This window comes from Synechococcus sp. OH30 (genome assembly GCF_047462175.1).
Taxonomy (GTDB): domain Bacteria; phylum Cyanobacteriota; class Cyanobacteriia; order Thermostichales; family Thermostichaceae; genus Thermostichus.
In genome coordinates, this window is the sequence record NZ_JANSIP010000003.1 from 1 (window position 1) to 53749 (window position 53749).

The following is a 53749-nucleotide window of genomic DNA, read 5'->3' on the forward strand; positions in this document are numbered from 1 at the left end:
GCGTGGGGGTGGGCGTCGGTGTCGGCGTCGGTGTCGGCGTGGGGGTGGGCGTCGGTGTCGGCGTCGGTGTCGGCGTGGGGGTGGGAACAATCAGAGGAGTCTCTGAAGAAGAAGAGCAGGCAGCCATCACCCCGGCCAGAGCGCCAGCTAACGCCAAGAAGGCTAGGGAAGTGCGCCGGCTGCGTGGAAAGTTGCCGTTGGACATTCTCAATCTCCAATAGAAGGGCAGCAAAAGTTTATGCAGCGGTTGAAGTCTTGGACAAGTGCAAGCTAGCTCACCTCTGGGAACTGGGGAAAATTATTGCTTAGTTTTTGCCGCTGCGGATCCAACGGTTTTGCCCCTTTGCTAACGCCCACCGCTTGGGCAGGGCTGCCGCTTGGCCGAGAAAGCGCTGGTCTTGGGGATGGCCTGCCCCTGCTTGCTCCTCGAACACCCTCTTCCCAGGTGCTCCCGGCTCCTGGACTAGTCTTGGCTCAGGAGGTAGGTGATGGCGCGGTTCTGTTGCTCGACCACGTCGCGCAGCTCGGCAATGCGGGCCCGCAGCTTGTCAATGGCCTCAAAAGCTCGCCCAATGGCCTCCGTGTTCTGGGCAATGGCCTCGAAAGCTCGGCGGATGACCTCCGTATTCTGGGCGTTGGCCAGCGTCTGCTGAGCCAAGACTTCCAGAATGGCCTCCACCCGCTCCAACCGCTCCGACATGGGCTGCTCTCGCCGGCTTGGAAGATGATCCTAGCCGGAGACCGCCGCCCTACGGGAACTGGCAAGGGCCGCGCTCCCCATTGGGGCAGATTGTCTCCCCGTCCGTCAGCACGTCCTTGAGGTTGGCCCCTGCCAGGATGGCCCCCCTGAGGTTGGCCCGCCGCAGGTCGGCCCCTTGCAAATTGGCCCCCGTCAAGTCGGCCTCGGCGAAGCTGGAATCGGGAAAGCGGGCCCCCTGCAAATTGGCCCGCCGCAGCTTGGCCCCGTTGAAGGCCGAGTTTTCCACATAGGCCTTGGCCAAATTGGCCCCCGACAAATCCGCCTCCAGGAAAACCCCCCCCTGCACCACCGCCTCGCCCAGATGGATCCCAGCCAGTTTGGCGTTGGCCAGATTGACCCCGAGGAGCTGACAGCCGGCCAGATTCTTGGCCGCCAGCACCTCTTCCGCCGTGACCTGGCGGGCATTGCTGCAGAGGGAAGGGCCCTGCGGCCTGCCGGCACACCCCAGCAGCACCAGGCCCAACAGCCAGACCAACCTTTTGGCCATACTCACCTCTTACCTAAGCTGGTGTTAGCCTACCACAGACCTCGACCCCTCTCCCCCTCAGGGAGAGGATCCGGCAGCGCAGGGCCGTTGGGCCGACAAAAAGCCCCCACAAGGGGGGCAGCAAAGCCAGACTTCAGCACCAGCTAACCTTAAGGCGACACCTTATAGGACCTTCTTGAAAAGAGCCGGCGGCTCAGGGAAAGAGTTGCCATTCAGGGGGTCGTTGAGGATATTAACTGCTCCGAAGATGCCTATACCTACCCCGGGTACGGTAGCTCTGATCTCATTGTCTTGGACTATGTTACTAGCGCTAAGCACGCGGATACCGACTCCATTAGCAGTGCCAGAAACAATAATCTTGTTGCCTTTGATAGTGGCATTATTAGCACCGGCGGCCAAATCAATTGATACAGCAGCTGGAATACCAGCTGTCTGCACCGAAGACAGGTCAAACTTAGAGTTGAGGATGGCAGCATTTGTCCCTGCCGCTGCTACTTGTATGGCAAAGGTGTTCTGACCAGCAGTGCCAGCATCAGTTGATGTAAATTGGCTGTCCTTGATGACAACGTTAGACTGGTTCACCAGTATCGCAGTTGTATCGGCTGAGAACGTGATCTTGTTGCCAGAAAGTTTTACATTCGCTGCGTCAACCTTAATGCAAGCGTTACCAGCACCGGGCTTGCACGTGATCGCTGCGTTGATAACAGCCGCAGAAGCTGCATTGAGTGTGAGGCCATTATTATTTAAGACTTTGATAGAGAAGCCCTCTAGCTTAACGTTCTGATCCAGTGTCAGGGTTTTGAGAGCCGGAATCTCAAGCGTGTAGGCTGCCGGCCCTACGATGGTAATCGAGCCGTTGCCGGGCACGGTGGTGGTCAGATTGCCAGAGAGCTGTTGCGTAACCGGTGCCGGCGCCACAATCTGAATCGTCACATTCTCACCCTGCTGCAAAAGCGGCACCAGCTTGCTCTGATACGGGTCAACCCCTACCTTCAGCACCCCCTCAAAGGTCTTCCACGGCGCCGCCGCCGTCCCTGGATTCGCGTCACTGCCGTTCACCGGATCCAAGAAGAACGTGTTGGGCACCGGCGTCACCGTCACCGGCACATCCACACTCCCCAGCCCCGGCCCGCTGAAGGTGATGTTCTGCGTTTGCCCCACCGCCGTCAGCGGCGCCGTAAACTGCACCGGCTGGTTCACGTTGAAGTTGCTGCTGTCAAAGGTCAAGCTCGTGGGCGAAATGTTCCAGCCCGTCGGCCCCGTCACCGTCACCGTCTTGATCCCGCCCGGATCCTGCGCCAGCTTGACGTTGATAACCTTGACCGCGCTGGCAGTCGCATTGGGAATCGAGGTGGGCGAAACCACAATCGAAGGAGCCGGCGTTGGCGTCGGTGTGGGCGTTGGCGTCGCTGCGCTGAAGAAGCTATCCAACTGCGCCTGCGTTACCGTCACTCCCAGCTTCAGCGTGCCGCTGAGGAAAGTGTTAACCTTGCTGGCCGTCGGCGGCAGGCCCGTGCTCGCAATGGCAAACAGCACCGCCACATCGTTGATGTTGACCACGCCATCGCCAGTAAAGTCAGAGATGGCCGGCTTGAGCGGGTCGCCCAGCGCCGTAACATCGGCGGCAGTAATCGGCCCCGCCTTGAGGGTGTTGTTGACAAAGTTGACGATCTTGCTGGCGTCGCTAGTGTTCTGGGTGCTGGCGGCAAACAGGATGGCCGCGTCCTTGATGGTGATGGAGGTCTTCACCCCGTCGTAGTAGAAGGCGATGCTGTCGTTAGCGGGGGTTGCCGTCTCGGGCAGTTGCGCCGAGATGGTGGAGGGCACCTGCGTAGCGGTGGGCGTGTCGGAAGAGCAGGCGGCCATCACCCCCGCCAGCGAGGAAGCCAGGGCCAGAGAGACCAAGGAAGAGCGCAAGCCAGGCAGAAAGTTGCGGTTAGACATCGTCCAAATCTCCGAAGATTAAGGTCTTGACCAAGGGTTGAAGTCTTGACAAGCGCAGCCCGGCTCACTCAACAGGGAAAACCATATCAAACCTGGTAATAGAATACCAACCAGGGGCCAAAACGTACATCAGGGAACCCAAAAACCGGGAGTGCGCAGACAAGACGGAGAAGAAAGGGCGACCTGGCAGTGTGTAGCAACGCTTTTGTTGACTCAACAGAAACAGGTCGCCCTGATAGCGCTAGCCCAAGGCTAGTTGACCGAGATGGCCGGGCCGAAGTTGAAGTAGGTGGTGCTGCCGGGGTTTGTGGTGTTGTCGAAGGTGTTCAGCGTCGTACCACCCACTGTGATTGCCGACGGCGAGTCAATGGCCGGCGTTATCCGGATCTGGCCGCCGAAGGGAATGGTGAACGGCCCAGGGAAGGTGGCCACGTTGCCGGATACCGACGTGGAGGTGGCGATGATTGTGCCATCGGCCTGGCGGATGGTAACCGTCGCGTTGGCAGGCAGCCCCGGGATGGTGAGCTGCGGGCCCGCAGGCGTCGGCGTCGGTGTGGGTGTCGCTGGTGGCGTGCCGCCTGGACGGAACTGCAGGCTGGCCCCTGGACCAAAGCCCACCGCTGAGCAGAGGGCATCCGACACCACGTCGAAGACGCTGGAGGTGAAGGGAACCAGCGTTGGCGAGCTATCCAAGAAGTTCACCAGGTTGCCCGGCGCGCCCGCCAAGCTCTCGACGCGTCCACACACAGTAACGCCGGGAACGGGCGTTGGCGTGATGGTGTTGTTGAAGAAAGCCTGCAGAATGGTGCCCTCGCCGCCCAACTCCGTAGCCGCAGTTGGCGTGAGGTCAACACTCGGACGAGCGTAGATAGCTCCCGTGCCTTCAGGCGGTTGGTTGAAGACGTTGCCCGTCACCGAGGCCTTGGCAAAGGGCGAGAGGTTGCCCGAAGCCTGGGTCTGCCGATCCACAATGTCGGCGATGAAGAAGGGGCTGTTGATGGAAGCCTCGAAGCGGTTCTCGCGGATGGTGACCGTGGCAGGCTCTGCCGACACCACGTGCACGCCGGCAAGCGTGTAGCCGCGCAGCAGGTTCTTGTAGATATCGGCCTGCGAGAAGTCGCAGACTTGGACAGAGACGTAGGTGTCGGCCTGCGTGGGCCGTGCGAAGTCGTTGAAGGAAACTTCTACGTTGCGCGCCCCTTGGTTGGCTAGGTCGCACTCACCAATGCCCACCTGGTAGTCCACCGCCGGGCCGCCTGCATCCGGATCCGATCCGCGGGTGCCCGTAATGCGGAAGCCATTGCCTTCTGTCCCACCTAGGGTAGCATCGTTGGCCAAGATCTTGACGTTGCGCAGCGTGCTCGTGCCGTCGAGGGAGTTCAGCGTCAGGCCCGGCTTGTCGGCAGGGATCACAATCTCACCTTCTGCCGTGAAGGAACCCGGGCCTGCCGTCACCGTCGGGTTGGGGCCGGCCGCCTCGGCAATGGCGCGGGTGAGGGAGAGATAGACGTTGCTGGTGTTGCTGTTGAAAGCAAGGCCGCTGCCTGCCGCCACAATGGCGCGCCGCTCAGCCGCGCTCAAGCCGCTGCCGCGGTCGTCACGAATGGCGTAGACGTTGGCCGTTGCCGTTCTTGGGGTAATGGTGTTGCCGGCAAAAGTCAGGCTCAGCCCCGTCACTGCCGGCTCGATGAAGATGGCGGCAGAGCCGGCACCCACATCTTGGGCCGCAAGGTTGATCAGTTGAGTTGGGATGTCGGGGACAGATTCGTAGCCCAAGAAGATGTTGTTGGTCTCCACCCGCAGGTTGATGCCCGCGTTGTCGCCGGCAATGCGGATGCCTGCCGAGCTGCCCGCGCCAGCCACAAACAGGTTAGAGCGGGTTACTGTCAGGTTCTTGGAGGTGGCGCCGGCAGCCGCTGAGCCAAAGCCAATAGCTACCCCGCGCGAGGCCGGAGTGGTTACCGTTGGAAAGAGAACAATATCGACGCCGGTAACGGTAACTTCGGTGGCGCCTTCGGCATTAATGCCGTACTCAATGGGTTCCAAAGAGCGGGTGTTGAGAATGCTAAAGTTCTCCAGGACAACGCCGCTGGCATTGTTGGTCACTTGCACGGGAGCGCCGGTAGCTGCACCCACCACGATGGCATCGCCCACAACGGCGGTTGCACCGCGCACCGTAACGTTGCTGCGGTTGATGACAATGTTCTGGCGGTAAACACCCGGCTGGAGAACGATGGTAAGAGGCTGAGCTGGATCAGAGGAAGCGATGATCTGACTGATGTTGCTCTCAGGAGTGACGTTAACCGTTCCCGAGGGACGTGGGGTTGGCGTGGGAGTTGGCGGCGGGGCCGGGGGAGCCGGAGGGGCCGGCGGCGGTGGGGGCGGCACAGGCACTGCCGGGCCAGAGCTATCTTCGCCACAGCCCGTCAGGATCACAGGCACAAGTACCACGGCAGACGCTAAGGTCAAAGAACCCAGTGACTTTAGCAGCCACTTCTGGATTGTTCCGTTCATTTTTCTCCTCTTAACCAAAAAAGTAGGGTTCGGCTGAACACTTCCCTTAACTTACCCGATTGACTGGCCCAAAGCAACTGATGAGGCTAGGGGCTTGCCGTTCGGGCGGGAGACGCACGCGCGCTTGTGTCAGCGCTTGCTTTGGTTACTCCGTAAATCATACAGGCAGATCTGCCCAGGTTGACAAGTCTTGCTCTTTTTTTCCAAGAGAAGTTGGGATCCAGGGGGATGCAGCGCGGTCTGGGGGGCGGGTGGGATCCTTGCTGGGCGGGGGGTTGAGGCTTTGTCCCCAGAAAACCAGAAGATTTGCCTATTTCCTGGCAAAAGGGTGCTTGATCCGGGGCAGAAGGGTGGCAGGATGAGGAGTGGACGTTTTTTCTGGAGACCCAAGCAGGATGGCTGTCTACAAAGTTCGGTTGATCAACGAAGAGCGGGGCTTGGACGTTACCATCGATGTGCCGGACGACGAGTACATTTTGGATGTGGCGGAGGAGCAAGGGATCGAGCTGCCCTATTCCTGCCGCGCCGGGGCCTGTTCGACCTGTGCCGGCAAGCTGGTAAGCGGCACGGTGGATCAAAGTGATCAATCCTTCCTGGATGACGATCAGATTGCGCAGGGCTATGTGTTGACCTGCGTGGCCTACCCTACTTCTGACTGCACCATCATCACCCATCAAGAAGAGGCGCTGTACTGAGGCCCTCACCCCCACCCCCTCTCCCTCAGGGAGAGGGGAGTAGGATTTTTGACGATGACTCCAGAACAAGAAGAGTGGTTAATCCGGGCCGTTCAAGAGCTGCAGGCTGCCCAAAAAGAGCTGCAAGCTGCTCAGCAGGAGCTGCGCCTTGTCCAACAGAAGCAACAGGTTCTGATTCAGGAAGTCCGCGAGGGGCAGGCGATGCTGGCGCAGTTTTTCCGCGAGGCGCTGGATCCTGGATCGCTTTGACGAGCGCACCCGCGCTATAGAACGCCGCACCGACGAGATGGTGGCAGAGATGAAGGAGATGCGGCAGGAGATCCGGGATCTGCGCCGCGATTTTTTGGAACGGCGGTAGGCCAAGCGCTCCGCGCCGCTCACGCGACCACCCCCGGCCCCTCTCCCTGAGGGAGAGGGGGGTTAGGATGGCAGCAGAGTGGCTTTTGGAGGCGGCTGTGGCTTTGACAATAGGATCCGTTCCTGGGCCGACAGCGGCTCGCTTGAGCTTGGCAGAGTACCTCAAGTATTCCGAGGGCGGCGATACCCGCTATGAGCTGGTGGCGGGGGAGTTGGTGCCGCTGGCCCTTCCAACCGGACGGCATGGTCAGATTGTGGATTTCCTCAATACCACTTTTCGAGCTGAGATCCGGCGCCAGGGGCTACCGTGGACTTCTCAGCCGATGGCTATCGGGATCCAGTCGCCGCGGGGCAACCGCTGGGATACGGTGCGGATCCCGGATGTGGTGGTGCTGCCTCTGCAGCAGTGGCAGGAGATGGGATCCCGAGAGGCTCTCATTCGCTTGGAGGATCCGCCGCCGCTGTTGGTGGTGGAGGTGGTGAGTGAATCAAGCCGGGCGGCGGACTACCGGGCCAAACGGGCGGAATACTGCGTTTTGGGCATTGGTGAGTACTGGATTGTGGATCCGATGGAGGAGAAGGTGAGCCTGCTGCTGTTGCACGAGGGCTGGTACGACCTGCTGGAGCTGAAGGCATCCGAGCGGGTGCCCTCGAAGGTTTTTGCAGGGCTGGAGCTGCAGGCGGGGGAGATCTTGGCGGCAGACTTGGGTTATTCTGGTAAAGTCACGGGGAGTTAGCTCAGTTGGTAGAGCGCTGCGATCGCACCGCAGAGGTCAGGGATTCGAGTTCCCTACTCTCCATTGCCCTCACCCCTGGCCCCTCTCCCTCAGGGAGAGGGGAGTTGGTAGTAGGATTTTGGCATCCTCTCGCTCTAGTTGATAATGACTCCGGAACAAGAAGAGTGGCTGATCCGCGCCATCCAGGAGCTGCAAGCGGCCCAGCAGGAGCTACGTCTTGTCCAACAAAATCAGCAGCTTCTGATTCAAGAACTGCGAGAAGGGCAGGCAATGCTGGCCCAGTTTTTCCGCGAGGCGCTGGAGCGCTTTGACGAGCGCACTCGAGCTATTGAACGCCGCACCGAAGCCCTGGAACGGCGCACCGAAGCCCTCGAACGGCGCACCGACGAGATGGCCCGAGAGATGAGGGAGATGCGGCAGGAGATCCGGGATCTGCGCCACGATTTTTTGGAACGGCGGTAGGCCCAAGCGCGCCGCGCTGGCCCTCACCCCCAGCCCCTCTCTTTGGGGGAGAGGGGAGTTAGTAGGGATCCGTGCTGGATTACTCTAGAGAGAACTTTGACGTTGCTCGATCGGCCTTTCCCTTCCCTAGCGAGTTTGCCTATGTCTGTTATCCGTGCCCTGCACCGCCAGTTGGTGAGCAAAGAGCGCTCGGCCGAGGAGATTGCCCGCGAATACCTAGAGCGCCTGCACCAACTGGAGCCGCAGCTGAAGAGCTTTATTACTGTTACCGAGGAGCTGGCGCTGCAGCAGGCTAGAGCCGTGGACGCCCGCATTCGCGCCGGGGAGGCGATTGGCCCGCTGGCCGGGATCCCGTTGGCTGTGAAAGATAACCTCTGCACCCAAGGGATCCGCACCACCTGTGCTTCTCGGATGCTGGAGGGGTTTATTCCGCCCTACGAGTCAACGGTGACGGCGCGGCTGGCGGCAGCCGGCATGGTGATGGTGGGCAAGACCAACCTGGACGAGTTTGCCATGGGCAGCTCCACGGAAAACTCCGCCTTCCAGCGCACCGCCAACCCCTGGGACCTGACACGGGTGCCAGGGGGATCCTCAGGCGGGTCGGCGGCAGCGGTGGCGGCAGACCAGGCGGTGGTGGCTCTGGGATCGGATACGGGGGGATCCATCCGCCAGCCGGCAGCCTTCTGTGGCGTGGTTGGCCTCAAGCCCACCTATGGGCTGGTCTCCCGCTACGGGCTGGTGGCCTTTGCCTCTTCTCTGGATCAGGTGGGGCCGTTTGGGCGCACCGTGGAGGATGTGGCCCTGCTGCTGCAGGAGATTGCCGGCCATGACCCCATGGACTCCACTAGCCTCAGGGTGGAGATCCCGGACTATAGCCAGGCTTTGATCCCCGATATCAAAGGCTTCAAGATTGGCGTCATCCGCAACCTGCTGGGAGAAGGCTGCAGCGAGGAAACCCGCGCTGCCGTGGAAGCGGCTATCCAACACCTGCAGGAGCTGGGGGCGGAGATCCTGGAGATTGACTGCCCCAGCTTTCGCTACGGCCTGGCCACCTACTACATCATTGCTCCTTCGGAAGCTTCTTCCAATCTGGCCCGCTACGACGGCGTCAAGTACGGCCTGCGGGAACCTGCCGACTCGCTTTTGGCTATGTATGGCAAGACCCGCGCCCGCGGCTTTGGGCCAGAGGTGAAGCGGCGCATTATGCTTGGCACCTATGCCCTCTCTGCCGGCTACTACGATGCCTACTACCTCAAGGCCCAGAAGGTGCGCACCTTGATCAAGCAAGATTTTCTGCGGGCCTTCGAGAAGGTGGATGTACTGGTCAGCCCCACCACCCCCACGCCGGCCTTTAAAGCAGGGGAGCGGGAGGATCCCTTGAGCATGTACCTGTGCGACCTAATGACGATCCCGGTTAATCTGGCGGGCTTGCCAGCCCTAAGCCTGCCCTGTGGCTTTGCCAACGGCCTGCCCATTGGCCTGCAGATCATCGGCAACGTCTTGCAGGAGAGCAAGGTGCTGCGGGTGGCCTACGCCTACGAGCAGAGCACCGACTGGCACAAACGGCGTCCGCCGCTGGCAGAACCCAAGGAAGCAGCTTCCGGACAACCCCAAAGCAAGCGCAAGTCGGGCTCCGGCAGCAAAAAGTCCAAAGGCTGAGGAGGGGATTAGGCCCTGCCCATCTGGTTGGCCGCCGAGAAGCGCTCCATAAAGCGCAGGAAGCGCTCCCACTCGGCTTCGGTTTCCATGTCGTAGATTACTTCCAGGGCCTTGAATTCCCCGTTGAGGAACTTGGCCTTGATGTTGCGGGTGGTCAGCTCCCCCTCCTCGTCAATCATCCGCATACCGAGGATGTTTTGGGTATCGGTCTTTAACTCCTCGAAGCGAAAAATCGCCGATCCCCGGCTGCCGGTTTTGGATTTCAGCAGCCGTACCTGGGTGGGTACTTCCTCAATGCCGGGAGAAAACTCAATCCTAGCCATGGCTTCCTAAAGTCACGATTCCAGCCATTATAGCTGGCAGAGGGCTCGCAACTCCTGAGCAGCCAGCTGGGCTAGGTAATAGCCGGCCTGGCGCTGGGCTTCGGCCACATCCGGGATCCGGTCACAGAGGGCGCCAACCCTGATGGGAAGGGATCGGGCAGTCAAGTTAGCCCGAGCTGCCGGCGTGGCCTGACCACAGAGGATGAGCAAGGGCTTCTGCGCCGCAATCGCTTGCTCCAGCACTGCCCCCACCACTTTGCCCATGCTGCTCTGTTCATCGAGACAGCCCTCGCCCGTAATCACCAGATCGCAGTGACGGATACGCTCCGCCAGGGCCAAGTGCTGGGCCAAGAGCTGGATCCCGGACTCCAGGGTGGCTCCCAAAAAGGCCACCAGCCCTGCCCCCAGCCCACCGGCAGCGCCGGCGCCAGGGATCCCGTCCACCGTCCGGCCCAGGTCGCGCTCCACCACTCTGGCCCAGTGCTGCAGGGCCTGCTCCAACTGCCTTACTTGCTGGGGAGTGGCGCCCTTCTGGGGCGCAAAAACGGCAGCCGCCCCCAACGGGCCGGTGAGAGGGTTCTGTACGTCGCAAAGGCCGCGGATGCACTTGCCCTGCCAGACAGGCTGCTTGGGCGGCTCGATGCGCGCCAGCCGGGCCAGCTCCCCTCCCCCCCAGCCAATGGGATCCCCAGCCCCATCCAGGAGGCGATAGCCTAAGGCTTGGGCCATGCCCGCTCCCGCATCCACGGTGGCGGATCCGCCCAGCCCTATCCAAATCTCAGCAATGGGATCCCGGCAGAGGGCCCGCAACAGCTCCCCTAGGCCATAGGTGGTGGTGCGGGTGGGATCCCGCCGCTGGGGAGGCACCAAGGTTAGGCCGACCACCTGGGCTACTTCCAGCAGCGCCCGCTCGCCTACTACGCCGTACTCGGCCCAGACGGGATCCCCCAGCGGGCCGGTGACCCACAGCCCCCGTTTTTCTCCCCCCAGCGCCAGCATCCAGGTCTCCAGGGTACCCTCGCCCCCATCGGCTAGAGGGAGCAGCTCTATCTCCGCCTGGGGCAACACCTGTTGGATCCCGCGGGCAATGCTCTCTGCTGCTGCCTTGGCCGTCAGGGATCCTTTGAAGCTATCCGGGCAGACCAAAATCCGCCGCGGCGGGCGGCTGAACTGGGATCCCTTTTCCCCCATTGAAGCTTGCAGGCCAACCAGTCCTAGCCCGCTGCTACTGAGCACTCTCGCCTTCTCTTGGCGAGGGTTGCTCTGCGTTGTTGGAAGGTTGGGAGGCGTCGATGGCAGGGGGTGAGTTGCCCAAAGACTGCTCCAGGGCCAGGCGCTGCTCCATCACCCGCAGAAAATAGCCCCCCATCATGGCACCCGAGAGCATCTTTGCCAAACTCTCGCGGTTGGTGACGATTTGAACGCCAAATTGGTCGGACGGCAAACTGCCCAGCAGGCTGCGGATGTTATAGCCCAGGATCTCCAGCACTTCTGGGGAAGAATTGCGGGCAATATCCTGAAAAACGCTGGGATCCTGCGACTGCAGGTATTGCCAGAGCCGGTTGTTGGGGCTAGGCGTTGGCACAGCCTCAAAGCCAGGAATGAAGTTGATTGGGCTGGACATGGAGTTACCAAGCTCCCCAAACACAGCAGGTAAAGCCCAACTGGACGGCCTGCCTGATCCCTCAGGCTCTCACCGCTCCCGCAATTTGGGCTATGCCCAACTTAGCACCTGCGCCTTGCTGCCCTCGGTACGGGATCCCACCCTTTTGAGGCGGCAAATGCCGTACCTCAGGCCTCACCTTCCGGGATCTCCTCCCCCACAAATGAGGCAGGCACCACCGTCACCCCGACGATACTGTCTTCGGGATCCAGGCGCTGCACCAGCACTCCAGTGGCCTCGCGGGACTGGGTGGGGATGGCCTTGGCCAACTGGCGCATGACAATGCCTCTGGCAGTTACCAAGAGGATTTCGTCCTCGGCATTGACGATGCGCAGGGCCGCCAACTCATCCGACGCCTGGCGGAACTTGGTGGCGATCACCCCCTTGCCGCCACGGTTTTGCCGGCGGAAATGGTCAATGGCCAGGCGCTTGCCCCGGCCTTCCTTAGTGATTACCAGCACCCAGGGATTGGCTAGCCGCTCTCCCTCCTGCTCGGCAGCCCTCACCAACTCGGCAGAGAGAATGTCCATGCTGACGATGGCGTCGCCGGGGTTGAGGGTAATGGCTCGCACGCCGCGAGCAGGCCGCCCTAGGGGACGCAGCTGCTCGTCGTCAGCGCGGAAGCGAATGCCCATGCCCTGGCGAGTTGCCATGACCACATCGTCGCCAGAGCGGGCACGGCGCACCCAGCACAACTCGTCGTTTTCTTCAAGAGAAATGGCAATCAGGCCATTGGAGCGAACGTTGGCAAAGGCACTGAGGGCCGTTTTTTTGATGTACCCCCCCCGAGTGAGCATCACCAGGTATTCATCGTCGCTAAACTCGCTCACGGGCACCATGGAGGTAACCCGCTCTTCCCGGCTTAGCGGCAGCCACTGGACAATGGCGCTGCCGCGGGCGGTACGGCTCCCTTGGGGGATCTGATAGGCGGGCAGAGTATAGGCCACCCCCCGGTTGGTAAAAAAGAGAAGGGTGTCGTGACTGCGACAGGTAAAAAATTGGGCAATGGCATCGTCGTCTTTGATGCGGGCGCCGGCCTTGCCGCGGGTGGCTCGTCCCTGCACCCGAAATTCTTCGATGTCCATGCGCTTGATGTAGCCCTGTTCCGTGAGGAAGATGACCGTCTCGCGGTTTTCGATAAGATCGGCCACCTCCAGCTCACCGTCCTCCAGGCAGAAGCGGGAGCGGCGCGGGCTCCCAAAGCGGGCTTTAAGCTGCTGCAGCTCTTCGCAGATAATTTGCATCACCCGTTCCCGCCGAGTCAGAATGTCCCGCAAATTGGCAATTTGCCGCAGCAGGTCCTCATGTTCGGCCTGGATTTTCTCGGCTTCTAGGGCAGTGAGGCGGCGGAGTTGCATTTGTAAGAGGCCGTCGGCCTGCGCTTCGCTTAGCCCCAGTTGGCTCTGCAGCTCAGCGCGGGCTGTGGCAGGATCAGCAGCTCCCCGGATAAGGGCAATCACCTGCTCCAATTGCCCCAAAGCCAGCAGGTACCCCTGCAAAAGGTGAGCTCGCTCCTCAGCTTTTTGCAGCTCGTAGCGGGTGCGCCGCTCGATGACCTCTGCCCGAAAATCCAGAAAAACCTGTAGCGCGTCCCGCAACGTCAAGGTGCAGGGCTTGCCGTTGAGGATGGCCAGCATGTTGACCCCAAAACTGATCTGCAGGGGGGTCTGTTTGTAGAGGTTGTTGAGCACTACCTGGGGCTGGGCATCCCGCTTCAGCTCAATGACTACCCGCATGCCGCTGCGGTCGCTCTCGTCGCGGATGTCGGCAATGCCCTCCAGTTTTTTCTCATTGACCAACTCGGCAATTTTTTCAATCATGGCTGCCTTGTTGGTCTGGTAGGGCAGCTCGGTGATCACGATGGCCTCCCGCGCCGGTCGGCCCCGCTGCTCAATGGTCTCGATGGTGGCCACTCCCCGCAGGGTAATGGAGCCGCGCCCGGTGGTGTAGGCTTCGCGGATGCCCTCCTGGCCCAGGATCAACCCCCCTGTGGGGAAGTCTGGCCCTGGGATCCAGTGCATCAACTCCAGGCTGGTCAGGTTGGGGTTTTCGATTAGGGCAATGAGGCCATCCACCAGCTCTCCTAGGTTGTGGGGCGGGATGTTGGTGGCCATGCCCACAGCAATCCCGGAAGAGCCGTTCAACAGCAACTGCGGGATCCGCGCCGGCAGCACCAGTGGCTCTTGCTGGGATCCGTCGTAGTTGTCGATGAAGTCAACGGTGTTGGCGTCGATATCCTGCAGCAGGGCTTCCTGGGCAAAGGCGGTGAGGCGGCACTCGGTGTAGCGCATGGCCGCCGGTGGGTCATTGTCGATGGAGCCAAAGTTGCCGTGCCCGTCTACCAGGCGCTCCCGCATGGAGAAGTCCTGGGCCATGCGCACCAGGGCCTCGTAAACTGCCTGATCTCCATGGGGATGGTATTTCCCGATTACATCCCCCACCACCCGGGCGCACTTGCGAAAAGGGCGATCCGCCGTCAGGCCCAGCTCGTGCATGGCATAGAGAATGCGGCGATGCACTGGCTTCAAGCCATCCCGCGCGTCTGGCAGAGCCCTCCCGACGATGACGCTCATGGCGTATTCCAGGTAGGACTGCGTCATCTCCCGCTGCAAGTCGGTGGGGATGATGCGCGCGGTCAATTCGTTGTCGCTCATGGGGTGGAGGTAGAGGTGAGGGATCCCGCTGGACTTGGGTGTGGGCAGGGCAAGAAACCCCACGGTTGCCGCCCGCCAACCGTCGGCAACCTAGGGGAGTAACCAACAATCCAGGTGTTTCCAGTCTACCATTGCCTTTTGCTGGGGTAGAGCAGCTCTGCAACTCGGAGCCAAAGGGGGATCCCTGAAGAAACTTATAGATAGAAATCTATTTTCTAGTCTGTTCCTTATGGTAACGCTCAATGGTAGCCTATCTACATAGTGTCGAGAGGGGTGGAGCATGCAGTCCGGCGCTAGGAGATTTCTGGATTGGCAGCGGCGGCTAAGCCTAGAAAACTGGCGTGGGGATCTCTTCGGCGGGCTGACGACGGCGATTGTCTCGCTGCCGATGGCTCTGGCCTTTGGGGTGGCTTCCGGGGCGGGGCCGGTGGCAGGTTTGTACGGGGCGGTGTGTGTGGGCTTTTTTGCCGCCCTGTTTGGCGGTACCCCTACCCTCATCTCCGAGCCCACCGGGCCGATGACGGTGATGATGACGGCAGTCATTGCCAAGGTTACCGCCAGCTATCCGGATCAGGGGCTGGGGCCGGCCTTCACGGTGGTGATGTTGGGGGGACTGTTTCAAATTCTGTTTGGATCCCTGAAGCTGGGCAAATACATCACCCTCATGCCCTACAGCGTCATCTCCGGCTTTATGTCGGGGATCGGCTGGATCATGATTTTGCTGCAGATCCCGCCGCTGTTGGGCCACGCCAGCCAGGGGGGAGTGATTGGGGCCGTGCAGAATCTGCCGACCTACCTGCTTAACCTTAAGGTGCCGGAACTGGGGTTGGGGCTGCTGACTCTGGCCATCCTCTTTTTCTATCCCAAGCCTTGGCGACAGGCGGTGCCGCCCCAGTTGGTGGCTCTGCTGCTGGGAACGCTGGTGGCCAACTTGTTCATGGCTGATTGGGATCTGCGGCGCATTGGCCCCATCCCTACCGGCTTGCCCCAGGTGCAATGGCCACAGCTGCCCTTGGCTTCCCTGCCCAGCTTGGTGTTGGACGGCGTGGTGCTGGGCATGCTGGGCTGCATTGATACCCTGTTGACAGCAGTGATTGCCGACAACCTCACGCGCACCCGCCACGACTCCGACCAAGAGCTGATTGGGCAGGGGATCGGCAACCTGGTCTCCGGCTTCTTGGGGGGGTTGCCGGGGGCGGGGGCGACCATGGGCACGGTGGTGAATATCCAATCGGGAGGACGTACGCCCTTGGCCGGCATCACTCGCGCCCTTCTCCTCTTGATGGTGGTGCTGTTTGCCGCGCCCCTCACCCAAGGGATCCCGATGGCGGTGCTGGCGGGGATTGCCTTTAAGGTGGGGGTGGACATCCTCGACTGGAGCTTCCTGAAACGGGCCCACCGCCTCTCCCTTAAAGGGGCAGCCATCATGTACGGGGTGATGTTCATGACGGTGTTCGTGGATCTCATTGCCGCTGTGGGGGTAGGGGTGTTTGTGGCCAATTTGCTTACCATCCAGCGCCTGAGCGAGCTCCAGTCGGAAGAGGTGAAAGCCATTACCGATGCCGACGATGCTGTAGATCTCACGCCGCGGGAAAAGGAGTTGCTGCGCCAGGGCCGCGGCCAGGTGCTGCTGTTTTACCTGAGCGGCCCGATGATCTTCGGGGTTTCCCAGGCCATTTCCCGCCAATACCAGGCGGTGGCCTCCTGCCAAGCTTTGGTGGTGGATCTGTCGGATGTGCCAATGCTAGGGGTTTCGGCAACGCTTTCTCTAGAAAATGCCATTCGTGAGGCCCTAGATCGCGGCAAGCAGGTGTGGATTGTCGGGGCCAGGGGCCGGATCCGACAGCGCCTGGAAAGCCTACGTTTGCCCCTGCCGGCGGAGCGGTTTGTGGAAAGCCGGGAGGCCGCCTTGGCCGAGGCCCTTGCCCACTTGGGCCTGGCACCAGAACCCCATCCCCTGGTTTGAGCCATCTTGATTTGCCCCATGACAAGGCGGTAGGCTTCATTTGCCAGCTCGGGGTCAGTTCTGGATGATGCACTGGAAGGGTCGGGTTGCCTACTTGGCAACCCTGCATCGCAAAGAGCAGGTAATCGGCCCCCTCTTGGCCCAACAGCTGGGGATCCAGGTGCAGGTGATACCTCTTGATACCGACCAACTGGGCACCTTCTCGCGGGAGCGGCCCCGGCCGGGGGATCCCATCCACACCCTACGCTTAAAAATTGAGAGAGCCCGCCAAGTTTGTCCTGCCCCCTTGCTTTTGGCCAGCGAGGGATCCTTCGGCCCCCACCCCCAGCTTCCCTGGATCCCTTGGAACCAGGAATGGGTCATGCTCAAGGTTTTTGAACCGGGCGCGGATCCCTTGGAGCTGGTGGGCTACGCAGAAAGCACCCAAACCAATTTCAGCCATCGCTGGGTGCAGAGCTTTGCAGAAGCCCTGGACTTTGCCCAAAAAGTAGGTTTCCCCGAGCACGCCCTAATTGCCCTCGACCAGCCGGAAAACCCCCAACTTATCCACAAAGGGATCCAGGACGAAGCAACCCTAAAGCAGGTGGTGGAAGAGCTGCTGGCCCGCCAGGGAGGGCTGCATCTGGAAACCGACATGCGGGCCCTGTACAACCCAACCCGTCTGCAGGTGATTGCGGCAGCCACCCAAAACCTCATCGCCAAAGCCCAAAGCCTCTGCCCTGCCTGCGGCACTCCCGGCTACTGGCGCATCCGTGCGCTGCCTGGGCTGCCCTGCGGCCAGTGTGGTGCCCCTACCCCCGTAACCAAGGCGTGGGTGTATGGCTGTGGCCGCTGTTCCCACACCCACACCGAGCCTGTGGCAGAGACCTGGGCGGATCCAGCTCAGTGCCCCTTTTGTAACCCCTAGCTTGTTGTATCCCAGGAGACTTCCCATTAACCCAAAAAAAGGGATCCGCCGCAGCGGATCCCCCAGTTGTTGGCAGGAGAGCAATGGGTTAGAAGGTGAACACTGCCCGCAGAGCACCCACACCAATGGTCGGGTCGTTGTCCCCTGGTCTGCCCCCATTGGGGTTGCTCACAAAGTAGGCGGCGGGCGTCAGGGTAATGTACTCGTTCACTGGGAAGCTGTAGTAGACATCCACAATGAAGGGCCGAGTATCCCAAACCCCCTCGTTGTCAGTGGTCACGATCGGCTGACCGAAGACTACGCCACCCTTGGCACCCTCAATGAAGAGATCCGGGAAGGCAAAACCAAGCAAGAACCCGTTGAAGTCTTCATCGCCCGGATCGATGGTGCCAGCTGGTACCACGTTGGGCAGGTTGTAATCAACATTGCCTGCTGTAAACCAGCCGGACAGGATGATGCGTGGGCTAATCTCCCAGGTGGCGGCCGCCGTAAAGGCATTGACCCGAGCCGAAGGAGTGACGTCATTCTGGCGCAGCGGCCCACGGAAAAGGCTGCTGCCGGTAGCCAGGAAACCAGGGCCACGGCTAGCGTCCTGCAGATAGGTGGAAGCAAATTGCAGGTAGAACTCCAGGCCTTTCGTCGGCAGGAAGCCCAGTTCCACCGTGTGGGCGCTGTCGTTACCGGTCAAACCGCTGTCACCAAAACCTCTGCCCAAGGTCTGGCCGCCGCGGGTGCTGTAGGCGTAGGCCAGACGAAACTGGTCGCTGAGGCGAAAGCGGAAGCCAAACAGAGTTCCACTGGGCACATCTCCCGTGGAGTTGGGGAGATCGGCAAAATCGGAGAGGGCATCAAAGGGAACGCTGTACTGCAGGACGCTGGACACCCCCGTGCCCGTGATGCCGGCGTAGATGGTGGCAGCGCGGTCGAAAGCAGGGAACTGATAGAGCAACTGAGCCAATGTGAAGGTGCCGCCACCCCCCCCTTGGAAGCCAACGCCCGGATCCCCTTCGAAGAAGGTGGTTACCGCATCGCGAGCCTGCAGACGAATGCGCAGACGGTCACGCCCAGCAAAGGAAGCGTCGAAGTTCAGCCGCACCCGATAGGGCAGGGTCATGTTCGCCTGATCCCTCTCGGCCACCACGCTGTTGTTGACCACCCGGTCGTCGGTGAGGGCACTGCCCAGGACAGCGGTGATCACTTGGGCATTCAGCTTGGTGACCGGGTTGAAGACTTTACCCTTCAGGTCGTTGATATCAGCCTCCGCTGCCTCGACCCGTCCCCGCAGGGCTGCCAGCTCGGCGGCAAACTCCTCTTGCAAGCGCTGCAGCGTAGCCAAGTCCTCCTTAGAAACCTTGTCGGCCAGGCCAGCGGCAATCAGCTCGTTGATGCGATCCAAGCAGGCATTCATCCCGGCGGCAAACTCGTAGCGGGTCATGGCCCGGTTGCCGCGGAAGGTGCGGTCAGGGTAGCCAGCAATACAGCCGTAGCGCTCGACCAGAGATTGCAGCGCCTGGAATGCCCAGTCAGTAGGCTGAACATCGGAAAGCTCAGAGATCGAAGTGACAGGCCCTGTAGCTTGGGCATAGGCCACTCCAGGGGTCAGAACTGCCGCTGCACCCAGGGTGCCAGCCAGCAGCGTTTTCCAGGGATTCGCGTGTTTCGCGGGCATGTTTCTCTCCTTCTTCTTTGTCCTCACACCTGTCTTGGCTGTAGCAGTGTCTTCTAAAAGCAACAAGCTGTCTAACTCGAGAGCGAGCCTGACAATTGCGGACTTTAGAAGAACATAGTACAGCCCCCGTCGATGTCGTCTACCACTTTACACACTTTTTGAGCCAGACTCAATGCGAGACCCAACGGTGGTAGATGATCCAGGCTCCACCTTCATTACTCTACCTCAGGGATCCAGCCCTGGCTAGCGAGTGTATCCCAAGCTGCAAACCTGAATGGGGATGGGCGGTACCGGACTCGAACCAGTGACATCCTGCTTGTAAGGCAGGCGCTCTACCGCTGAGCTAACCGCCCCCTCGGCTCCCTGAGTCTAGCATTTCTGAGAGACTATTTCCCCATGCCCAGGCTCTGCGCCTTCTGGTACACCTTGCCCTCGGTCAAAAGGGAAGGGGCGATGCAGATCTCCACCTGGTGCATTTCTTTGAGGTTGGCGGCACCCAGGGTGGCCATGCTGGTGCGCAGAGCGCCCCAGAGGTTGTGGGTGCCATCATCCAGGCGGGCAGGGCCGCACAAGATCTCTTCCAGGGTGCCGGTGGATCCCACCCGGATGCGGGTGCCGCGGGGCAAGACCGGGCTGGGGGTGGCCATGCCCCAGTGAAAGCCGCGACCGGGTGCCTCTTGGGCGCGGGCTAAGGGGGATCCAATCATCACGGCGTCGGCTCCACAGGCAATGGCCTTGCAGATATCCCCGCCAGTCACCAGGCCGCCGTCGGCAATGATGGGAACGTAGGTGCCGGTTTCGGCCAAGAACTGGTCGCGGGCGGCAGCGCAGTCGGCAATGGCAGTAGCCTGGGGCACCCCTACTCCTAGCACGCCGCGGGAGGTGCAGGCAGCACCGGGGCCGATGCCCACCAGCACTCCAGCCGCTCCCGCTTGCATCAGCTCCAGGGCGACGTCATAGGTGACGCAGTTGCCCAGCACCACGGGAATGGGCATGGAGCGGCAGAACGCGGCCAGATCCAGCTTTTGCATGCCCTCAGGCACCTTGTGATGGACGGAAACCACGGTGGCCTGGACGAAAAACAGATCCCCGCCTGCTTCTGCCACCAGGGGGCCATATTCAGCCGCATGGGCGGGCACGCAGCTAGCGGCAGCAATGGCACCGGCAGCCTTGATCTGGCGGATGCGCTCTTGGATGAGCTCCGGCTTGACGGGTTCACTGTAGAGGCGCTGCATCAGGGGGACAAACTCGTCTTTGCCGACCGCAGCAATTTGGTCTAGCACCTCGTCGGGATCCGCGTAGCGGGTTTGGATCCCCTCTAGGTTCAACACACCCATCGCCCCCAGCTTGGAAAGGAGGATGGCCATCCTGACATCCACCACACCGTCCATGGCGCTAGCGATGATGGGGATGGGCCGTTGGATCCCTCCTAGGGTGAAGTGAGTATCCACCAGGCTAGGATCCAGAGTTCGCCTGCCCGGTACCAGCGCAATCTCATCCAGCCCGTACGCCCGTCTTGCCTGTCGATTGCGGCCCAGTTGTACGTTCATTTCCTTGCTTTGGCTCCCCTTAATGTATTAACCATGTTGCATTACACGTATTATGTATTAGTCGTGTCTTAATCACGTCGCCCAGGAGGGCTCCAAGGCTAACCCCCCTTGACCTTGGAGGTTACTGGGCAGGGGCGTGAAGATGTGCCCTTCCTGCAGACTTCCGAAGCTATGGCAGCGCTGGGATCCCCAGCGGAAGCCGTAGAGGGCGATGTAGGCGCACAGCAGGGCATCGACTTGGTCTTCGTAGTTTTTGAGCCGACGGCCTCTAAGGGATCCCACTTCCACTTGGAGCAGGGGCTCGTGGCCTTGCAGAGAGGGATCAGCACTGGCCAAGGCGCGCAAATGTTGCTGGTACAGACGCCAGGCCTGTTCTCGCGCTTGCCAGCGGCGGCGGGGACGCGCTTTGTAGGGAAGGCTGCGGCTGAGGCCAAACAGGCTCACCATAGCACTGTGGGGGAAGACTTCGGTAATCTGGCGGGCTAGGCGTCCCTGCTCGATGCTGGCCTGCTCCTGAAAGCCATAGCCAGACAGGGCTTGCACCAGCGCCTCTCCTCGCACCTGGCCGTCTTTTTCCAGAAGCCGGCGGTTGGCCGGGTGGGCACCAGCCGCGTAGGGGCGAAACACTCGGTTTAGTTCAGCTTCCGCCCGCCGCTGGCCAGTAAGGTTGGGGACCCGCAAGGGAGCATCCACCGCCACCAGGCAGGGATCCCCGCCGGCTTGAGCTTGGATATAGTCCACGATTTCCTGGTCGGTTTGCAGGATGCGGCTGTCCAGCAGGCGTCCCGCCAAGGCTTGAGCGTCGGGATCCCTGACCTCGACCTGCAACGTTGCCACCCCCGAGGGGTTGCGGCTGGACCAGGCCAGGTCTAGGCCAATGCAGATTAACTGAGCCACGCTACCTTCCCCTTTTCCACCCACTCGACCGAGGATTCCCTCACCCCCCTCCTAGCAAGAGAGGAAGGGAGGACTGCCAATGGCGTCAAATTGCCCTGACATCCGCCTCAACAGCTAAAAAACGGGATCCCGCTGCAGGGGATCCCGGAAGCTCTATTCAGAGCAGGTGACTACGGGCTGACGAGGCAGCCGATTTAGTGCCCGAGGATTAGTAGTCGTAGTCATCTGCGCCACCGCCGCCCGCTGGCTTGTTGTTCTTAGGCTCGGGCTTGTCGACCACGATGGCTTCGGTGGTGAGCACCATGCCGGCAATCGAGGCAGCGTTTTGCAGGGCAGAGCGGGTAACTTTGGCCGGGTCAACGATGCCCGCCTCAAACATGTCCACATAGGCGTCGTTCTGGGCGTCGTAACCCACCGTGAAGGGTTTCTCTTTCACCCGCTCCAGCACAATCGAGCCGTTCTGGCCAGCGTTCTCGGCAATGCGGCGCAGCGGAGCACCCAGCGCGCGAGCCACCAGCATAGCCCCCACCAGCTCATCGCCGGACAAGTTGGCCTGCGCCCACTCCGTAACCACTGGGATGAGGTGCGCCAGGGTGGTGCCACCGCCAGGGACGATCCCTTCTTCCACCGCCGCTTTGGTGGCGTTGATGGCGTCCTCCAGGCGCAGCTTGCGATCCTTCATTTCGGTTTCGGTGGCTGCGCCCACTTTGATTACTGCCACGCCGCCAGCCAGCTTGGCCAAGCGCTCTTGCAGTTTTTCTTTGTCGTAGGTGGAGTCGGTCTCTTCAATTTGGCGACGGATTTGCTCGCAGCGAGCTTTCACAGCCGCTTCGTTGCCCTCCGCCACGATGGTGGTGTGATCCTTAGTTACCGTGACGCGCCGCGCCGAGCCAAAGGACTCAAGCCGGGCATTCTCCAGCTTCAGGCCGCGCTCCTCGCTAATGACCTCGCCGCCGGTGAGAATGGCGATGTCTTCCAGCATGGCCTTACGGCGATCCCCGAAGCCAGGGGCTTTCACCGCCACCACGCTCAGCACGCCCCGCAGCTTGTTCACCACCAGGGTGGCCAGCGCTTCCTTCTCGATGTCTTCAGCGATGATTAGCAATGGACGGCCAGCGCGAGCTACTTGCTCCAGAACTGGCACCAGGTCTTGCACCAGGGTAATCTTCTTGTCCGTGATGAGAACGTAGGGGTTCTCCAGGACCGCCTCCATCCGCTCGGTGTCGGTGACGAAGTAAGGGGAAATATAGCCTTTGTCAAAGCGCATCCCCTCCGTCACTTCCAGCTCCGTGGTCATGGACTTGCCTTCTTCCAGGGAGATCACCCCTTCGCGGCCCACTTTTTCCATGGCCTCGGCAATCATGCGGCCCACTTCCTCATCGTTGCCAGCGGAAATGGCCGCCACCTGGGCAATGGCTTTGGAGTCTTCTACTGGGCGGGCATGTTCAGCAATTTTGTCCACCAGGAACTTCACCGCCTTGTCAATGCCCCGCTTGAGGGCAATGGGGTTGGCGCCGGCGGCCACGTTCTTGAGCCCTTCTTTCACCATGGCGTGGGCCAAGACCGTAGCTGTAGTGGTGCCGTCGCCAGCAATGTCATTGGTCTTAGAGGCGGCCTGACGGATTAGAGAAACGCCAGTGTTTTCAATGTGGTCTTCCAGCTCAATCTCTTTGGCAATGGTTACCCCATCGTTAACAATCTGGGGTGCGCCAAATTTTTTCTCCAGCACCACGTTGCGCCCTTTGGGGCCAAGGGTAACAGCTACGGCTTCCGCCAAAATGTCCATGCCGTGTTCAAGAGCACGACGAGCTTCTTCGCTGAAAATAATCGTCTTAGCCATAGTCAACCTCTCACTGTCAGTAAACGAAGGGTAAAGTAGGGAAGCAAGCGAGAGTTAGCTAGTGGCACCTATTAGCCTACTTCCTGTATTTGCTGCCTCTTGCTCAAGAACAGAAAACTACTGGACAATGGCGAGGATATCCCGCTCAGCTAGCAGCACATACTCCTCGCTGCCTAGCTTCACCTCCGTGCCAGCGTACTTGGAGTAGAGTACCCTGTCCCCTACCTTCAGCTCCATTGGGATGAGCTTGCCCTCATCATTGCGTTTGCCGGGGCCAACAGCAACCACTTCCCCCACCTGCGGTTTCTCTTTGGCAGTGTCAGGCAAAAAGATCCCGCCTGCAGTTTTCTCGTCCTGCTGGGCAATTTTCACCAGCACCCGGTCGCCTAGGGGTTTCAGCGTAGAGACGTTTAGCGTTACTGCAGCCATACTAAGTGTCCTCCCTGATGCCTATAGCAGGAAGCCAAAGAGTGATAGAGGGAAACTTGCGTTCGCGGCGGTTTTAGCACTCTCGGCTCACGAGTGCTAGTTTATCAGTCGGCTTTCCAGCCTGGCAATAGCCCCTTTTGGCGGGATCCCTAGTTTTGGCAGGTACGGTTAGGTGCGGATCTCTCTACTTCTGGGCCTGTTGTGGGATCATGGCTTGAGGTGGGCTGAACAAGCTAGGTGCGGATCCCGTTGTTTCAGGTGGATGCCTTTACGGCGGTGCCTTTCAGGGGCAATCCAGCGGCGGTTTGCTTGCTGTCCCAGGAGCTGCCGCAGGAACTTTTGCAGGCAATTGCAGCAGAGAACAATCTCTCGGAAACCGCTTTTTTGCTGCCTCAGGGATCCCAGGAGGGCCTCCCTCACTACCGGCTGCGCTGGTTTACACCAACCACGGAAGTGGCTCTCTGCGGGCATGCCACCCTAGCCGCTGCTCATGTACTGCTGAGCGAGGTTCACCCAGAAGCGCAGGAGGTGGCCTTCTCCACCCCCAGTGGCCAGGTGTCGGTGCGGCGGCAACGGGATCGTTTGGCGATGGACTTCCCCGCCCAAACTCCCCAGCCTTGGCTGGAAGCGCAAGACCAGGTGGCGGCGGCTTTGGGGATCCCCCCCTTGGAGCTGTACCGCGGCAGCATGGGGGTAGCGGTGCTGGCTTCGGCACAACAGATCCAACAGGTGCAGCCGGACTTGAACCGGGTTCAGGCGCTGCCTGTTTCCGGGTTGATCGTCACCGCCGCTGCAGAGAGGGGGGAGGGTTTCGTCTGTCGCGTTTTTGCCCCCCAGTTGGGGATCCCGGAGGATCCAGTAACCGGGTCTGCCCAGTGTCTGCTGGCGCCCTATTGGTCGGAGCGCCTAGGCCAAAGGGAGCTCAGGGTGCGGCAGCTCTCGGCGCGAGGAGGCGAGCTCTGGTGCTGCCATCGCGGCTCTCGGGTGGAGATTGCAGGGCAGGCAGTGCTGGTCATAGTGGGAGAGTTGCGGATCCCCTAGAAAAAACACCCCGGCTGGCTCCGGGGTGCGGGAGCGTGATAGCAGCAGTTGGGCTAGCCCAAAAGTTCTGCCGCCTGAATGAGCTCCACTTGCTTTTTCTTGAGCACCAGCAGAAGTTGGGTAATAGCTACCGCCGCCAGGAAGGCCACCAACCACTTCACCCGTTCTGGGTTCTGCAGCACCAGATCCCGCTCTGCTTGGCCAAAGCCACCTACGTTGGGGTTGTTGGTAACCGGATCCCCTTCTTTGACCGTATCGCCAATGTTGACCACCAACTCCGGCCCCGGCGGCACCACGAGGTGCTGGATCCCGTTTTCGGTCTCGAAGCTGAGCACCCGCGTGCCTGGCAACTCGTATTCGGGGGGCACTAGGGCAGCCAGCTCAGCTGGCAGGTCGCTAAGGTCGGATTCGAGGGTGGCAATGCTAGTCAGGCGACCAGTGGCAGGAGCGCGGAAGACATTGTTGTTGCTGAGGCTGCCATCGGGGTTGATCTGGCCACGACCGCGGTTGGCGCCAATGTAAACCCGATATTTCATAAAGGCCACCGAGGGATCCTCCTTCGGATCAGGGGCTACCACCGGGAAGACAATTTCCTGGTGCTGCTCACCGGGCAAGGGGCCCACCAGGAGGATGTTGGGCTTGGCGTCGCTGTAAGGGGTGATGTAGGTCTCAGCGGTTTCCTGCCGCTGCTCCTCTGTCATTTCCTCCTCCCTAGCCAGTCGGAAGCCCTCCGGCAGCACCACCACCGCGCCGACGTTCAGACCGCCTTTGCTGCCATCGGCGAGCACCTGCTGCTTGCTCAAGTCATAGGGGATCCCGACCTTGATGGTAAACACCTGGCCGGGGGTAACCGCCTGCGGCACTTCGGCCCGGATAGGCATGGTGTTCAGATGGCAGTTGGCGCAGACAATTTTCCCCGTTGCCTCGCGGGGGTTGTCGTAGGCCATCTGGGCATAGTACGGATAGGCTGCGGCCGGACGGGCTCCCATTCCCAGCAGCAGCAGCGCACACAAGGCCAAATAAAAAATTCTCCTCATAAGTTCAGCTCAAAAGTGCAATTCCAATCTGCAAAAGCTCCTTGGACCCTACCCTTAAAAGCCTAGGGGCGCCCTGGCCAAGACCAGCGCCACAACAGGCTTTCCCCCTCTCCCCCCTCAGCAATGGCGCCCCTTGGAAGGGCTGTCCTCCCGCCTTAGGTCTCACGGAAATCGGGGCCCTGCCAGGGGCTGAAGCGAATGTTGTCGCCCTCCACCGTGGCGCTAACTAGCTCCAGGGAGCGGGGAGCCGGCCCGCGAATGACCTTGCCATTGGCTGCGTACTGGGATCCGTGACAGGGGCACTTGAAGAGGTTTTCTCCTGCACTCCAGGGCACCACGCAGCCAAGGTGGGTGCAGACGGCATTGAGGCCGTAGTTGGCTACCGCCCCATTGTCAATCACGATGTAGGTGGGATCCCCCTTTAAGCCTTGGGCCAGCACCCGATCCGTAGCCGCGTGGGTAGCCAGCAGCTCGCTCACGCTAATTGGCTTGCCAAGAGCATCCTGGGCTATTACCCCCCCGCTTGCTCCACCAGCGGAGGGAGGAATAAAGTACTTCACCACCGGGTAGAGGGTGCCCACCACCACCACCCCCACTGAGCCGCTGAGGAGGGCGTTGAGAAAAACCCGCCGGCTCATGGGCGGCGCTTCAAAGTTGCTAATTGCCTCGGTCATAATGGTCAGGAAAGCCTGAGAAGTTTTAATCTTCGTTGACAAGCGACACTATCCTAGCTGAGTCCCCTAGCCAATTTCATTAAGAAATGCAAAGCTAGGAGCAACCCAAGGCAAGAGGTTTGCCTGGGATCGTCAACCGCCTCCAGGCTGACTATGACGGGAGCTGACTTGCAAGCTTTGCTGCGGGAGAAGTGGGGCTGCTCCTACGACGTGCAACTGCGCCGCAGGGGGGACAAGGTGGTTCTGTTGGTGATGTGGCGCTACCTGGAGCAGCCCTCTTTCCCTTTGAGTGAAGCCGAGTATCTGGCTCGCCTAGAGTCGGTCATGGCCCATCTGCAGGCGTGGGGGGTATGGGAGACGGTGCAGCGAGAAATTGAAGCTACCCGACAGAAACCCCGCGTAGGCAAAGCGGTGGTCATTCCTTTGAATTTGCAAGGGGTGGGAGAGCGCGCCTCCGAGTGGCTACTGTAGTCCTCCTTGCCCCTAGAAAAATCCGCTGGCTATCCACCTTCCACCAGGCCGGCCTGCAGGGCCTGCAAAAACTGGCGGGCGGCGCGACCGGAAAAGCCATTTTGCTGTTGCGCCCAGAGGAGGGCTTGGCGGCGCAAGGTCTCTAAAGGTTGAGGGAGACCCAGCCGCTGCGCCAAGTGTTCTACTGTAGCCAGGTAGTCAGCTTGGCTAAAAGGGGTAAAGGTAAGGGTAAGGCCAAAGCGATCCCGCAGCGACAGCTTCTCCTGCACCGTATCCCAGGCGTGCACCTCTTGCTCCTGGGGAGGGGGGCGATCGCCAAAAAACTCGCGGATAAGATGGCGGCGGTTGCTGGTGGCATAGAGACGCACGTTGGGCGGCGGTGGGAGGAGATCCCCTTCCAGCAGCACTTTGAGCTGCTTAAACTCGGTCTCGTCGGCCTCAAAGGAGAGATCGTCCACAAAGAGAACAAAGGGCAGCATCTGCTGTCCCAGCTCTGCCAAGATCTGCGGCAATTGAGCCAAATCTGCTCGTCGCAGCTCCAAAAGGCGCAGCCCCTGGGGGCCGTAGCGCCGCAACAACGCTTTCACGAGGGAAGACTTGCCGGTGCCCCGCGCCCCGTAAAGCAGCACATGCAGCGCCGGCTCCCCCCGCAGGAGGGCTTCGGTGTTAGCGGCCAACTGCCGTTTCTGCCGTTCGTAGCCGTAGATCTCCTCCCAGTCGGGCAGATCGGGAGTGGGGATCCCTTCTAGCCCTGCCGGCCCCCAGCGAAACGCCCAATAGCGACCATAGAGCCCCACTCCCCCTTGGCGGTAGTGGGCAATTAAGGCCTCCAGGCTCTGGCCCCAATCGGCAAAAGGGCGGGGATCCCAGCCAGAGCTGCTGGGGTTTTCATCCGGCCAGGGGATCCCCAAGCCCAGCGCCTGCATCTGCTCAGCAATGGTCTCCTGGCTATCGGCCAGGATCTGCAGGCAGCGGAGATCGTGGCGGGCCGCTTGCAAAAGGGGTGCCGGGATCCCTTGGGGTTGCAGCGCCGCCCGCGAGAAGGGGTTATCGGCCCAGCGGATTTCCTGGATTAGCCACTCCCGCCAGCTCAAGCCCTGCCGGGCCAAAAGCTCAAACCAGCGCCCGTAGGCTCTCCAGCAGGGCAGGGGATCCCCGCTCATCAACTGCTGGATGAGCTCCTGCCAGGCCAGGGCCAGGGGATGGGCGCAGATTTCCCGAAACACCAGCAGCTTAGCCGCCGCTTCCGCCGCTTCTTCTAAGGGAGTCATCGCTCTAGGTACGGCTCTTAGCATTGTCTACTCTCCCAGAGGGAGAGAGGCCGGCGTTGGGTTAGCGAGCATTGTCCCGCCGGCCTAGCTCATAGAGGCCACCGCCAACACAGGCAATAAGGCCCCAGGAGACGGCCCAGCTTTTGCCCAACGAGATCTCGGTGAAAGCCACCACCACCGCTGCTGCCAACAGGAAAGGGATGACGCTGAGCAAAGAGGCCAGAGCCCCACTGGGATCCCAGGACAACTGCTTTTCCCAACCCTCCTGCAGGCGGCGGTGCAATGGCGACAACCCCCACATCAACCCCAGGCTCCAGAGGGCTGTGGCCGCCCACAACGAAGGGCGGATCGCCTCCAGTCCCCCAAATTCAACCCCCATAGCCTCCATGGCCAGCTCCCAACCCTGCCTTTCTAGGCTAGCGGGATTGGGCCCAGTCGGTGGCAGTAATGGTGGTGCCAGGAAATTGAATGGGATTGCCCAAGCTCTGGATCTGGGCTTGGAGAGCGGGCAATAGCTGCAAGTCCAGCAGCGGCTCCCGCAGGATCTCCGCCGGGATCAGATCCCGCTCCAGGGCAAAGTGGGCCGTGTGACCCGCTGCCGTGCCAATGGCCCATTCCACAGGATGCACCCGGTAAGAGGCGCTGGCAATGCGGCTGGTGGCGATGTTCTTGCTGCCAGCTAGAAGATTGTCAATGCGCTGGGGGATCAGGGCCCGCAGCGGGATCTGGTAGGGGTAGGTAGGGGCTTGGGCATCTTGGTTGTGGCTGGGGGGCAGCGAAAAATCGGGCAGCAGGCACTCGTGAAAATCAATAGGGTACTGCCCCACCCCCACCGAATCGTAGAAGATGAAGGGGCGCCCGCGGTTTAGCTCCGATTCCCGCGTGGTGATATCCGACTCGTAGATGGTGAACCCCTCCGGGTAGGCAAGGCTGGGTCGCCCAACGATGCGCCGCGACTCGCGGATGTAGGGGTACTTGGAGAGACCACTGGCAGTTCCCATCGGGCTATTGGGCCCTTTGAGGTAGCGGTAGCGCAGGTAAAAGTCCTTTTGAAAGTCAGGATCCGCCTGCTGCAGGAGAAAATCCGTCCGCCCCGCCACCAACCAGTAGAAGAAGCCTTTAGCATGTTGCTCAGCCCGCCGCAGCGCCTCTACCCGCAAGCCCCCCATCCAGCCGCCGGGATCCAGTTGCCCTGAGGCTTGCAATTGCTCGTGGGTGAGGATGAGGTTGATCTCCGGCCCAGTGATGCGCCAGTCGTTGCCCCAGGTCCAGTTCTGCAGGGATTGATCCCCCACCCGGATGGCCTCTTCCCCAAAGCCAAATACCTGTCCCCGGATGCGGCGGTAGGTGAAGACCAGAGCAAAGTTAAAGCGCGGCTGTTCAAAGCTGTAGTAGGGGCCGTGCAGCGGGTCGTTGTAGAACTCCGGCTTGATGGGCACCTGCGGCACAGCGGAGCGCTCGATAACAAAGGTGTAGGTAAACCCCTGGGTGCAGTAGGGATCCCTGTAGGGCTTGGAGCTGGGCTCCCAGCGGCTTTTCCCATCCGTGCCAAGGCGGTAGGGCACCCGCGCCAGGGGCAACAGCTCGCCGGTTTCGGTAGCATCGATAACTACCCAAGGTAGGGTTTTGCCCTGCCGCTGCGGCGGCGGCTCAAAGCGCAGGATCTCTTTGTCCCAGTCTGCGGTGGGCTCTAGGCGGTAAAAATCCAGCAAGTAGGTGGAGAGATCCCCCCGATTCTCCGGGTGGACGCCGGCGTGTTTGGGAATATTGCGGATGGCCTGCACACTGCGGATTTGGTAGTTCTCAATCTCCACGTCCTTGACCACCGTCTCGGTAAACAGCCGCAACTGCCCCGACTGCAGGTAGGGATCCAACATCTCTCGGATGACCTGGTGGCCCACCTGGGGCGAGAAGCAGAGCACACTCACCCAGCACTTGCCGGGATTGGGATCACCGCCGTACTTTTCCCGCACCCGGCGGCGAAACTCTCTATAGCCCTGGGGAAAGATCTCGTTTTCCCGCTGCAAGGGCCGCTCATCCAAAGCCGAGACCCCCTGGGCGCTCACCTGGCCGCCAATCCAGTCGGTTATTTCGGTCATGCACACCTGTCGCCCCAAGCGCAGGGCATCGTAGGCCGCCGCCACCCCCCCCAGCCCGCCCCCAGCGATGAGGATCTCGCAAGGGATGCGGGTCTCGGGCAGAGGCTGGGCCAGAGCCGCCCCGGCGCCCAAGATCCCGGCCCCCAGGACACCGCAGCCCCATCCCTTTAGGTTGAATGCCAGCTTCATCCCTGCCCCGTAACTCGGCCTGCCGGGACTTTCCGGCAACTTTTATCATGGGGGAAAGCGCTGCAACTGCTCATGCCGGATTCCACCTTCGTCATCACCACACCCATCTACTACGTCAACGCTGCCCCCCACATCGGCAGCGCCTACACCACCATGGCGGCGGATGCCATCGCCCGTTACCACCGCCTGCGGGGCAAGGATGTGCTGATGGTAACGGGAACTGACGAGCACGGCCAGAAGATCCAGCGCACCGCCGAAGAGCGCGGCCTTCCGCCGCAGCAGCACTGTGACGAGATTGCCGCCCAGTTTGTGGAGCTTTGGCGGTTGCTGGATATCCGCTACGACCGCTTTATCCGCACCACTGACCCTCGCCACAAAGCCATTGTGCGGGAGTTTTTTCAGCGGGTTTGGGATCGGGGAGATATTTTCGTTGGCCGCCAGCAGGGCTGGTACTGCGTTGCCTGCGAGGAGTTCAAGGACGAGTCAGAGCTCCTAGAAGGCGGGTTTTGCCCCCTTCACCCCAACAAGAAAGTGGAGTGGAAAGACGAAGAAAACTACTTTTTTCGCCTCTCTCGCTACCAGGAAAAACTGGAAGCCCTCTATGCGGAGCACCCGGAGTTCATTCAACCGGAAAGCCGCCGCAATGAGGTCATGAACTTTGTGAAGCAGGGCCTGCGGGACTTTTCCATCTCTCGCCCCAGCGTCTCCTGGGGGATTCCCTTCCCGGCGGATCCCAGCCAAACCCTTTACGTTTGGTTTGATGCCCTCATTAACTACATCAGCGCCGCCTTGGATCCTAACGACGAGCCCACCCTGGAGAACGCCCTGCGCCGCTACTGGCCTGCCGATGTGCATCTAGTAGGTAAGGACATCGTCCGTTTTCATGCCATCTACTGGCCGGCCATGCTCATGTCGGCAGGGCTGCCGCTGCCTAAGCAAATCTTTGGCCACGGCTTTCTCACCAAAGATGGCCTCAAGATGGGCAAAAGCCTCGGCAACACGCTGGATCCCTTTGAGCTGGTGCAGCGATACGGCGCCGATGCTGTGCGCTACTATTTCTTGACCGAAATTGAGCTGGGCAAGGATGGCGACTTTAGTGAGGGCCGCTTCATTGAGGTTCTCAACGCTGACCTCGCCAACGACCTGGGGAACCTGCTCAACCGCACCCTCAGTATGCTCAAAAAATACCAGCCCGACTACCGCATTCCCCAGGTGCAGATCGCAGCGGATCACCCCCTCAAAACCCTGGTCGAGCGCCTAGCCCCGGCGGTGGCCGACGCCTACGAGCGGCTGGATCCCAGCTCCGCTGCCCGCAAAGCCCTCAGCTTGGCCCAGGCCAGCAACAAATACCTCGACGAGCAGGCTCCCTGGACGCTGCACAAACAGGGGCAAAGCCAGCAGGTAGCGGAGATTCTCTATGCCGTCTTAGAAAGCGTGCGCTGGGTGGCAGTAGCCCTTTCGCCCATCATTCCTAACCTTAGCCTCAAGATCCTGCAGCAACTAGGGTTCTCCCTCACCGACATCACCCAACTGCGCTGGGATCCCGATGCCAGCTGGGGCCAGCTTCCCCCCGGTCAAGAACCCCAACCCCCCACGCCTGTTTTTCAGAAACTCCTCAGGAGTGCATGACATACTTCCGCTAACGCCTAGAGTGTAGGCTTCTCGCTGCCACGGAGGTGGTTCCTCCACGAGTAGACAGGGGATGCCCCCCTCCGCAGCCAAGGCCTACCTATCCCATCTTCGTGGCGCTAATACAGGGCAGGGCTTATTTACCCCCGCACCCCCCTCAGCTAAGAGTTGGTAGCCTTTGCCTGGGAAGGTTGGGCAGGAGTTGCCTTGTCGGCAAAAGGACGGCCACCCCCCACGGAGAAGGGAGACACCCGAGCCGAGTGCAAGCGAGGGTTGCCCCCACCGGCAGGGGGAGCCCCACTGGCAAGGGTCTGCCAGGCTGCCCGTACTCCCGCCCAAAAACTGCGAACATTGACTTGGGCACCCTGGGCCTGGGCACGGGCTCCTTCCAAGGAGCGGCTAACCTGTTTTACCACTTGACCCGCCCCTTTCACCCCTTCGTCAAGGCTGTCGGCAATCTCACTAACTTCCAGGCTAGTCAGGCGCAGAGCCTCTAGGGTGGGCGGCAACTCCCGTAGCAGCGTGTCGAAAAAGCGCTCCACACTCTGGGCCGCTCGACCCAGTTGAATAACGGCAGGCAGCAGGGTCAGGATTACCGCCAAAATGGCCACTGCCACCAAACCAACCGAGAGGCCAAGCCAAAAGACCGGATCGCTCATCCTGCTGTCTCCTCCCCATTTTGGGCTTCCAGATCATTTTCCTCCCCCCCGACGGGACGCGAGTTTTGGGCTTGGAGCAGCTCCTTCCGCTTCTGCAACATCGCCTCTTTCCCCACTGCCACCGCCTGCTGTAGCCGCAGCAGGGCCTCATCCAAACTGCGTTGAGCGGCGTCGAACAACTTTTCGGATTGATACTGCAGGCTGCTAGCTACATCTTCTGCCACTTCTGGCAGGGCCTCTGCCGATTTTTTCAACAGTCGCCGCGTCTCCCGTCCGCTGCGGGGGGCCAGGAGCAAGCCAATGACTGTGCCCACTGCCGTTCCCACCAACAGCCCGCCAATAAACGCGCCAGTCCGGTTTCTCCCCATGCCTTCCCAAGGTTGAAAATGGCCCCCCAACCAGGGTATCAAGATGTTGCCCTGCTCGGCCCCCAAAAAGGACCACCTGGTCCTGAATTGGCCGAGTCCTGGCTGGGCTGGGGGGGCTAGAGTAGAAATGGTGCTGTCTACCTAACCTATGGTCTCTTTGGAGCCCCAAGGTCTAGCAAAAGGGCCGATTAACCTGGCAGAGTACATTGACCACACGCTGCTGCTGCCCATGGTTACCCCGGAGGAAATTGAGGAGGGGTGCGAAATTGCCCTGCGCTACGGCTTCCCTACCTTTTGTGTGCCTCCCTGCTACGTGCGGCGGGTGGTTGAGCGGCTGCACGGGTCGCCAGTACGGGTGAGCACCGTGGTGGGGTTTCCCTTGGGGACCAACACAGCGGAGGTCAAACTCTACGAAGCTCAACTGGCCGTGGAGCAGGGCTGCCAGGAGCTGGATGTTCGCATTAACCTCGCCTGGCTTAAGGCGGGGGATCTGGATCGCCTCCACGCCGAGATTGCTGAGATTGTGGAGGAGACGGGGGTTTGCGTCAAAGCCATTTTGGAGACAGCCCAGCTTACTGACGAGGAAAAAAAGCTGGCTGCCGAGATCTGCATGGATGCGGGAGCTGCCTTTTTGATGACCTCCACTGGCTGGATGGGAGGGGCAACCTTGGCAGATGTGCAACTGCTGGCCCAGCTTAGCCGGGGTCGGGTGGGGGTAAAAGCTTCGGGCGGCATTCGCACGCTGGCCCAGGCGGAAGCAATGATTGCAGCAGGGGCTACTCGGATTGGCACCTCTTGGGGGTTAGAGCTGATGCAAGAGCTGCGGGCAAGGGAGGCTGGCAGAGCATGAGCGGGCGAACCTACCGGGTTACCGGCATCAATCTCAAAGGCATTCCCCTGGGGGAGTCGGATCGGGTGGTGACCATCCTCACTCGCGAGCAGGGATTGCTGCGGGCAGTAGCCAAGGGATCCCGCAAGCCGTCTTCCAAGTGGGGAGGGCGACTGGAGCCCTTTGTAGTTAACGACCTGCTGCTTGCCCGAGGACGGTGGTCGGCCCAAACGGATCCCTCCCAGTGCCTGCAGCGTATTGTTCAGGCAGAAACCCTGCAGAGTTTTCCCCGTCTAGGCCGCAGCTTGGCCCACCTCACGGCAGCCCAGTACCTGGCAGAGGTGGCTTTGCTCCTGGCCCTGCCAGATCAGGCTCAGGAAGAGCTGTTTGTGCTCCTAGTAGAACACTTGCAGCGCATTGAGCAGGCTCCTGCAGCAGAGGCGGTTTTGCCGCTCCTTGTCCATGGCCTCTATCACCTTTTGGCTGTGGGGGGGGTTGCCCCCTCGGTACAGGCCTGCTACTCCTGTGGGAGAGAGTTAGTGGGCGAGGTTTTCTTCTGTCCCCAGGGGGGCGGCCTGCTCTGCGATCCCTGCCGGATGGCACAGCGGCCCAACCCCCTTGCCGCCGTCTCCAGTTCTGTCCTGCAGGTCCTGGGATTCCTGCCTGGCCCCACCTTGCCCCCCTTGGCTAACAAAACGCCGCCTTTGACGGCTTGGCGGGGGGCAGAGCGCCTGTTGCGCCGAATTTTGGAGCAGCATGCGGAGCGAGAAATCCGGTCTGCCCGCCTGCTGGCTGGCTGCTCCCCTGCAGACGAGCAGGGATCCCCAGTTGCTCCAGCTTTTTCTGAGGCCAATCCCAAACAATTGGCGACCTCTTGAAAAAGTTGTGAAGGTATGTGTCAAGTTGGGCAAATGGCTGCAAAATAGAGCTTCAAGGTGGCTAGGCAGCCGCTTCTAGATGATACATTAAGTGCTAGAAAGTAAATTCCTTGTAAGGGCTTCTCAGCTTTGGCCGCGGTCAACCGCGAGGGTTTGCAGAGAAGACGGCAGCTAAAGGCAAGGGAAGCCAGTGCTTTTAAGAGCTGTTGCCAAGTAGGCCTTCTGCGTTCCTTGGCTGGAGGTGGGTTCTTGGGCCACAGTTTTCTAAGCACGAGTTTGGCGGCGTTTCCGTAGGAAGGCCGAGTCGGTTACCAGGAAGCGAAATGTGCCTTGGCCACCTGCCCTTTAGCGGCAGGAGGAGCTCTTCTTAACTTCTCCAAGCATAGTGAGTACAGGAGTTGCAGCACCGTGGAAGCCCAGCGTAAAGAACGGATTCTCGTGGTTGATGATGAAGCTAGCATCCGCCGCATCTTGGAAACTCGCCTCTCGATGATTGGGTACGAGGTGGTTACCGCAGCCGACGGCGAGGAGGCGCTGCAGGTCTTCCGCAAGCAGAATCCTGACCTGGTGGTGCTGGATGTCATGATGCCAAAGCTGGATGGCTACGGGGTCTGCCAGGAGTTGCGCAAAGAATCCGACATCCCAATCATCATGCTTACAGCCTTGGGGGATGTGGCCGACCGCATTACTGGGTTGGAGCTGGGGGCGGATGACTACGTGGTCAAGCCCTTTTCCCCCAAGGAGCTGGAGGCCCGCATTCGCTCGGTGCTGCGGCGGGTGGCACGCTCTAGCCATGAGGGGATCCCCAGCTCCGGGATTATCCAGGTGGGGGATCTTTGCATTGACACCAACAAGCGCCAAGTCTACAAGCGGGGCGAGCGCATCCGCCTGACAGGAATGGAGTTTAGTTTACTGGAGCTATTGGTTAGCCGCTCTGGGGAGCCGTTTTCCCGCGCCGAGATCCTGCAAGAGGTATGGGGCTATACACCAGAGCGCCATGTGGATACACGGGTGGTGGACGTTCACATTTCGCGGCTACGGGCCAAGTTGGAGGATGACCCGAGCAATCCTGAGCTTATCCTAACAGCCCGCGGCACTGGCTACCTGTTTCAGCGCATTGTGCCAAAAGGCGAAAAAGGAGAGGGTTAGGAAGGGATCCCTGCCAATTTCTCCTCCAGCGCCCTTCGCATCTGCCGCAGAGGGCCAACCCAGTCGCCAGGGGCTTCTTGGCGGAATAGGCGCATCACACCAGGGTACCAGGGGCTATCCTGGCGGTGCAGCAACCAGCGCCAATCGGCCGCAAAGGGCAGTAGCACCCACACCGGCTTGCCCAGGGCTCCAGCTAAGTGAGCAACGGCGGTATCGACGCTAATTACTAGATCCAACTGGGCAACTGCCCTGGCAGTATCGACAAAGTTGCGGAAACGGGATCCCAGCTCCACCACCTGGTGCTGCTTTAGCAGGGGTTCCACCTGGCTTAGCTCTTCCCCCACCTGTAGGCTAACCCACTGCACCTGGGGCAGATCAAGGTGCTCAAGGAAGAGGTGGAGAGGACAGCTTTTTAACCTCCACACCCGGTTGAGGGCAGGGTCGCTGCGGCGGCCACTGGCCCACACCAAACCCACCTTCATCTCCTTTTGAGGAACTTTGGGCCATGCTTCTGGCCAGGCAGAGCCCTCTTGGGGACAGACCAGGTAGGGGAGACGGGCAGGGATTGTTTCTAGCGTGGTGCCCAGGCGGTGGGGCAGGCTGAGCAACGGCAGGTGCCAGTCAAAGGGAGGTAGGGGATCCGTATCCGAGATAACCTGTACCTGAGGAAAGGAGGCCCGCAGCAACTCGACTAGGGAGGGGGGGCAGCGGAAGTAGAGGGAGGCCTGCGGATGGGCCGCGGCCAGAAGGGGCAGGTAGCGCACAAACTGAAGGGTGTCCCCCAACCCTTGTTCGGCGTAAATGAGCAGAGTCTGCTGGCCCAAGGGGGATCCCGTCCACAAGGGCGAAGGGAAGCGGGGATAGGCTGCCCCCTGGCGCTGCAGCCGCCATTCGTACTCCCGCCATCCCTCCTCATAGCGGCCCAGGGTAAGCAGGGCCGTGCCCAGGTTGTAGTGGATCTCTGGCCAGTCAGGGGCCAGTTGCAAGCCCCGCCGGTAGGACTCAAGGGCGGCCTCGAGGCAGTTCTGTTCCTGCAGGACCGTGCCCAAGTTGTTGTGGGGCTGAGCATCCTTTGGCAGCAGGGGGATGGCCTGTCGGAGGCAGTCGGCGGCCTCCTCCAGGCGGTCTTGCAGGTGGAGGCAGTGGGCGAGGTTGACAAGGATCCGCCCCTCCTGGGGTAGGAAGGCAAGGGCTTGGCGAAACCAGCCTTCCGCTTCCTCCAGCTGGTTATCGAACATCAGAGCATTGCCCAGGGCGGCCAGAGCGTAGGGCTGGGGAGGTTGGGCTGCTGCAGCTTGGCGCAGCACCGCAATGGCCCGCTGCCGTTGCCCCAGCGCCAGCCAACAACTGCCCAGCCGGAACAGCAGTTGCCCATTGCCAGGGGCAAAGGCTAACCCCTCTTGGTAGGCGTGCACTGCCTCCTCCAGGTGGCCCAGCAGCATCCACGCATCACCCAACTCCTGCCAGGCAGGCACCCAGTCCTTCCGCAGGTGCACAGCCAGTTGCAAGGGGGTCAAGGCTTGACAGGGATCCCCCATCTGGAGGTAGAGAGACCCTAGCAGCGCTTGGGCGGCAGCCAGGTGCGGATGGGTGCGGGTGAGCTGTTGACAAAGGCGCAGTGCCGCCCCCAGATCCCCTGCTTGTCGGTAGCGCTCGGCTACAGCCAGCGCCGCCTCCGGCGAGGGGAAGGAGGAGCGAGTGGCTCCCTGCCCTGCGGCCCGGGGCCTAGCCGCCTGCCGATTGCCTTTCCCTTGACCAAAACCCTGGGGCACGGTTTTTCCCTTGTGGGTCCTTTTTGCCCTGCCTGCGGCTTTGGGGCAGCAGCAGGGCACCTTCCTACTTGTAGGTTAACAGGACGCTCCCAAAGCCCTAAGCTGGCCTTCGGCTAGCTGTGGGGCTTGCTTTTGAAGGGCCTAGTTGCGGCGAAAGAGGCTGTCTAGGTAAATGCGCGCAGCCCGTCGATCCCCATCTCCGCTTTGGAGCAAGAACAACGAGAGGGCTGCCGTTACAACCCGGTCTTGGTCCCAGTCGGGATGACGAGAGAGGTAGTTTTTGAGGGTGTCATGGAGCTCCTTGGGGATTTCGCTCAAAATGCTGACGGTGGGAGAATCCATAGCCCAACCACCTACCTGGGATTAATACTCAAACAGTCGAAACAGAAAGATTCTAGGCCCTCGGCCAAAGCCCAGCTGGCCCAGGAAGAAAGCCCACCCGCTGACCCAGTCCTCTAACTGGGGCCCATCAGGGATCGCTTTGGCCTCACAGGAAAGGGTGTAAAAGGGCTGGCCTGTCAGCTGCCTGCAAGCAGCTAGCCACTCCCTGGTCTCTCTCAAGCAGGAGAAGGACAAGGGGGACGCAATTGTCTCTGAGGAGAAGGGCTGGGGAAATCTCCCCCTCACCTCAGGTGGGGTTATTTTGCCCTCTGTCCTGGGGGGAATGTCAATCCTGGGCAAGAGTATCCAGGGGAACTTAAGCCCTCCCTTGGCCTTGATGGCATCGGAAAAAGCGACGCGATCCCGTTACGTTTCTCAGGGTGTAGTCACCTGAACCTTACTGGTGGCCACTTTTCCACAGAACCCTTCGAGGCGGCCTCCAGAGCGAAAGACCTTGTGGAAAACAGCCCGCCTACCTGTGGAAAGACTGGGGAAAACCTGTGGATTTTTGGGAAATCTCAGTTTTCTAAAAAATTTTCCTCGAGTCCTCCCCTAGGGCCACTCAACTCGATAGTGCAAAAACAGCTCTTGGGAACCGCGGCGGCACTCGAGCAGCTCCAGGCGCGGCGGGGATCCCTGCAGTTGCCAGCCCTCGATGCTAGCTGGGGCAGCGGGGTAGCCACTCAGTAGCAGCGGCGCCAGCGTCACCCACAGCTCATCCAAAGCTTGCGCCTGCAAAAACGCCCCCAAAAGCCGCCCCCCGCCCAATAGGCCTACCTGGTCGATCCCCCGCTGCCGCAGGCGAGCTAGGCGAGCAGTCAAATCCCAATCCGAGGCCACCCAGATCTCGGCAAAACCGGGCCGTCCCTGCCACCGGCGGGATCCTGCCGGCGTTGTCCATAGCCAGCGGGTAAGGGGCTGGCGAAAAAAGGGCAGCTCTTCCGGAATCTCGCCGCTGCCGGAACAAATAATTGTCAGGGGCTGGGGGGGGAGACCCCGCGCCATTCGGCTTTGGATAAGCTCCGGATCCCGCAGGCGGAGACTGGTGCCGTAAGCCCGCAGCGTGGCCGCCCCCATGATTAAAGCCTGTTGCCGAGCAGCTTGGGTTTCCAGATGCCGCTGGTCTTCAGAGCTAAGGAAGTGGGGCCTTTGCCCGCGGTGGGCAGCAAGCTTGCCATCGAGACTCTGGGCCAAGATGGCCACCAAGTGGGGACGAGGCGCTTTCAAAGGCAAATCTCTTGCAACCGACCAGGATAGACTTAGGGATAGCCAGTGCCCCAGCTCCAGCGTCGTTTGAAGGGATGCTAGGAACCCTCCAGTCCTCCACCATCCGCATCGAGGTTGAGGCCCGTTCCTCGACGCTGCAGCGCTGCCTCACGGAAGTGGAGCTGTTGCGGCAGTGGATCTGGCCACAACAACTGCAGGGATCCCTACCTGCCCAGCTACAACAGGGCAGCACCTTTGCCGTCCACTGGGGCCCTATCTCCATCCTGCACCAGGTGGAAACCCTGTTGCCCCGGCGGCTGCGGCTACTGATGTGGGGTGGTGCCGATGGCTACTGTGACTGGCTATGGGGGAATGGGTGGGTACAGTTGCGGGTAGAGGCCATCTCGCTCCTGCCCTTGGGCTTGGGCCAATTGCTGATGCTGCGGCAACTGCAGCAGTTTGCCCAAAGCCAAGAACGACGACCCTCCTAGGGACTTTTCGTAGCTTCTAGCAGCGCTAAACCTTGGCATGCTTCCGCAATCGCCCCAGCTAGGAACTGGTACGGGAATCCGCAGGCAGGCCCAGGCTGACCCTAGCCACAAAACTGGCTAAAAATAGCTAGTAGTGGTCGGACGGCCTTCACAGCTTGGCTTAAGTTGTGGAAAGGCCGCTGCCGGAAGTTGGGTCTTAGAGGTTGTTTCGCTCCTAAGCTGCTATGACCGCGATCACGGAAACTCCAACCCGGACTCTGCAGCAGTTGGCCTCAGTTACAACGCGGGTTCGCAAACCCTACCCCAACTATAAGGTGATTGTCCTGGACGACGACTTCAACACCTTCCAGCACGTTACTGAATGCTTGCTCAAGTACATCCCCGGCATGACTTTGCCCTTGGCGCGACAACTGACAATGCAGGTGGACAGGGAGGGCCAGGCAGTTGTCTGGGTCGGTCCGCAAGAGCAAGCAGAGCTCTACCATCAGCAGTTGCTGCGGGAAGGCCTGACGATGGCCCCGCTGGAACCAGCCTGAAGTACGAGCTGCTCGTAGCTGCGCTCAACAGCGGCCAATAGCTCTGCCTGGCCCCAGCCAGCATACAGGCTACTGGCAATGGCTAGCCCGCCGGCTCCTACTCCCTCTTTGACATAGCCTTGCTCATAGGCTTGCAGGGAGGGGTAGCGGCTCTGGGCCAAGCTCAGTTGGGTGGCCAAGAGACAAACATTGCCCAACATTTCCGCCAGGCCTACCGTGTTGCCTGAGGGATCCTCTGCTACCCAGCGGGTGGTGCCCACCACCACGTTCTCTGGCGGCCAGAGGATCCCTTGCTCTTCTCCCCAGCGCCGCATGAGGGCCAGCACCGCTAGCATTTGCGTTCCTCCCGCCAGCAGCACCGGCCCCCGCTGGGCTGCTGCCATGGCCAGCCCAGCTACAAAGGGTTGCACGGGATCCCCTACGGTAGCCACTACCTCTGGCGCGGTCGCGGTGGAGGGGAGATTCTTCAAACCTCGCTGGGCCAAGGCTAGCTTCTGGGTGTGGTTACAGACCGGATGGCTGCTGTTGACCATGCCGTCTGCCTGCCAGCCTAGCCCCAGCAACACCGCCAGTGCCGTCGTGGTACCACCCGCCACGCATTCTCCGACGACGCAGTAGCTGGCTTCCAGTTGGGATCCCCGCTCATACCCCTCCCGCCACAAGGCTCTCACCTGTTCTAGGGACAACGCCTGGCCGGTGCTCAGGCAGCGGGCTGGCCCGCCAGAAGGCACTTTTTCTGCTCCTGGCAAAGGCTCCAGAAGGCCACAGTCGAACACGCCGCAGGGGATCCCCAGCTCGCTTAAGACAGCCCGGCTGATGACCACCGGCGAGGGATAGCCCTCGGGCGAGGTAGGCAAGCGCTGAGAACGGCCGGTTAGCAGCACCTCCCCGTCCGCCAAGGCTGTGTAGCGCCGTAGGGAGGGCGTGGCGCCAGCAGCGGAAATACCTGGAATGAGAGCTGTTTCGGTAAACCCTAGGCAGGCCAGAAACAGAGGTCGGGATCCCTGTACCCGTTGGCACCACTGTTGGGCCAAAGCGGGCTGAGTGTAAGCCGCAATGCAGGGAGGCAGGAGCATAGCTGACAGGCTAAGATCTCGGGTCTTCATCTTCTAGTAAGTCACCTAAATCAATCCCCTCAGGACGGGATCCCGTCAGCACCGCCTGCATTCTCCAACGCCATCGGATAGGATAGATATATCGAATGTCGTTTGTTGGGGGCAAGGGGAAAGCCATGAGCTTTTTCGACTCGGAGATTGTCCAGGAAGAGGCAAGGCAACTGTTTCAGGATTTCCAAAACCTGATGCGACTGGGTGAGCGCTACGGTCAATTTGACCGGGAAGGCAAAAAAATCTTTATCCAGCACATGGAAGAATTGCTGGAGCGTCAGCGCATTTTCATGAAGAGGCTGGAGCTCTCCGACGATTTTATGGCCCAACTGACTATTAAGCAATTGCAAACTCAACTGGGGATGTTTGGGCTTTCTCTGAGCCAAATGTTTGACCAAATGCAGCAGACCCTAGAGCGCATGAAAGCTGAGGCTGACGCTGAGCACTAACTCTCACAGTAACCCCCAAGGGAAAAGGCTCATGTCCTCCTCCCGCCAGACTCGCAACCAAAAATTGATCCTGGAAGTGCTGGAGCAGAGCGAACGGCCTCTAGCGGCTCAGGAGATTTTCCTGAAGCTGCGCAACGCCAACCACACGGTAGGCTTAGCCACTGTCTACCGGGTTTTGGAGGCCCTCCGCAACGAGGGCAGGGTCCAGGCCGTCCACCTGGGGGATCAGCAAACCTACTACCAGGTGCTGCCCAGCAACGGCCACAGTCGCCATCACCTGATCTGCACCGAATGTCGGCGGGTGGTGCCTTTGCCAGATTGTCCGGTGGGGGATCTGGAGGAGCAGCTGGCCAGCCGCTACCAATTTGTAATCGAGTACCATGTGCTTGACTTCTACGGCGTCTGCGCCGAATGCCGTGGAGGAAGCAGGCCCAACCCTAATTGCCAGTCATCCTATTGCCTTGAGGCCAAGCCACAATGATGAACTATCTCTGGACAGTGTTGATTGGGTTGGCAGGCGCCTTGATTGCCGTCAAGCTAAGGCTGCCAGCCGGGGCTTTAGTAGGCTCGATGGTGGCAGTAGGCTTGGTCAATGTTTGGGGGGCAATCCCGATTCCCACTCCCCCCTCTGGGATCCGCTTTGTCATGCAGGTGGTCCTGGGTATTCTCCTAGGCAGCAAGCTCACCGCTGAGACATTCCTGGCCCTCAAGGATCTGTGGCGGCCAGCCCTGCTGTGTACGGTGATTGCGGTGAGTACTGGCGTTCTCTCAGGGTTTTTGATCTCTCGCTGGTTGGGGATCGAGCGCCTGACTGCCATCTTGGGTACGGCCCCAGGGGGCATCTCCGATATGAGCTTGATCGCCCTGGACATGGGAGCCCAAACTAGCACAGTGGTGGTTATGCATCTGGCCCGCCTGATCAGCGTCATTGTGGTCGTCCCCTGGGTGGTGCGGCTGCTGATCCAGCCGGGCACGAGCTAGAGAAGTTTGCCGCGAGGGGGAGTGGGTTAGACTAGGTGTCGATACAGAACTTAACAACTGCACTGCTATCTTGGAACTTTTCCCCTCTCTATCCCTCGGCCATGCCTTTGGGGCGGCACCTCCCAAGAGCTCAGCTGGCTCTGCGGAGGAGGGTTTCCTAGGCAATGTTCCCTCGGGTCAAGCCGAGTGGTGGCCGCTGCGGTTGCAGTGGCAGGGGGAAGCCGACCCCCTTCACCCTGAGCTGATGCAGGTGGATCCCGTGTTGCGGCTGTTGCTGCTGGGGGATGGCTTGACCACTCGCAATCTGGCCACTCTAACCCTGGAACCCATTCAGGCCCAGCTGTTGGATACAGCCCAGGTCGAGCTGCTGGCCGAGCAAAGCACCGTCCCCAAGTCCATGCCTCAACTGGCTAAGGATCTGGCGCGGCTGGGATCCCCCTTGATGCGGCGGCGGGTTTGTCTGTGGGGGGCGGCCTCGCAACGGCCTTTGCTGTATGCCACCTCTTGGTGGAATCCTGCCCATCTGGCCCAGTACTTGCCCCATCCTGATCTGCCCATTGGTCAAAACCTAATCCAAGAAAAACTGGAGACCTTTCGCGAGTTGGGGCGGCTCTACTACGGCGAAGCCGAGCCCATTGCCCGGCTTCTCAACTGCCCCGGCCCTTTTTGGGCTAGGCACTATCTCCTGTTACACCGGGGCCAGCCTTTGACGGTCATTTACGAGGTCTTTTCCTCCCGCCTAGGGGCCAAAGTCCTGCCTGGCTAGACGCCGGCGTTCTTTGCTGCCGTTGGCTGATGGCAGGCGAGTTGGGGTGGCCGAGAAACTCATTTTGCTGGCCACATCCAAACCTTGGGCCGGGCTGAGGACCCAAACTTGCCAAACAGAGAGCAGCCCCCCTCCAGCCGGCACTCAAGAGAGCAAGCCAAGCAGTAGAGGTCACAGCCGGCTGCGGCAAGGGGGAGGGCTGGGATCTGGCCGTTGCTGAGGGACGTGGTATCTCACTGGGCCAATTGCCGCAACCCTTCGGGGAAGTCGGCAGGCAGACGGCACCCGCCGGCGGCAAGCGGCTTTGATCTCCTCTAGGCTGGCTTGGGGAGAAAGCCCTGGTAGTAGGTGGGGAAACAGGCGGAGGGGCCAGGGGAGACTCGGTAGAGAACCAGGGATCCCTCGCCAGCATATCCTGCCCGTTTTGGGAAAGCTGTTGGATAGGCTTTCCAGGAATCCCATTGATTCTGTCTCCCAGAACAAATTTCTGACCCCGAGGGGATCCCTGTCCTAGAGCTACTATGGAGCTGAGCAAACGGGGTGCTTGAGCGAGGAGAGATGGCTTCAGAGCGTCCAGTTTGGCGGCAGCGGTATCAACTCGAGCGGCGGCTGAGCAAGCGTAGCGGTAGACACACCTACCTAGCGCGGGATCTCCTCACCTCAGAACCGGTTGTCATCAAGCTAATCCTATTCGGGCCGGATTTCAACTGGGCCGACCTGAAGCTGTTTGAGCGAGAAGCCCAGATCCTGCAAACTCTCTCCCACCCGGCCATTCCCCAGTACCGCGATTGCTTTGAAATTGCCCTGAAAGGGGGGCGCGGCCTGGCGCTGGTTCAAAGCTACATCGATGCCCCCTCGTTGCAGGAGTGGATAGAGCGAGGGCGACGTTTTGCCGAGCCAGAAGTGCGCGACTTGGCGCAAAAGCTGCTGCGCATCCTCATCTACCTCCACGAGCTCCATCCGCCGGTTATCCACCGAGATCTCAAGCCCAGCAACATTCTGTTGGCAGCCGACGGGCAGGTGTACCTGGTGGATTTTGGCTCGGTGCAGGCGGCTGCGCCGCGGGAGCAGGGATCCTACACCGTGGTGGGGAGCTACGGCTACATGCCCCTAGAGCAATTTGGCGGCAGAACTGTGCCTGCCTCCGATCTCTACAGCCTAGGCGCCACGCTGATTCACCTGCTGACAGGCCAGCATCCGGCGGACTTGCCGCAGGTGGGATCCCGGATTGGGTTCGAGCAAGCGGTGCAACTGAGCCCGGCCTTTCGCGACTGGCTGCGCTGGCTGACAGAGCCCTTAGTGGCGGATCGCCCCACTTCCGCCCGGCAGGCCCTGGCGGCACTGGAGCAGTTGGATCGCCACCCCCTGCCGGTTCCTTCAACAGCAGCCGCGGTTCCCCGCCGAAAGCCGGCAGGCAGCCGGATTCAACTGTACAAGTCCGAGCAGATCTTTCTGGTAGTGATCCCGGCCCAACGATCCGGTGCCTTGGCTTCGTTGCCTTTCGCCATTACTTGGAACTCCTTCATGGCCTTTTTCACGATCATGTCGGTTTGGTATGCTCCTTTTCCGGGCAATCTGATGGTTGGCCTGTTCACGCTGCCCTTCTGGATGGTGGGGTTGGCAGTGATGCGCGGGATCCTCTACGGGTTATTCGGCAAGGCCTACCTGCATATTGACAAAGAACGGATCAGCTTAGCCCACGAGCTGTTTGGCCTACGTTTTCATCCAGTTCCCCCTAGTTTACGACGGGATATTGACCGGCTGGAGTTGATCCCGCGCCATACCAAACGGGATTCCGATGGGGATCGCGGGGAGGTGAGCCCACGGTTGAACATCTGGGCGGGCATCCGCAAGTACGAGCTAACGGGTCTGCAGGAGCCAGAGCTGGAATGGCTGGCCTCGGAGCTGAGCCGTTGGCTCAAGATCCCGATTGAGCGGCGGGAAGGGCAGTCCTCAATCTAGGTAAGCGCTCAGCTCCTGCTCCAAGGTGGGCAACTCCACCTCTCCCCGCTCCAGCTCCTCCAGATCTTGCAGTTGTCTACGCAGGCGGGCAATCCGCTCCCGTAGATACTCTTTGATGCCCTTAGCCCCCAGGCTAAGGCAACTGCGGCAGATCTCGCCATAGATTTGGCCGCGGTCGTTGTAGACCACCGCCAGCAGCACCTGCTGCCCCTTTTTCTGGATCGGGGTGGCCCATCCGCCGCAGATAATGCAGGGCACGCGGCCATTGCCCGCGTAAATGCTGCGTTCCCAGACAACTCTCACGCTCGGCCTCACTGCAACTGTTGCCCACCAGCATAAGAACCCAGGGGGATCCCTTGCCACCCCAAACCCCAGAGCACTGGCCACCTCCCCTCTCCCTCAGGGAGAGGGGCTGGAGGTGGGGGTGGCTAAGCGTTGGGTTGGCTGGGCCGGGAGCGGTCAATGGTGCGGTAGGTGAGGCTGGCTGCTACCTCTAGAGCCTTGGCAGCGTCGCGGAAATAAAACCCCAACTCCTCATCCCTCTCAGTGCGGTTGGGCTTGTTGAGCTTGGCCTTGAACTGCACATTGCAGTACATGGCCAACCCCACCAAAACCTCCGACAAACCATGCTGGTTAATGAGCCGTTCCAGATCTGTAAGCAGACTTTTGATCAGGGCATCAGCTACCGGTTCTGGCAAACTCTCCAGATCGTGCATGGGGTTTCCTCGGCAAACAAGAAGACTTGGGATCCCGGCTTTCCTAACTCCTAATCTTCCCGCATCTTTTGGGGAATGCCCAACTCTGTTGCTAGCACTTTGGCGTTTTCCCTATCCCCGAGGGCAGGCGCTCCGCGCTGCCAGTGGCAGAAACCCCTGGGCCGGCACCCCATAGGGGTTGAAACTGACCCCTCTTCGAGGGGGTGGAGCTCATTTGTTATGATGGCAGAGGCCGCCCTAAGAGAGGGGGCTAGAAAGGTCATGGGGGACAGTCCTGTTGGTCAAGTGGTCTCTGGAGGGCAGCATTGGAAAACAATAGTATCCTACGTCAGCTCTTACTGATGGGTGTTGGCACCACGACTTTGTTGGCAGAGCAGTTAAAGAAAGCTGCCGATGAGCTGGTGCAAAAAGGGCAGCTTAGCTCAGAAGAGGCATCCAATCTCCTCAACAGCCTGCTCAACCAGGTAAAAACTGAACAGAGCAACTTGGAATCCTACGTGCAGCGGCAGGTGCGCAACGTTTTGCAGGATTTGGGCGTGCCTCGCCAGTCGGAAATGGATGAGCTGCGCGGGCGGCTGGATCGCCTGGAGCGACAGGTGCGCAACTTGGAGAACCAAGTTTACCGCCGCTTTTAGCCCATCTCTGGACGGAGGGTGAAGTTTCGCCAGGGGTTTGCATGGCAAGCGAAGTTTTAAGTATTACAGGTCGAGGGATCCCACTGGTAGGCAATGACATTGACACGGACCGGATTATCCCAGCCCGCTTCCTAAGATGCGTTACCTTTGAGGGCTTGGGCCAACACGTGTTTGCCGACGACCGCGCCCAAGCTGCCGGCCAGCACCCCTTTGACCTGCCTCAGTACCAGGGGGCAGAGATCTTGCTGGTCAACGCTAACTTTGGCTGTGGCTCCAGCCGGGAACATGCCCCCCAGGCCCTGGCCAAGTGGGGGATCCGCGCCCTCATTGGCGAAAGCTTTGCCGAGATCTTTTTCGGCAACTGTCTAAGTTTGGGGATCCCCTGTGTAACAGCACCTGCGAGCGTAATCCACACTCTCCAGGAGGCAGTGGTCAGAAACCCGCAGCTCCAGTTAACGCTGGATCTGCTCAACAAACAGGTGCGTTGGGAGGACAAGGCCGCTGCTGTTGAAATCCCGCAGGGGGCCTGGCAGATGCTGGTGCAGGGGACGTGGGATGCCACCGGACAGTTGCTGGCCGCCCGGGATCGGATTCAAGAGGTGGCTGCTTCTTTGCCCTATCTGCGATGGCAGCGGGTCAAGTGAGCAGGTTGCTTCCCCCTGCTACTCACCTGTGGCTGGGCAGCGCCGACCCCAACTTTCTGGATCTGGCAAGGCGGGAAATTGCGGCGGCGGATCCCGAGGCCGTCCTTCAGCCCTTGCCAGAGGCACCTGGCCTTGTGTGGGTGTGCAGTCAGCGTTCCTTTGCCGACCTTGCCCAGGCCTGGCAGGCCAACCCCCCTATTTTTTTGCGCCACATCTGCCCCATCCAGCGGGAGTTTCAGCTGGACGAGGGATCCCTAGCGCAACTCTGTCTAGACGAAGAGCTGTTGGCGGCCATCGACCCTGCCCTCAGCTTTTCTGTGCAGACGCGCCTATTTGGCAAGCTCAACGTCAAGCCCTTTCAAGTCAACGCCGCCCTAGCAGCCCAGGTGGCGGCAGCAGTGGGGGCGCCGCTGCAGGTCAGGGATCCCCAACAGGTGATCTCGGTGGTGATCCTGGCCAACCCGACAGGGATCCGAGCTTGGCTGGGCCTGTCGCGGGCAGCGCAAAACCTCTCCACGTGGGCCGGCGGCATTCACCGCTTCCGCCGCGATCCCAGTCAGATTAGCCGCTCTGAGTTCAAGTTGCTAGAAGCCATCCAGGTGTTTCGCATCCCTTTGCACCCAGGAGGGCAGGCCCTAGATCTGGGGGCAGCGCCGGGGGGCTGGTCGCGCATTTTGCGCCTGCATGGCCAGCAGGTGACGGCCGTGGATCCGGCAGAGCTGGACAAGCGTCTCCGCTCCGATGCCGGCATTTGTCACCACCGCCTCAGCGCCCAAGCCTATCTGGCTCGCTGCGCGGGGCGGTTTCACCTCATTCTCAACGACATGCGCATGGATGGCCGCGCCTCTGCCCATTTGATGGTGGCTTTTGCCCCTTATCTGGAGCCGCAGGGGGCAGCCGTGATGACCCTAAAACTCCCCCGCCGCTCCCGCCTGCGGGTGCTGCAGCAAACGCTGGACATTTTGGGCAAGGCTTTTTCCGTGGTGAGAGCCCGCCACCTATTCCACAACCGCAGCGAGGTTACCCTCTACCTGCAAAAAGAGATCCCCGCCCCTTACTCTTCCACCACCTGAATTTCTCGGCGCAGCACCTTCTCGCGAATGGACTCCAGCAAGTTCATCTCTTCCGGGGAGATTTTGCCATCGGCCCGGATGGCGGCGATGATTTGATCCACCTCGCTGCGGGTTAGCTTCTTATCTTCCAGAGCCCGCTCCACCAGCACTTGCAGTTGGGAAAACTCCATAAGACCACTGCTCCTCTGGGCTTAACCGGTCTTCTCACCTCATCCAGGCTATCTGCGCCTATTCCGATCCCTAGCAGGCGCAAGATTCTCTTCAGGTCGGGTATCCTAAAGAAAATGTAAAACCCCAGGAGAGAACGACGGTATGGCTGGCCCAAATCTCAAGAGCCCTGAGCACGACTGCGCCACTCTTTGCCGAGATGGCTGCGTTTTAGGCGAGGCCTGCCCCCACCGAGAAGCAGCCCTTCAGGCGGTGGCCTTCATCATGAACACAGACTGGGAAACCCTGATGCGGCTTGCCGAGTCCAGGAACTTACCCAAGAATTCCCCTTAGGAGGAGAGGGATCCCTTGCAGTTTTTGAAGCCCTACCCCCTGGGTGGCTAGCTGGCAGTCTAGCGAGGAGAAAAAGGGATCCCTGCCCAGAATCCAGAGGCTGTGAGCCATACTAAACGTGGTGGGATCCCTAGGTCCTATGGTTTGGCCCTGGATTGTTCTTGGGTTGGTTCTCATTGCCTCCGAGCTGTTTTTGCCGGGGCTGGTAGCTGGCCCAGTGGGTTTGGCTGCTCTAGGCGCTGCTCTTTTGGCCCATTGGGGTTGGCCAGTTTGGGCCCAGTTCTTGGCTTGGATTGGGCTCTCCCTTGGGCTAATCATTCTCAGCCGGCGTCTGCTGCCCTCTCCTTCAACGCAATTGGAAGATCCCCTGAAGGAATCGCGAGAAGCGCGGGCAGTTACGGCCATTCCGCCGGGTGAGCGGGGTCGGGTCTCCTATCTCGGCTCCATCTGGAATGCCAAGTGCAGTATCCCTAACTTAGCCATCCAACCTGGTCAAGAGCTTTACGTGATCGAGCGCGAGGGCAATACTCTTATTGTAGTGCCAGCCCAGATGCTTGAGTCTTGAGTGCCCTTTGCAGCTCTACAGCTCTTCGTAAATCCAGCTTTGGGTGGCAGGCGTCCAGTTCACCAGCTCGGATTCTTGAAACCAAAGGGCAATCTCCCGCTGGGCAGTTTCCGGCCCGTCAGAACCGTGGACAAGGTTGCGGCCAATATCAATGCCAAAATCGCCGCGGATGGTGCCCGGCTCGGCTTCCAGGGGGTTGGTTTTGCCAATTAGCTTGCGAGCGGCAGCAATCACTCCTTTGCCCTGCCAGACCATGGCCACCACTGGCCCTGAGGTAATAAACTTTACCAGGCCGGGGAAGAAAGGGCGTTCCTTGTGTTCAGCGTAGTGGGCTTCTGCCAGCTCTCGGCTTACCTGCACCAGCTTTAGGCCCACCAATTGGTAGCCCCGGCTTTCCAGGCGCTGGATAATGGTGCCCACCAGACCCCGCTGCACGCCGTCTGGCTTGATGGCGATAAAAGTGCGCTCCATGGGATCTCCCCTTGTTTGAGTTGATCTTCACCGTTATCCTTGTACCGGATTGGGGATCCCCAGTGCAACGGTGTCTAGGAGCTCACCACCGCCAACGTCAGGAATATAGACCCCACTATCGCAATCATCCAGCCGGCGCTGCGGATGAAGCCAGGGATCCTCTCTGCCCAGGTTTCAGCTGCCCAGAGGGCAAGGAGCGCTACCCCATATTGCACGGTGCTCAACCCCAGTAAGTAGCCCAGCCAGGGCATGGGTTCGGCGCCGAGGATGGCTTCGGCATAGGCATAGCCATGGAATAGCCCAGCCAGGGACCCCCACAGCAGCAAGAGCCAACTGGGGAGCTGCCGCGATTGAACCAGCAGTAGGCCAAAGAGAACTATGGAGCAGGCAATCGCCAACTCCGTCAGCCCCAAGGGATCCCAGCCGGCCAGGTGGATCCCGGTGCCCAGTAGACTGGCCAGCACACAGCCCAAAGGGATCCCGTAGCGCCAGGGCTGCCCCGCTGCAATGAGACCCATGGCCACCACAAAGGCCAGGTGATCTAAGCCAATAACAGGGTGAGCCAGCCCCGAGAGAAATCCTTCCCATCCTGTGGCCGGCAATCTCCCGCCCAGAGCGTGGTGGGCAAGAGCCGGCCCAGAGGCCAGCCCGGCGATCCCTGCTCCCAGGCCAACGGCCCAGTTGCGGCCCACTGGAGCAGGCAAGGCCAAAGGTCGCCGCCACTGCCAAAACATGCTTTTTGCTACCTCACAATTAATTGCACGTACGCAAAGGGTCTAAGCTTGCTGTACCGGCAGCTAGGTCAAGTTCAAAGGTGCTCGCTGTACCCTTGTAGATTCTCCGGCTCAAATTGGCGCAAAATCCGCGTCGCCTCGCGAAGGCGGGTTTCGCTTGCTTCCTCCACAATGAGCACGTACTTGCCTGCATTGAGGCGGTTGCGGTAGGCAAGGGCATCGCCAGAGCCACTGGTTAGACCCACTCCTCCCCCCACAAAAAAGCTGCCCATGGCCCCGCCCAGGGCACCCAATAGGCCGCCAATGAGGTGGTTGCCCAGGGATCCCGCCCAAGCAAAGGTATCCAGGCCGCTGAGGAGGCTGAACCCCACTCCCGCCAAGAAGCCAAAGGGCACCAGCCAAATGGCTAGGCGCTGCATCTGCCGGCGGGCTGCTTGGGCCGGATCGATGAGCCCAAACTCATCTGCCGTTTTGTAGCCTCGCCCCAGGAGGTGCAGCCGCTCCACGGGAAAGCCCGCTTGTTCCAGGGCGCTGTAGGCCGCTTCGGCAGCCATGCGATCCGGCAGGACGGCAATGAGATAACTCATAAGAATAAGCTGCGCTTGTCCTTGGCCACTTCCATTGTCTCTTGAGTTTGGGGAGGGATCCCTATGACACCGGCCTGCCCCACCGAGGCTCAATCCATCAGCCTCTATCAGCGCTTTTATGAGGTTGTGCGGCGCATCCCGCCGGGGCGGGTGGCCACCTATGGGCAGGTGGCGCGGCTGGCCGGCTATCCGGGGTATGCTCGCCAGGTGGGCTATGCCCTGTTTCGCCTGCAAGGCCAAAAGACCGACATCCCCTGGCACCGGGTGATCAACGCCCAAGGGCGCATCTCCTACTCCCCCTTTCGCCTTGGCTACGACGACCTGCAAAAAGTCTTGCTCCAAGCCGAAGGGATCCCCTTCGACGCCGAGGGCCGGGTGGACCTGCACCAGTTTGGCTGGGATCCCAGCCAAGCTTAACCCGGGCTTGACCTAACCTTAAACAAACCATAGCAAAACCTCCCGCCCAGCCCTGGTAACGTGAACGCGAGGGCGTCTTGTGGACGGAGTGTAGGGATGGTCATGAAACCAGCTTGTTGCACGCGAGGGTCTGCCCCTGCCAAGGGAGGGTTCCCGGCTTGGGTGAACCCTCTGGCCAAGTCCCTTGGGGCTGGGCTGTGCTGCTTGGCGCTGGGTCTGGCTAACGCCTGCGGTACCACCGACGGCAGCTCAGTTCCTCCAGCCGGGGGAGGAGCGGGGTTTATTGCCTCGGATCCCAATGTCACCCTCTCCCCCCAGCCGCCTGTCTTCACGCTGCAGATTTTGCACGCCAGCGACTTAGAAGCTTCCATCGCTGCCGTTCAGGATGCACCCCGCTTCTCGGCGGTGGTGAATGCGCTGCGGCCCCAATTTCCCAACACCGTGATCCTCTCTAGTGGCGACAACTACATTCCCAGCCCCTTCTACAACGCCAGCGCCGATCCCTCGCTGCGGGCTCGCTACGACCGCACGCCTGGCAAGGCTGATATCGAGATCCTCAATGCCATTGGCTTTCAGGCCTCTGCTCTTGGCAACCACGAGTTTGACCAGGGTACCCGGCAACTCCGCGACCTCCTGCGGCCTGACCCTAGCCGCGGCTATGCGGGCGCCCGCTTTCCCTACCTAAGCGCCAACCTCAGCTTTAGCGGCACCGGCGAATTAAGCAGCACTGATCTAGCTCCCGATGGGCAAGAGGCCAGTTCCATTCCGGGCAAGATTGCCAAAACCGCTGTGATTACTGTAGGGGGACAGCGAATTGGCCTAGTGGGAGCCACCACCACGCGCCTAGCTGCCATTTCCAGTCCTGGCCCTGAAGTAAGGGTGGAAGGCAGAGTAGATGACAGTGACCAGGTCAGCGCCGCCTTGATTCAAAATTTCGTTAACCAGCTTACTGCCCAGGGCATTAACAAGATCATCCTCCTGGCCCACCTGCAGCAGCTCCAAAACGAGGTGGCCCTGGCCAGCCAGTTGCGGGATGTGGACGTCATCATTGCAGGGGGCTCCCATCGGGTGATTGCCAAGTCCACCGACCGCCTGCGCCCTGGGGATGTGCGCACGGGCGACTACCCGATTCTGCGCTCCTCCGCCAGTGGCCAGCCGGTGGCGGTGGTCAACACCGGCGCCAACTACCGCTACGTGGGCCGCTTGGTGGTTGGCTTCGACGCCAACGGGGTGATTGCCCGCATTGATCCGGTAAGCGGCGCCTATGCCACCGACGAGCAAGGGGTAGCAGCCGTAGGCGGCACTCCCAACCCTGAGGTGGTGCGGGTGGCCAACGAGATCGGCAACATCATCCGCACCAAGGATGGACGCATCTTTGGCTCCACAACGCAGTTCCTCAACGGCCTGCGGGCCGAGGTACGCACCGAGGAAACCAACCTGGGCAACCTCACGGCTGATGCCAACTTGGCCTACGCCAGAACGGTTGACCCCACCACGGTCATCTCTCTAAAAAACGGCGGCGGCATTCGCGCTCCCATCGGAGCTACCACCGGTGGCGGCGGCGGCGAGCCAGTGCGGCGGATCCCTCCGCTGGCCAACCCCGATGCCGGCAAGCAGGCAGGCCAAATTTCGCAACTGGATATCGAAACCGCTCTGGCCTTTAACAACGGCCTGTCGCTAGTAACCGTCACCGCCGAGGAGCTGAAGCAATTGATAGAACATGGAGTGGCCCAAACCCAGCCAGGGGCTACACCAGGCCGCTTCCCGCAGATTGGCGGCTTTGCCTTCAGCTTTGATCCCTCGCGGCCACCGGGATCCCGCGTAGTTTCTTTGCGGGTGGATACCCCCAGGGGCCCTGATGTAGTGGTGCGCAACGGCCAGCTGCAAGGGGATCCCCGCCGTACCTTCCGCCTGGTGACGCTGGACTTCTTGGCCAACGGTGGGGATGA

General features: G+C 60.6%; 59 protein-coding genes and 2 tRNA genes (1 of these 61 cut by a window edge). 28 read left to right on the forward strand and 33 right to left on the reverse strand.

Annotation, left to right across the window (positions count from 1 at the left end; genetic code table 11):
• The 6 genes from NW830_RS04245 to NW830_RS04270 form a co-directional block, all read right to left on the reverse strand.
• Window positions 1-205 (reverse strand): hypothetical protein (locus tag NW830_RS04245; protein WP_414404568.1); only part of this gene is annotated, 205 nt, incomplete at its 3' end.
• A gap of 100 nt (window positions 206-305) precedes the next feature.
• Entirely contained in the window at window positions 306-434 is a 129-nt protein-coding gene (locus tag NW830_RS04250; protein WP_414360698.1) for a hypothetical protein, read from the reverse strand.
• A gap of 29 nt (window positions 435-463) precedes the next feature.
• Window positions 464-700, reverse strand: a complete 237-nt coding sequence (locus NW830_RS04255; RefSeq protein WP_414360696.1) for a hypothetical protein — start codon at window positions 698-700, stop codon at window positions 464-466.
• 49 nt (window positions 701-749) lie between these two features.
• Window positions 750-1247 (reverse strand): pentapeptide repeat-containing protein, encoded by a 498-nt coding sequence (locus NW830_RS04260; protein ID WP_414360695.1) that lies wholly within the window; start codon window positions 1245-1247, stop codon window positions 750-752.
• Between the two features lie 162 nt (window positions 1248-1409).
• Window positions 1410-3191 (reverse strand): hypothetical protein, encoded by a 1782-nt coding sequence (locus NW830_RS04265; protein ID WP_414360692.1) that lies wholly within the window; start codon window positions 3189-3191, stop codon window positions 1410-1412.
• Between the two features lie 252 nt (window positions 3192-3443).
• The gene (locus tag NW830_RS04270; protein WP_414360689.1) at window positions 3444-5705 is read right to left on the reverse strand and encodes a hypothetical protein; all 2262 of its coding nucleotides are present in this window, start codon (window positions 5703-5705) and stop codon (window positions 3444-3446) included.
• Window positions 5706-6100: 395 nt separating this feature from the next.
• Between NW830_RS04270 and NW830_RS04275 the strand changes: the two genes are divergently transcribed.
• The 6 genes from NW830_RS04275 to gatA all read left to right on the forward strand — a co-directional run bounded on the left by NW830_RS04275 (window position 6101) and on the right by gatA (window position 9615).
• Window positions 6101-6400, forward strand: coding sequence for a ferredoxin (locus tag NW830_RS04275; protein ID WP_414360687.1), 300 nt, complete (start codon window positions 6101-6103; stop codon window positions 6398-6400).
• A 54-nt stretch (window positions 6401-6454) separates the two neighbouring features.
• Entirely contained in the window at window positions 6455-6649 is a 195-nt protein-coding gene (locus tag NW830_RS04280) for a hypothetical protein (protein WP_414360684.1), read from the forward strand.
• Between the two features lie 176 nt (window positions 6650-6825).
• A complete protein-coding gene (locus NW830_RS04285; RefSeq protein WP_414360683.1) occupies window positions 6826-7494 on the forward strand; it encodes a Uma2 family endonuclease in 669 nt (222 codons plus the stop codon).
• Window positions 7485-7557: transfer RNA gene (locus tag NW830_RS04290), tRNA-Ala, on the forward strand. The genes NW830_RS04285 and NW830_RS04290 overlap by 10 nt, the downstream gene beginning before the upstream one ends.
• Window positions 7558-7638: 81 nt before the next feature.
• Entirely contained in the window at window positions 7639-7956 is a 318-nt protein-coding gene (locus tag NW830_RS04295) for a hypothetical protein (protein ID WP_414360681.1), read from the forward strand.
• 141 nt (window positions 7957-8097) lie between these two features.
• Window positions 8098-9615, forward strand: coding sequence for an Asp-tRNA(Asn)/Glu-tRNA(Gln) amidotransferase subunit GatA (gene gatA / locus NW830_RS04300; RefSeq protein ID WP_414360679.1), 1518 nt, complete (start codon window positions 8098-8100; stop codon window positions 9613-9615).
• Window positions 9616-9623: 8 nt separating this feature from the next.
• Here gatA and psb28 read toward each other — a convergent pair whose 3' ends face one another.
• The 4 genes from psb28 to gyrA form a co-directional block, all read right to left on the reverse strand.
• Window positions 9624-9938, reverse strand: coding sequence for a photosystem II reaction center protein Psb28 (gene psb28 / locus NW830_RS04305; protein ID WP_414360678.1), 315 nt, complete (start codon window positions 9936-9938; stop codon window positions 9624-9626).
• A gap of 27 nt (window positions 9939-9965) precedes the next feature.
• Window positions 9966-11174 carry a glycerate kinase gene (locus NW830_RS04310; RefSeq protein ID WP_414360676.1) on the reverse strand — a complete coding sequence of 403 codons (1209 nt, stop codon included), beginning with the start codon at window positions 11172-11174 and terminating at the stop codon, window positions 9966-9968.
• A complete protein-coding gene (locus tag NW830_RS04315; RefSeq protein ID WP_414360673.1) occupies window positions 11164-11562 on the reverse strand; it encodes a DUF760 domain-containing protein in 399 nt (132 codons plus the stop codon). Before NW830_RS04315 ends, NW830_RS04310 begins: the two co-directional genes overlap by 11 nt.
• A gap of 167 nt (window positions 11563-11729) precedes the next feature.
• A complete protein-coding gene (gene gyrA, locus NW830_RS04320; protein WP_414360815.1) occupies window positions 11730-14255 on the reverse strand; it encodes a DNA gyrase subunit A in 2526 nt (841 codons plus the stop codon).
• A 280-nt stretch (window positions 14256-14535) separates the two neighbouring features.
• On the opposite strand from gyrA, the gene NW830_RS04325 reads away from it, so the two are divergent.
• Both NW830_RS04325 and NW830_RS04330 read left to right on the forward strand, forming a co-directional pair.
• Entirely contained in the window at window positions 14536-16221 is a 1686-nt protein-coding gene (locus tag NW830_RS04325; protein ID WP_414360671.1) for a SulP family inorganic anion transporter, read from the forward strand.
• 64 nt (window positions 16222-16285) lie between these two features.
• Window positions 16286-17128, forward strand: a complete 843-nt coding sequence (locus NW830_RS04330) for a DUF6671 family protein (protein ID WP_414360668.1) — start codon at window positions 16286-16288, stop codon at window positions 17126-17128.
• 88 nt (window positions 17129-17216) lie between these two features.
• Here NW830_RS04330 and NW830_RS04335 read toward each other — a convergent pair whose 3' ends face one another.
• The 6 genes from NW830_RS04335 to groES all read right to left on the reverse strand — a co-directional run bounded on the left by NW830_RS04335 (window position 17217) and on the right by groES (window position 23513).
• Entirely contained in the window at window positions 17217-18797 is a 1581-nt protein-coding gene (locus NW830_RS04335) for an iron uptake porin (protein ID WP_414360666.1), read from the reverse strand.
• Between the two features lie 281 nt (window positions 18798-19078).
• A tRNA-Val gene (locus NW830_RS04340) sits at window positions 19079-19150 on the reverse strand.
• Between the two features lie 33 nt (window positions 19151-19183).
• Window positions 19184-20347 carry a GuaB3 family IMP dehydrogenase-related protein gene (locus NW830_RS04345; protein ID WP_414360663.1) on the reverse strand — a complete coding sequence of 388 codons (1164 nt, stop codon included), beginning with the start codon at window positions 20345-20347 and terminating at the stop codon, window positions 19184-19186.
• Window positions 20348-20419: 72 nt separating this feature from the next.
• The gene (locus NW830_RS04350) at window positions 20420-21244 is read right to left on the reverse strand and encodes a DUF429 domain-containing protein (protein WP_414360660.1); all 825 of its coding nucleotides are present in this window, start codon (window positions 21242-21244) and stop codon (window positions 20420-20422) included.
• A 208-nt stretch (window positions 21245-21452) separates the two neighbouring features.
• On the reverse strand, window positions 21453-23084 hold the full coding sequence (gene groL, locus NW830_RS04355) for a chaperonin GroEL (protein WP_414360659.1): 1632 nt from the start codon (window positions 23082-23084) through the stop codon (window positions 21453-21455).
• Between the two features lie 117 nt (window positions 23085-23201).
• Entirely contained in the window at window positions 23202-23513 is a 312-nt protein-coding gene (gene groES / locus NW830_RS04360; RefSeq protein ID WP_414360657.1) for a co-chaperone GroES, read from the reverse strand.
• 237 nt (window positions 23514-23750) lie between these two features.
• Here groES and NW830_RS04365 point away from each other — a divergent pair, with 237 nt between their 5' ends.
• Window positions 23751-24554 (forward strand): PhzF family phenazine biosynthesis protein, encoded by an 804-nt coding sequence (locus tag NW830_RS04365; protein WP_414360655.1) that lies wholly within the window; start codon window positions 23751-23753, stop codon window positions 24552-24554.
• 53 nt (window positions 24555-24607) lie between these two features.
• On the opposite strand, the gene NW830_RS04370 is transcribed toward NW830_RS04365, so the two are convergent.
• The gene (locus tag NW830_RS04370; protein ID WP_414360652.1) at window positions 24608-25591 is read right to left on the reverse strand and encodes an apocytochrome f; all 984 of its coding nucleotides are present in this window, start codon (window positions 25589-25591) and stop codon (window positions 24608-24610) included.
• 155 nt (window positions 25592-25746) lie between these two features.
• The gene (locus NW830_RS04375; RefSeq protein WP_414360813.1) at window positions 25747-26265 is read right to left on the reverse strand and encodes a cytochrome b6-f complex iron-sulfur subunit; all 519 of its coding nucleotides are present in this window, start codon (window positions 26263-26265) and stop codon (window positions 25747-25749) included.
• A gap of 153 nt (window positions 26266-26418) precedes the next feature.
• Here NW830_RS04375 and NW830_RS04380 point away from each other — a divergent pair, with 153 nt between their 5' ends.
• Window positions 26419-26736: a DUF3067 family protein gene (locus tag NW830_RS04380; protein WP_414360649.1), complete on the forward strand. Its 318-nt coding sequence runs from the start codon at window positions 26419-26421 to the stop codon at window positions 26734-26736.
• A gap of 29 nt (window positions 26737-26765) precedes the next feature.
• On the opposite strand, the gene NW830_RS04385 is transcribed toward NW830_RS04380, so the two are convergent.
• The 3 genes from NW830_RS04385 to NW830_RS04395 all read right to left on the reverse strand — a co-directional run bounded on the left by NW830_RS04385 (window position 26766) and on the right by NW830_RS04395 (window position 30295).
• The gene (locus NW830_RS04385; protein ID WP_414360646.1) at window positions 26766-28007 is read right to left on the reverse strand and encodes an ATP-binding protein; all 1242 of its coding nucleotides are present in this window, start codon (window positions 28005-28007) and stop codon (window positions 26766-26768) included.
• A 61-nt stretch (window positions 28008-28068) separates the two neighbouring features.
• Entirely contained in the window at window positions 28069-28386 is a 318-nt protein-coding gene (locus NW830_RS04390) for a hypothetical protein (RefSeq protein WP_414334789.1), read from the reverse strand.
• A 37-nt stretch (window positions 28387-28423) separates the two neighbouring features.
• Window positions 28424-30295: an FAD-dependent oxidoreductase gene (locus NW830_RS04395; protein WP_414360644.1), complete on the reverse strand. Its 1872-nt coding sequence runs from the start codon at window positions 30293-30295 to the stop codon at window positions 28424-28426.
• Between the two features lie 72 nt (window positions 30296-30367).
• Between NW830_RS04395 and metG the strand changes: the two genes are divergently transcribed.
• Window positions 30368-31924, forward strand: a complete 1557-nt coding sequence (gene metG / locus NW830_RS04400) for a methionine--tRNA ligase (protein ID WP_414360641.1) — start codon at window positions 30368-30370, stop codon at window positions 31922-31924.
• Between the two features lie 161 nt (window positions 31925-32085).
• Here the strand turns inward: metG and NW830_RS04405 are convergent, their stop codons facing one another.
• Complete coding sequence (locus NW830_RS04405; RefSeq protein ID WP_414360638.1) at window positions 32086-32583, reverse strand: hypothetical protein; 498 nt, start codon at window positions 32581-32583, stop codon at window positions 32086-32088.
• Window positions 32580-32951 (reverse strand): YtxH domain-containing protein, encoded by a 372-nt coding sequence (locus tag NW830_RS04410; protein ID WP_414360635.1) that lies wholly within the window; start codon window positions 32949-32951, stop codon window positions 32580-32582. Before NW830_RS04410 ends, NW830_RS04405 begins: the two co-directional genes overlap by 4 nt.
• A 148-nt stretch (window positions 32952-33099) precedes the next feature.
• On the opposite strand from NW830_RS04410, the gene deoC reads away from it, so the two are divergent.
• The 3 genes from deoC (at window position 33100) to rpaB (ending at window position 35807) form a co-directional block, all read left to right on the forward strand.
• On the forward strand, window positions 33100-33801 hold the full coding sequence (gene deoC / locus NW830_RS04415; RefSeq protein WP_414360633.1) for a deoxyribose-phosphate aldolase: 702 nt from the start codon (window positions 33100-33102) through the stop codon (window positions 33799-33801).
• The gene (gene recO, locus NW830_RS04420; RefSeq protein ID WP_414360630.1) at window positions 33798-34658 is read left to right on the forward strand and encodes a DNA repair protein RecO; all 861 of its coding nucleotides are present in this window, start codon (window positions 33798-33800) and stop codon (window positions 34656-34658) included. Before deoC ends, recO begins: the two co-directional genes overlap by 4 nt.
• 408 nt (window positions 34659-35066) lie before the next feature.
• Window positions 35067-35807: a response regulator transcription factor RpaB gene (gene rpaB, locus NW830_RS04425; protein WP_414360628.1), complete on the forward strand. Its 741-nt coding sequence runs from the start codon at window positions 35067-35069 to the stop codon at window positions 35805-35807.
• On the opposite strand, the gene NW830_RS04430 is transcribed toward rpaB, so the two are convergent.
• From NW830_RS04430 to NW830_RS04440, 3 genes are all read right to left on the reverse strand, one after another.
• Window positions 35804-37579 (reverse strand): tetratricopeptide repeat protein, encoded by a 1776-nt coding sequence (locus NW830_RS04430; RefSeq protein ID WP_414360626.1) that lies wholly within the window; start codon window positions 37577-37579, stop codon window positions 35804-35806. The two genes, rpaB and NW830_RS04430, sit on opposite strands and share 4 nt — an antisense overlap.
• A gap of 141 nt (window positions 37580-37720) precedes the next feature.
• On the reverse strand, window positions 37721-37921 hold the full coding sequence (locus NW830_RS04435) for a DUF2811 domain-containing protein (RefSeq protein ID WP_414360623.1): 201 nt from the start codon (window positions 37919-37921) through the stop codon (window positions 37721-37723).
• A gap of 591 nt (window positions 37922-38512) precedes the next feature.
• Window positions 38513-39187 (reverse strand): RibD family protein, encoded by a 675-nt coding sequence (locus tag NW830_RS04440; RefSeq protein WP_414360621.1) that lies wholly within the window; start codon window positions 39185-39187, stop codon window positions 38513-38515.
• Window positions 39188-39261: 74 nt separating this feature from the next.
• On the opposite strand from NW830_RS04440, the gene NW830_RS04445 reads away from it, so the two are divergent.
• Complete coding sequence (locus NW830_RS04445; RefSeq protein ID WP_414360619.1) at window positions 39262-39657, forward strand: hypothetical protein; 396 nt, start codon at window positions 39262-39264, stop codon at window positions 39655-39657.
• 224 nt (window positions 39658-39881) lie between these two features.
• Window positions 39882-40193 (forward strand): ATP-dependent Clp protease adapter ClpS, encoded by a 312-nt coding sequence (clpS, locus tag NW830_RS04450; protein WP_414360618.1) that lies wholly within the window; start codon window positions 39882-39884, stop codon window positions 40191-40193.
• Here clpS and cobT read toward each other — a convergent pair.
• Window positions 40142-41299, reverse strand: a complete 1158-nt coding sequence (gene cobT, locus NW830_RS04455; RefSeq protein ID WP_414360616.1) for a nicotinate mononucleotide-dependent phosphoribosyltransferase CobT — start codon at window positions 41297-41299, stop codon at window positions 40142-40144. The genes clpS and cobT overlap by 52 nt on opposite strands.
• A gap of 125 nt (window positions 41300-41424) precedes the next feature.
• On the opposite strand from cobT, the gene NW830_RS04460 reads away from it, so the two are divergent.
• The 5 genes from NW830_RS04460 (at window position 41425) to NW830_RS04480 (ending at window position 45457) form a co-directional block, all read left to right on the forward strand.
• Window positions 41425-41748: a DUF1825 family protein gene (locus NW830_RS04460; protein WP_414360810.1), complete on the forward strand. Its 324-nt coding sequence runs from the start codon at window positions 41425-41427 to the stop codon at window positions 41746-41748.
• Between the two features lie 31 nt (window positions 41749-41779).
• Window positions 41780-42229, forward strand: coding sequence for a Fur family transcriptional regulator (locus NW830_RS04465; protein ID WP_414360614.1), 450 nt, complete (start codon window positions 41780-41782; stop codon window positions 42227-42229).
• Window positions 42226-42729: an AbrB family transcriptional regulator gene (locus NW830_RS04470; protein WP_414360613.1), complete on the forward strand. Its 504-nt coding sequence runs from the start codon at window positions 42226-42228 to the stop codon at window positions 42727-42729. The genes NW830_RS04465 and NW830_RS04470 overlap by 4 nt, the downstream gene beginning before the upstream one ends.
• 70 nt (window positions 42730-42799) lie before the next feature.
• The gene (locus NW830_RS04475) at window positions 42800-43495 is read left to right on the forward strand and encodes a chorismate pyruvate-lyase family protein (protein WP_414360611.1); all 696 of its coding nucleotides are present in this window, start codon (window positions 42800-42802) and stop codon (window positions 43493-43495) included.
• 558 nt (window positions 43496-44053) lie between these two features.
• Window positions 44054-45457: a serine/threonine protein kinase gene (locus NW830_RS04480; RefSeq protein WP_414360609.1), complete on the forward strand. Its 1404-nt coding sequence runs from the start codon at window positions 44054-44056 to the stop codon at window positions 45455-45457.
• Here NW830_RS04480 and NW830_RS04485 read toward each other — a convergent pair.
• Both NW830_RS04485 and NW830_RS04490 read right to left on the reverse strand, forming a co-directional pair.
• Complete coding sequence (locus tag NW830_RS04485) at window positions 45449-45760, reverse strand: hypothetical protein (RefSeq protein ID WP_414360608.1); 312 nt, start codon at window positions 45758-45760, stop codon at window positions 45449-45451. The genes NW830_RS04480 and NW830_RS04485 overlap by 9 nt on opposite strands.
• 125 nt (window positions 45761-45885) lie before the next feature.
• Window positions 45886-46173 (reverse strand): hypothetical protein, encoded by a 288-nt coding sequence (locus NW830_RS04490; protein ID WP_414360605.1) that lies wholly within the window; start codon window positions 46171-46173, stop codon window positions 45886-45888.
• A 305-nt stretch (window positions 46174-46478) separates the two neighbouring features.
• On the opposite strand from NW830_RS04490, the gene NW830_RS04495 reads away from it, so the two are divergent.
• From NW830_RS04495 to NW830_RS04505, 3 genes are read left to right on the forward strand one after another with little or no spacing between them, the layout of a single operon-like run.
• Window positions 46479-46808: a phasin family protein gene (locus NW830_RS04495; protein WP_414360602.1), complete on the forward strand. Its 330-nt coding sequence runs from the start codon at window positions 46479-46481 to the stop codon at window positions 46806-46808.
• A gap of 41 nt (window positions 46809-46849) precedes the next feature.
• On the forward strand, window positions 46850-47452 hold the full coding sequence (leuD, locus tag NW830_RS04500; protein WP_414360600.1) for a 3-isopropylmalate dehydratase small subunit: 603 nt from the start codon (window positions 46850-46852) through the stop codon (window positions 47450-47452).
• A complete protein-coding gene (locus NW830_RS04505; protein ID WP_414360598.1) occupies window positions 47449-48525 on the forward strand; it encodes an SAM-dependent methyltransferase in 1077 nt (358 codons plus the stop codon). The genes leuD and NW830_RS04505 overlap by 4 nt, the downstream gene beginning before the upstream one ends.
• Here the strand turns inward: NW830_RS04505 and NW830_RS04510 are convergent.
• Window positions 48507-48695, reverse strand: a complete 189-nt coding sequence (locus NW830_RS04510; protein WP_414360596.1) for a hypothetical protein — start codon at window positions 48693-48695, stop codon at window positions 48507-48509. The two genes, NW830_RS04505 and NW830_RS04510, sit on opposite strands and share 19 nt — an antisense overlap.
• 142 nt (window positions 48696-48837) lie before the next feature.
• Between NW830_RS04510 and NW830_RS04515 the strand changes: the two genes are divergently transcribed.
• Window positions 48838-49026, forward strand: a complete 189-nt coding sequence (locus tag NW830_RS04515) for a hypothetical protein (protein WP_414360594.1) — start codon at window positions 48838-48840, stop codon at window positions 49024-49026.
• A gap of 139 nt (window positions 49027-49165) precedes the next feature.
• Window positions 49166-49591 carry an NfeD family protein gene (locus tag NW830_RS04520; protein ID WP_414360592.1) on the forward strand — a complete coding sequence of 142 codons (426 nt, stop codon included), beginning with the start codon at window positions 49166-49168 and terminating at the stop codon, window positions 49589-49591.
• Between the two features lie 15 nt (window positions 49592-49606).
• Here NW830_RS04520 and ndk read toward each other — a convergent pair whose 3' ends face one another.
• From ndk to NW830_RS04535, 3 genes are all read right to left on the reverse strand, one after another.
• The gene (gene ndk / locus NW830_RS04525; protein WP_414360590.1) at window positions 49607-50062 is read right to left on the reverse strand and encodes a nucleoside-diphosphate kinase; all 456 of its coding nucleotides are present in this window, start codon (window positions 50060-50062) and stop codon (window positions 49607-49609) included.
• A 74-nt stretch (window positions 50063-50136) separates the two neighbouring features.
• Window positions 50137-50796, reverse strand: a complete 660-nt coding sequence (locus NW830_RS04530) for a HupE/UreJ family protein (protein WP_414360589.1) — start codon at window positions 50794-50796, stop codon at window positions 50137-50139.
• 74 nt (window positions 50797-50870) lie between these two features.
• Window positions 50871-51383 (reverse strand): hypothetical protein, encoded by a 513-nt coding sequence (locus tag NW830_RS04535; protein ID WP_414360588.1) that lies wholly within the window; start codon window positions 51381-51383, stop codon window positions 50871-50873.
• Between the two features lie 63 nt (window positions 51384-51446).
• On the opposite strand from NW830_RS04535, the gene NW830_RS04540 reads away from it, so the two are divergent.
• Together NW830_RS04540 and NW830_RS04545 are read left to right on the forward strand one after the other, a co-directional pair.
• The gene (locus NW830_RS04540) at window positions 51447-51800 is read left to right on the forward strand and encodes an MGMT family protein (protein ID WP_414360586.1); all 354 of its coding nucleotides are present in this window, start codon (window positions 51447-51449) and stop codon (window positions 51798-51800) included.
• Between the two features lie 162 nt (window positions 51801-51962).
• Window positions 51963-53749, forward strand: the 5' portion of a protein-coding gene (locus NW830_RS04545; protein WP_414360583.1) for a bifunctional metallophosphatase/5'-nucleotidase. It continues 211 nt past the right edge of the window; 1787 of the gene's 1998 nt are visible here — the first part of the coding sequence; its start codon is at window positions 51963-51965; its stop codon lies beyond the right edge, outside the window.

What these genes read in the sequence shown, in the direction of transcription:
- NW830_RS04255 (WP_414360696.1), bottom strand. Translation starts at nt 700, where the DNA reads ATGTCGGAGCGGTTGGAGCGGGTGGAGGCCATTCTGGAAGTCTTGGCT.
- NW830_RS04260 (WP_414360695.1), bottom strand. Translation starts at nt 1,247, where the DNA reads ATGGCCAAAAGGTTGGTCTGGCTGTTGGGCCTGGTGCTGCTGGGGTGT.
- NW830_RS04265 (WP_414360692.1), bottom strand. Translation starts at nt 3,191, where the DNA reads ATGTCTAACCGCAACTTTCTGCCTGGCTTGCGCTCTTCCTTGGTCTCT.
- NW830_RS04270 (WP_414360689.1), bottom strand. Translation starts at nt 5,705, where the DNA reads ATGAACGGAACAATCCAGAAGTGGCTGCTAAAGTCACTGGGTTCTTTG.
- NW830_RS04275 (WP_414360687.1), top strand. Translation starts at nt 6,101, where the DNA reads ATGGCTGTCTACAAAGTTCGGTTGATCAACGAAGAGCGGGGCTTGGAC.
- NW830_RS04280 (WP_414360684.1), top strand. Translation starts at nt 6,455, where the DNA reads ATGACTCCAGAACAAGAAGAGTGGTTAATCCGGGCCGTTCAAGAGCTG.
- NW830_RS04285 (WP_414360683.1), top strand. Translation starts at nt 6,826, where the DNA reads ATGGCAGCAGAGTGGCTTTTGGAGGCGGCTGTGGCTTTGACAATAGGA.
- NW830_RS04295 (WP_414360681.1), top strand. Translation starts at nt 7,639, where the DNA reads ATGACTCCGGAACAAGAAGAGTGGCTGATCCGCGCCATCCAGGAGCTG.
- gatA (WP_414360679.1), top strand. Translation starts at nt 8,098, where the DNA reads ATGTCTGTTATCCGTGCCCTGCACCGCCAGTTGGTGAGCAAAGAGCGC.
- psb28 (WP_414360678.1), bottom strand. Translation starts at nt 9,938, where the DNA reads ATGGCTAGGATTGAGTTTTCTCCCGGCATTGAGGAAGTACCCACCCAG.
- NW830_RS04315 (WP_414360673.1), bottom strand. Translation starts at nt 11,562, where the DNA reads ATGTCCAGCCCAATCAACTTCATTCCTGGCTTTGAGGCTGTGCCAACG.
- gyrA (WP_414360815.1), bottom strand. Translation starts at nt 14,255, where the DNA reads ATGAGCGACAACGAATTGACCGCGCGCATCATCCCCACCGACTTGCAG.
- NW830_RS04325 (WP_414360671.1), top strand. Translation starts at nt 14,536, where the DNA reads ATGCAGTCCGGCGCTAGGAGATTTCTGGATTGGCAGCGGCGGCTAAGC.
- NW830_RS04330 (WP_414360668.1), top strand. Translation starts at nt 16,286, where the DNA reads ATGATGCACTGGAAGGGTCGGGTTGCCTACTTGGCAACCCTGCATCGC.
- NW830_RS04335 (WP_414360666.1), bottom strand. Translation starts at nt 18,797, where the DNA reads ATGCCCGCGAAACACGCGAATCCCTGGAAAACGCTGCTGGCTGGCACC.
- NW830_RS04345 (WP_414360663.1), bottom strand. Translation starts at nt 20,347, where the DNA reads ATGAACGTACAACTGGGCCGCAATCGACAGGCAAGACGGGCGTACGGG.
- groL (WP_414360659.1), bottom strand. Translation starts at nt 23,084, where the DNA reads ATGGCTAAGACGATTATTTTCAGCGAAGAAGCTCGTCGTGCTCTTGAA.
- groES (WP_414360657.1), bottom strand. Translation starts at nt 23,513, where the DNA reads ATGGCTGCAGTAACGCTAAACGTCTCTACGCTGAAACCCCTAGGCGAC.
- NW830_RS04370 (WP_414360652.1), bottom strand. Translation starts at nt 25,591, where the DNA reads ATGAGGAGAATTTTTTATTTGGCCTTGTGTGCGCTGCTGCTGCTGGGA.
- NW830_RS04375 (WP_414360813.1), bottom strand. Translation starts at nt 26,265, where the DNA reads ATGACCGAGGCAATTAGCAACTTTGAAGCGCCGCCCATGAGCCGGCGG.
- NW830_RS04380 (WP_414360649.1), top strand. Translation starts at nt 26,419, where the DNA reads ATGACGGGAGCTGACTTGCAAGCTTTGCTGCGGGAGAAGTGGGGCTGC.
- NW830_RS04385 (WP_414360646.1), bottom strand. Translation starts at nt 28,007, where the DNA reads ATGACTCCCTTAGAAGAAGCGGCGGAAGCGGCGGCTAAGCTGCTGGTG.
- NW830_RS04390 (WP_414334789.1), bottom strand. Translation starts at nt 28,386, where the DNA reads ATGGGGGTTGAATTTGGGGGACTGGAGGCGATCCGCCCTTCGTTGTGG.
- NW830_RS04395 (WP_414360644.1), bottom strand. Translation starts at nt 30,295, where the DNA reads ATGAAGCTGGCATTCAACCTAAAGGGATGGGGCTGCGGTGTCCTGGGG.
- metG (WP_414360641.1), top strand. Translation starts at nt 30,368, where the DNA reads ATGCCGGATTCCACCTTCGTCATCACCACACCCATCTACTACGTCAAC.
- NW830_RS04405 (WP_414360638.1), bottom strand. Translation starts at nt 32,583, where the DNA reads ATGAGCGATCCGGTCTTTTGGCTTGGCCTCTCGGTTGGTTTGGTGGCA.
- NW830_RS04410 (WP_414360635.1), bottom strand. Translation starts at nt 32,951, where the DNA reads ATGGGGAGAAACCGGACTGGCGCGTTTATTGGCGGGCTGTTGGTGGGA.
- deoC (WP_414360633.1), top strand. Translation starts at nt 33,100, where the DNA reads ATGGTCTCTTTGGAGCCCCAAGGTCTAGCAAAAGGGCCGATTAACCTG.
- recO (WP_414360630.1), top strand. Translation starts at nt 33,798, where the DNA reads ATGAGCGGGCGAACCTACCGGGTTACCGGCATCAATCTCAAAGGCATT.
- NW830_RS04435 (WP_414360623.1), bottom strand. Translation starts at nt 37,921, where the DNA reads ATGGATTCTCCCACCGTCAGCATTTTGAGCGAAATCCCCAAGGAGCTC.
- NW830_RS04445 (WP_414360619.1), top strand. Translation starts at nt 39,262, where the DNA reads ATGCTAGGAACCCTCCAGTCCTCCACCATCCGCATCGAGGTTGAGGCC.
- clpS (WP_414360618.1), top strand. Translation starts at nt 39,882, where the DNA reads ATGACCGCGATCACGGAAACTCCAACCCGGACTCTGCAGCAGTTGGCC.
- cobT (WP_414360616.1), bottom strand. Translation starts at nt 41,299, where the DNA reads ATGAAGACCCGAGATCTTAGCCTGTCAGCTATGCTCCTGCCTCCCTGC.
- NW830_RS04460 (WP_414360810.1), top strand. Translation starts at nt 41,425, where the DNA reads ATGAGCTTTTTCGACTCGGAGATTGTCCAGGAAGAGGCAAGGCAACTG.
- NW830_RS04465 (WP_414360614.1), top strand. Translation starts at nt 41,780, where the DNA reads ATGTCCTCCTCCCGCCAGACTCGCAACCAAAAATTGATCCTGGAAGTG.
- NW830_RS04470 (WP_414360613.1), top strand. Translation starts at nt 42,226, where the DNA reads ATGATGAACTATCTCTGGACAGTGTTGATTGGGTTGGCAGGCGCCTTG.
- NW830_RS04480 (WP_414360609.1), top strand. Translation starts at nt 44,054, where the DNA reads ATGGCTTCAGAGCGTCCAGTTTGGCGGCAGCGGTATCAACTCGAGCGG.
- NW830_RS04490 (WP_414360605.1), bottom strand. Translation starts at nt 46,173, where the DNA reads ATGCACGATCTGGAGAGTTTGCCAGAACCGGTAGCTGATGCCCTGATC.
- leuD (WP_414360600.1), top strand. Translation starts at nt 46,850, where the DNA reads ATGGCAAGCGAAGTTTTAAGTATTACAGGTCGAGGGATCCCACTGGTA.
- NW830_RS04510 (WP_414360596.1), bottom strand. Translation starts at nt 48,695, where the DNA reads ATGGAGTTTTCCCAACTGCAAGTGCTGGTGGAGCGGGCTCTGGAAGAT.
- NW830_RS04515 (WP_414360594.1), top strand. Translation starts at nt 48,838, where the DNA reads ATGGCTGGCCCAAATCTCAAGAGCCCTGAGCACGACTGCGCCACTCTT.
- NW830_RS04520 (WP_414360592.1), top strand. Translation starts at nt 49,166, where the DNA reads ATGGTTTGGCCCTGGATTGTTCTTGGGTTGGTTCTCATTGCCTCCGAG.
- ndk (WP_414360590.1), bottom strand. Translation starts at nt 50,062, where the DNA reads ATGGAGCGCACTTTTATCGCCATCAAGCCAGACGGCGTGCAGCGGGGT.
- NW830_RS04530 (WP_414360589.1), bottom strand. Translation starts at nt 50,796, where the DNA reads ATGTTTTGGCAGTGGCGGCGACCTTTGGCCTTGCCTGCTCCAGTGGGC.
- NW830_RS04535 (WP_414360588.1), bottom strand. Translation starts at nt 51,383, where the DNA reads ATGAGTTATCTCATTGCCGTCCTGCCGGATCGCATGGCTGCCGAAGCG.
- NW830_RS04540 (WP_414360586.1), top strand. Translation starts at nt 51,447, where the DNA reads ATGACACCGGCCTGCCCCACCGAGGCTCAATCCATCAGCCTCTATCAG.